The organism is Vibrio sp. V31_P5A7T61 (assembly GCF_009904895.1).
GTDB classification, from domain to species: domain Bacteria; phylum Pseudomonadota; class Gammaproteobacteria; order Enterobacterales; family Vibrionaceae; genus Vibrio; species Vibrio metschnikovii.
In genome coordinates, this window is the sequence record NZ_WXWI01000046.1 from 115,344 (window position 1) to 157,211 (window position 41,868).

43 protein-coding genes (1 of these 43 cut by a window edge) are annotated in these 41,868 nt (G+C 42.9%); 21 read left to right on the plus strand and 22 right to left on the minus strand.

Features of this window, described 5'->3' with window-relative positions:
- Positions 1 to 78, plus strand: the final stretch of a protein-coding gene (gene matP, locus CAG58_RS10450; protein WP_154168209.1) for a macrodomain Ter protein MatP. Its footprint begins 378 nt before the window's first position; only the last 78 of its 456 coding nucleotides appear in the window; its start codon lies off the left edge, out of view; it ends in the stop codon at positions 76 to 78.
- Positions 79 to 83: 5 nt separating this feature from the next.
- Positions 84 to 401, plus strand: a complete 318-nt coding sequence (locus CAG58_RS10455; protein WP_158138443.1) for a DUF3634 family protein — start codon at positions 84 to 86, stop codon at positions 399 to 401.
- Positions 402 to 687: 286 nt separating this feature from the next.
- Here the strand turns inward: CAG58_RS10455 and CAG58_RS10460 are convergent, their stop codons facing one another.
- The 3 genes from CAG58_RS10460 to CAG58_RS16825 are packed head-to-tail and all read right to left on the minus strand — an operon-like array spanning position 688 to position 3,865.
- Complete coding sequence (locus tag CAG58_RS10460; protein ID WP_161425338.1) at positions 688 to 2,421, minus strand: ATP-binding protein; 1,734 nt, start codon at positions 2,419 to 2,421, stop codon at positions 688 to 690.
- A gap of 9 nt (positions 2,422 to 2,430) precedes the next feature.
- Positions 2,431 to 3,615, minus strand: a complete 1,185-nt coding sequence (locus CAG58_RS10465) for an FIST N-terminal domain-containing protein (protein ID WP_161425336.1) — start codon at positions 3,613 to 3,615, stop codon at positions 2,431 to 2,433.
- A gap of 52 nt (positions 3,616 to 3,667) precedes the next feature.
- The gene (locus tag CAG58_RS16825; protein ID WP_170905807.1) at positions 3,668 to 3,865 is read right to left on the minus strand and encodes a hypothetical protein; all 198 of its coding nucleotides are present in this window, start codon (positions 3,863 to 3,865) and stop codon (positions 3,668 to 3,670) included.
- A gap of 245 nt (positions 3,866 to 4,110) precedes the next feature.
- Between CAG58_RS16825 and CAG58_RS10470 the strand changes: the two genes are divergently transcribed.
- The 3 genes from CAG58_RS10470 to ttcA all read left to right on the plus strand — a co-directional run bounded on the left by CAG58_RS10470 (position 4,111) and on the right by ttcA (position 7,040).
- Entirely contained in the window at positions 4,111 to 4,863 is a 753-nt protein-coding gene (locus CAG58_RS10470; protein ID WP_072669111.1) for an FNR family transcription factor, read from the plus strand.
- Between the two features lie 155 nt (positions 4,864 to 5,018).
- Positions 5,019 to 5,966: a universal stress protein UspE gene (gene uspE / locus CAG58_RS10475; RefSeq protein ID WP_115152734.1), complete on the plus strand. Its 948-nt coding sequence runs from the start codon at positions 5,019 to 5,021 to the stop codon at positions 5,964 to 5,966.
- A gap of 141 nt (positions 5,967 to 6,107) precedes the next feature.
- Positions 6,108 to 7,040, plus strand: coding sequence for a tRNA 2-thiocytidine(32) synthetase TtcA (ttcA, locus tag CAG58_RS10480; protein ID WP_004395278.1), 933 nt, complete (start codon positions 6,108 to 6,110; stop codon positions 7,038 to 7,040).
- 71 nt (positions 7,041 to 7,111) lie between these two features.
- Here the strand turns inward: ttcA and CAG58_RS10485 are convergent, their stop codons facing one another.
- Together CAG58_RS10485 and CAG58_RS10490 are read right to left on the minus strand one after the other, a co-directional pair.
- Positions 7,112 to 7,906 carry a glucosaminidase domain-containing protein gene (locus CAG58_RS10485; RefSeq protein WP_040904819.1) on the minus strand — a complete coding sequence of 265 codons (795 nt, stop codon included), beginning with the start codon at positions 7,904 to 7,906 and terminating at the stop codon, positions 7,112 to 7,114.
- Positions 7,899 to 8,702, minus strand: a complete 804-nt coding sequence (locus tag CAG58_RS10490) for a hypothetical protein (protein WP_161425335.1) — start codon at positions 8,700 to 8,702, stop codon at positions 7,899 to 7,901. Before CAG58_RS10490 ends, CAG58_RS10485 begins: the two co-directional genes overlap by 8 nt.
- 519 nt (positions 8,703 to 9,221) lie before the next feature.
- Here CAG58_RS10490 and potA point away from each other — a divergent pair.
- The 5 genes from potA (at position 9,222) to CAG58_RS10515 (ending at position 14,267) form a co-directional block, all read left to right on the plus strand.
- Positions 9,222 to 10,355 (plus strand): spermidine/putrescine ABC transporter ATP-binding protein PotA, encoded by a 1,134-nt coding sequence (potA, locus tag CAG58_RS10495; protein ID WP_040904817.1) that lies wholly within the window; start codon positions 9,222 to 9,224, stop codon positions 10,353 to 10,355.
- A complete protein-coding gene (gene potB, locus CAG58_RS10500; protein WP_004395274.1) occupies positions 10,339 to 11,196 on the plus strand; it encodes a spermidine/putrescine ABC transporter permease PotB in 858 nt (285 codons plus the stop codon). Before potA ends, potB begins: the two co-directional genes overlap by 17 nt.
- A complete protein-coding gene (potC, locus tag CAG58_RS10505) occupies positions 11,196 to 11,966 on the plus strand; it encodes a spermidine/putrescine ABC transporter permease PotC (RefSeq protein WP_004395273.1) in 771 nt (256 codons plus the stop codon). The genes potB and potC overlap by 1 nt, the downstream gene beginning before the upstream one ends.
- 105 nt (positions 11,967 to 12,071) lie before the next feature.
- Positions 12,072 to 13,103, plus strand: coding sequence for an extracellular solute-binding protein (locus tag CAG58_RS10510; protein WP_040904305.1), 1,032 nt, complete (start codon positions 12,072 to 12,074; stop codon positions 13,101 to 13,103).
- Positions 13,104 to 13,229: 126 nt separating this feature from the next.
- A complete protein-coding gene (locus CAG58_RS10515) occupies positions 13,230 to 14,267 on the plus strand; it encodes an extracellular solute-binding protein (RefSeq protein WP_154168197.1) in 1,038 nt (345 codons plus the stop codon).
- A 110-nt stretch (positions 14,268 to 14,377) separates the two neighbouring features.
- Here the strand turns inward: CAG58_RS10515 and cobB are convergent, their stop codons facing one another.
- The 10 genes from cobB to CAG58_RS10565 form a co-directional block, all read right to left on the minus strand.
- Positions 14,378 to 15,106, minus strand: coding sequence for a Sir2 family NAD+-dependent deacetylase (gene cobB / locus CAG58_RS10520; protein ID WP_161425334.1), 729 nt, complete (start codon positions 15,104 to 15,106; stop codon positions 14,378 to 14,380).
- 115 nt (positions 15,107 to 15,221) lie between these two features.
- Positions 15,222 to 15,644 (minus strand): hypothetical protein, encoded by a 423-nt coding sequence (locus CAG58_RS10525; RefSeq protein WP_161429715.1) that lies wholly within the window; start codon positions 15,642 to 15,644, stop codon positions 15,222 to 15,224.
- A complete protein-coding gene (locus tag CAG58_RS10530; protein ID WP_161425600.1) occupies positions 15,628 to 16,686 on the minus strand; it encodes a formate dehydrogenase subunit gamma in 1,059 nt (352 codons plus the stop codon). The genes CAG58_RS10525 and CAG58_RS10530 overlap by 17 nt, the downstream gene beginning before the upstream one ends.
- Positions 16,687 to 16,692: 6 nt before the next feature.
- Positions 16,693 to 17,301: a formate dehydrogenase FDH3 subunit beta gene (gene fdh3B, locus CAG58_RS10535; protein ID WP_004395267.1), complete on the minus strand. Its 609-nt coding sequence runs from the start codon at positions 17,299 to 17,301 to the stop codon at positions 16,693 to 16,695.
- Positions 17,302 to 17,312: 11 nt separating this feature from the next.
- The gene (locus CAG58_RS10540; protein ID WP_161425599.1) at positions 17,313 to 20,165 is read right to left on the minus strand and encodes a formate dehydrogenase subunit alpha; all 2,853 of its coding nucleotides are present in this window, start codon (positions 20,163 to 20,165) and stop codon (positions 17,313 to 17,315) included.
- 9 nt (positions 20,166 to 20,174) lie between these two features.
- Positions 20,175 to 20,375, minus strand: coding sequence for a transcriptional initiation protein Tat (locus tag CAG58_RS10545; protein ID WP_158138450.1), 201 nt, complete (start codon positions 20,373 to 20,375; stop codon positions 20,175 to 20,177).
- A gap of 61 nt (positions 20,376 to 20,436) precedes the next feature.
- Positions 20,437 to 21,072 carry a TorD/DmsD family molecular chaperone gene (locus CAG58_RS10550; RefSeq protein ID WP_161425598.1) on the minus strand — a complete coding sequence of 212 codons (636 nt, stop codon included), beginning with the start codon at positions 21,070 to 21,072 and terminating at the stop codon, positions 20,437 to 20,439.
- 10 nt (positions 21,073 to 21,082) lie between these two features.
- On the minus strand, positions 21,083 to 22,744 hold the full coding sequence (locus CAG58_RS10555) for a 4Fe-4S binding protein (RefSeq protein WP_161425597.1): 1,662 nt from the start codon (positions 22,742 to 22,744) through the stop codon (positions 21,083 to 21,085).
- Positions 22,745 to 22,936: 192 nt separating this feature from the next.
- On the minus strand, positions 22,937 to 23,461 hold the full coding sequence (locus tag CAG58_RS10560) for a DUF3306 domain-containing protein (protein WP_161425596.1): 525 nt from the start codon (positions 23,459 to 23,461) through the stop codon (positions 22,937 to 22,939).
- Positions 23,451 to 23,915, minus strand: a complete 465-nt coding sequence (locus CAG58_RS10565; protein ID WP_161425595.1) for a DUF3305 domain-containing protein — start codon at positions 23,913 to 23,915, stop codon at positions 23,451 to 23,453. Before CAG58_RS10565 ends, CAG58_RS10560 begins: the two co-directional genes overlap by 11 nt.
- 208 nt (positions 23,916 to 24,123) lie before the next feature.
- Between CAG58_RS10565 and fdhD the strand changes: the two genes are divergently transcribed.
- Positions 24,124 to 24,942: a formate dehydrogenase accessory sulfurtransferase FdhD gene (gene fdhD / locus CAG58_RS10570; RefSeq protein ID WP_161425594.1), complete on the plus strand. Its 819-nt coding sequence runs from the start codon at positions 24,124 to 24,126 to the stop codon at positions 24,940 to 24,942.
- Between the two features lie 63 nt (positions 24,943 to 25,005).
- Here the strand turns inward: fdhD and CAG58_RS10575 are convergent, their stop codons facing one another.
- Together CAG58_RS10575 and CAG58_RS10580 are read right to left on the minus strand one after the other, a co-directional pair.
- Positions 25,006 to 27,060: a sensor histidine kinase gene (locus CAG58_RS10575; protein WP_161425593.1), complete on the minus strand. Its 2,055-nt coding sequence runs from the start codon at positions 27,058 to 27,060 to the stop codon at positions 25,006 to 25,008.
- Entirely contained in the window at positions 27,038 to 28,483 is a 1,446-nt protein-coding gene (locus CAG58_RS10580) for a sigma-54-dependent transcriptional regulator (RefSeq protein ID WP_158143878.1), read from the minus strand. Before CAG58_RS10580 ends, CAG58_RS10575 begins: the two co-directional genes overlap by 23 nt.
- Before the next feature lie 221 nt (positions 28,484 to 28,704).
- On the opposite strand from CAG58_RS10580, the gene CAG58_RS10585 reads away from it, so the two are divergent.
- From CAG58_RS10585 to CAG58_RS10610, 6 genes are read left to right on the plus strand one after another with little or no spacing between them, the layout of a single operon-like run.
- Positions 28,705 to 29,520: a substrate-binding domain-containing protein gene (locus CAG58_RS10585; RefSeq protein ID WP_161425592.1), complete on the plus strand. Its 816-nt coding sequence runs from the start codon at positions 28,705 to 28,707 to the stop codon at positions 29,518 to 29,520.
- Between the two features lie 6 nt (positions 29,521 to 29,526).
- Positions 29,527 to 30,225, plus strand: a complete 699-nt coding sequence (locus CAG58_RS10590) for an ABC transporter permease (RefSeq protein WP_004395256.1) — start codon at positions 29,527 to 29,529, stop codon at positions 30,223 to 30,225.
- Between the two features lie 13 nt (positions 30,226 to 30,238).
- Complete coding sequence (locus tag CAG58_RS10595; protein WP_154168173.1) at positions 30,239 to 30,952, plus strand: energy-coupling factor ABC transporter ATP-binding protein; 714 nt, start codon at positions 30,239 to 30,241, stop codon at positions 30,950 to 30,952.
- Positions 30,930 to 31,517, plus strand: coding sequence for a molybdenum cofactor guanylyltransferase MobA (gene mobA, locus CAG58_RS10600; protein ID WP_158143876.1), 588 nt, complete (start codon positions 30,930 to 30,932; stop codon positions 31,515 to 31,517). Before CAG58_RS10595 ends, mobA begins: the two co-directional genes overlap by 23 nt.
- Positions 31,514 to 33,301, plus strand: coding sequence for a bifunctional molybdopterin-guanine dinucleotide biosynthesis adaptor protein MobB/molybdopterin molybdotransferase MoeA (locus CAG58_RS10605; RefSeq protein ID WP_161425591.1), 1,788 nt, complete (start codon positions 31,514 to 31,516; stop codon positions 33,299 to 33,301). The genes mobA and CAG58_RS10605 overlap by 4 nt, the downstream gene beginning before the upstream one ends.
- Before the next feature lie 28 nt (positions 33,302 to 33,329).
- Positions 33,330 to 33,605 carry a DUF2960 family protein gene (locus CAG58_RS10610; protein ID WP_161425590.1) on the plus strand — a complete coding sequence of 92 codons (276 nt, stop codon included), beginning with the start codon at positions 33,330 to 33,332 and terminating at the stop codon, positions 33,603 to 33,605.
- A gap of 87 nt (positions 33,606 to 33,692) precedes the next feature.
- Here CAG58_RS10610 and nagK read toward each other — a convergent pair whose 3' ends face one another.
- On the minus strand, positions 33,693 to 34,601 hold the full coding sequence (gene nagK, locus CAG58_RS10615) for an N-acetylglucosamine kinase (RefSeq protein ID WP_154168165.1): 909 nt from the start codon (positions 34,599 to 34,601) through the stop codon (positions 33,693 to 33,695).
- Positions 34,602 to 34,758: 157 nt separating this feature from the next.
- Positions 34,759 to 35,535 (minus strand): tRNA-uridine aminocarboxypropyltransferase, encoded by a 777-nt coding sequence (locus CAG58_RS10620; protein WP_161426589.1) that lies wholly within the window; start codon positions 35,533 to 35,535, stop codon positions 34,759 to 34,761.
- 111 nt (positions 35,536 to 35,646) lie between these two features.
- On the opposite strand from CAG58_RS10620, the gene CAG58_RS10625 reads away from it, so the two are divergent.
- Both CAG58_RS10625 and CAG58_RS10630 read left to right on the plus strand, forming a co-directional pair.
- Complete coding sequence (locus tag CAG58_RS10625) at positions 35,647 to 36,432, plus strand: sterol desaturase family protein (protein WP_161426588.1); 786 nt, start codon at positions 35,647 to 35,649, stop codon at positions 36,430 to 36,432.
- A gap of 10 nt (positions 36,433 to 36,442) precedes the next feature.
- Positions 36,443 to 36,925, plus strand: coding sequence for an NlpC/P60 family protein (locus tag CAG58_RS10630; RefSeq protein WP_158143872.1), 483 nt, complete (start codon positions 36,443 to 36,445; stop codon positions 36,923 to 36,925).
- Between the two features lie 68 nt (positions 36,926 to 36,993).
- Here the strand turns inward: CAG58_RS10630 and CAG58_RS10635 are convergent, their stop codons facing one another.
- On the minus strand, positions 36,994 to 37,335 hold the full coding sequence (locus CAG58_RS10635; RefSeq protein WP_154168157.1) for a DUF3802 family protein: 342 nt from the start codon (positions 37,333 to 37,335) through the stop codon (positions 36,994 to 36,996).
- Positions 37,336 to 37,719: 384 nt separating this feature from the next.
- Between CAG58_RS10635 and CAG58_RS10640 the strand changes: the two genes are divergently transcribed.
- Positions 37,720 to 38,586, plus strand: coding sequence for a fructosamine kinase family protein (locus tag CAG58_RS10640; RefSeq protein WP_154168155.1), 867 nt, complete (start codon positions 37,720 to 37,722; stop codon positions 38,584 to 38,586).
- Between the two features lie 97 nt (positions 38,587 to 38,683).
- On the opposite strand, the gene CAG58_RS10645 is transcribed toward CAG58_RS10640, so the two are convergent.
- Positions 38,684 to 38,998, minus strand: a complete 315-nt coding sequence (locus CAG58_RS10645; RefSeq protein WP_154168153.1) for a heavy metal-binding domain-containing protein — start codon at positions 38,996 to 38,998, stop codon at positions 38,684 to 38,686.
- Positions 38,999 to 39,093: 95 nt separating this feature from the next.
- Between CAG58_RS10645 and CAG58_RS10650 the strand changes: the two genes are divergently transcribed.
- Positions 39,094 to 41,037, plus strand: a complete 1,944-nt coding sequence (locus CAG58_RS10650; protein ID WP_161439739.1) for a PAS domain-containing sensor histidine kinase — start codon at positions 39,094 to 39,096, stop codon at positions 41,035 to 41,037.
- 100 nt (positions 41,038 to 41,137) lie between these two features.
- Here CAG58_RS10650 and CAG58_RS10655 read toward each other — a convergent pair.
- Positions 41,138 to 41,868 (minus strand): substrate-binding periplasmic protein (locus CAG58_RS10655; protein ID WP_161439740.1); only part of this gene is annotated, 731 nt, incomplete at its 5' end.

A 41,868-nucleotide genomic window follows, 5' to 3' on the forward strand; every position in this document is an offset into this window, starting at 1 on the left:
TCACGTAGTGAAAAAGCAAGCCGTGCGGTTAGCAGTTTAAAAGAAGATCTTAATAAGTTGTTGTCCAATGAGGAGTAAATGAAATGCTGTATGTTATTGTTATTGCGGCAATCGTCATTTTTTGGTTAGTCGCGGTCGATAGGCCAATTTTAAAAGTTACCTTCAAATCAGGGCACATAGTAGCAAGCAAGGGGCATTTTCCCGCTACTTTCAAACATAATGTCTGTGAGATAGCAGAGACAACGCCATTTGATGGTCAGATGAAGGTTTACCATCAAAGAACCGGCATGAAACTTATCTTCTCCAAACAAGTACCTAAAAAAGTTCAACAACGGATTCGTAATGTATTTCCTCATCAAGGCTTTAAGATATCAGGACCAAAAGCCAAAAAAGGTCGATAGCTTTTTACGCACGAAATAACGAAATACGGAGCTAATTAATGGAGAAAAAGCTGAGTCGAAAATTGGGTGTTCAGGGTCAATCCACGATTAAATGCTCCCTTTTAATCCTCACACTCAAGTGCGCATTATGTATATTATGTTAAATGTTATACATGTAGATACACGAGACTTATCCTTACAGCGCTCCTATTCTTCCTTTTACTTATTGTATTAAACATAAGTCTATTTACCATAAAGTATATAATTACCATATTGGTTCATGTTTGCACATTGAACAATATGGTAATTATTCTTGAGGATTTAAATACTGTTTAATAATGCGTTGTAATTCTTGGCTACGAATGGGTTTTAAAACCACATCATTCATGCCCGCTTGTCGAAATGTCGCGTGATCATCTTGCATTGCATGGGCCGTAAGCGCGATGATCGGTGTCTGGATATTCTTACTACGCAAGATTTTCGTCGCTTCAATTCCATCCATCACTGGCATCGAGATATCCATAAGAATCAAATCAAATGCATGGCTAGTTTCTGTTAATGATACGGCTTGTTGTCCATCACTCACCATGGTGACGTTGTAACCCATGCGCGATAAGATTAACTGGATGACCATTTGGTTAGTTTTGGTATCTTCAACAACTAAGATATGTCCTTGGCTACTCTGACTACTGGAGGCTTGTTTTAAAATAGGTTCAAGGGGATCAATCTTAATGCTATTTGTTTGTCGTGAATTGACGGGAAGACGGATGGTAAAATGGCTGCCTTGTCCTAAAGAACTGCTGACTGAAATCGTTCCTTTCATCAATTCTACAAGGTGTTTAGTAATCGCTAAGCCAAGCCCTGTGCCACCATAATGACGAGTAATAGAGCTATCGGCTTGAATGAATGGAGAAAACAAGTGTTCTATTCGCTCGGGCTCAATTCCAATTCCGGTGTCTTCGACATGGATGACCAACTCATTTCTTGCGGTACTTAACCGGACATCAACAGAGCCTGCTTCGGTGAATTTGATCGCATTACCAATCACGTTGAACAGTATTTGCATTAAACGTACAGGATCAACCCAATATTCATAATGATCACAAATTGATGTTCGAATATTAAAGCGGATCCCTTTAGCAACACACGCTTTATGATGATAAGACAAAGCATGAACAAGCTTCTTGTGCAAATGAACCCAGTGACGATGTAACTTAAAGTGCCCTGATTCTATGCGACTTAAATCAAGAATATCATTGATGATCACTAACAGAAGTTCTGCTGAATTTTCCATTTGTTCTAATAACTCAAGTTGAGAGTGATTAGAGTCTTCTCGCAAAATATCAATTAACCCTAAAACAGCATTGAGCGGCGTTCTCAGCTCATGACTCATCATCGCTAAAAATTGCGACTTAGCTTGGTTAGCATGTTCTGCTTGCTGCTGTGCAATATAGAGTTCATGAGTTTTTATACGCACTAAGCTTTGCAATTCTTCTTTATGTTCAATATCGTTAATAGCCCGCTCGAGGAGTGGACGAAAACGTTGCAACGTTGCTTTAGTCTCTAAACTAAACTGCCCTTTCCTACTGCCTAAAAGCAGTAATACGGAATCGCTGGTTTGCGTTTGGATACCCGTGATTAGCGCGGAGTTTATTGTGTTTTGAAGAAATGGATTAAGATTTTGAAATTCGGCAAGCTTGGTGGGCTCAAATAGGATAATACACTCGCCTTGTAATACTCGTTGAAATTTATCACCATTAAGCCACTGCTTGCCTTGAAACGCGATATTCGAGGACAGAAATGTTGAAAATAACGAATTTGGCGTGTTTTTAGCAATAACAATAAAATCATCAAAGTTAATATATCGATGAAGGACGTTTTTAAGCTCTTCAAATATCTGATATTTATTATCAGCATGACTAAGCGCCGATATGGCGCTGAGAATAACACGGTTCTCTTCCGCTAAGCGAAGCTCTCTCTCTTTACTTCTCTCTAACTCAAGTAGCACCTCACTCAGCTGCTCATTTTTGTCTTGTTCTATCATCTTTGTCTATTCTGACTCATAGAAGATAACCGATGCTATCATTAAATTTCCGTGGGCATTCTCGCCACCAATAAAACGTCCCTGTTCACCAAAAGTGAATGGACAAATAAAAGGCTGACCATGCATTTGCTCGACCAGTTTTTTATGAACGAGTTGTACATCTTCTCCTAGACGGAGCATTGCCCCTGCACAATAGATGATAATCGAGCCGAGCAGTAATGACTCATGATAGTTTTGTGTATTTGCATCTTGGATCACTCGTGATGCTCGATTGAGTAGCTGTTCTTTTGAACCGGTCATCAATCTTATTTTTTCGCCTTCATTAATCGTAGCAAATAGTTCAAGCGATCCATCATTGAGCATTTGAATAGGATGACACAATTTATAGTAAGGCTGTTGATTAACATATCCGGCCACTCTTCCTAAAGGAAATCGAGTCACATGCTCAAATAGATGTCGATCGTTAAATTGAATATTGGAGTGATCGCTGATCCACTCTTTATAAATAGCCGAGGCTGGCTCACCATCAATACTCTGAATACATCGATGGCTAGCTTGGGTAATCTCGCCTTCAAACTCAGTCGGTGAATAACCAGCACTAAAGCCAGATGTTAACGGTTTAGATGGAAAAAATAGCTGCAAGGCAATGCCGTTAGAGCTCCATCCCTGTTGGGTAATGATAGACCATTGTTTTTGAATATGATTATCAGCTGCGCTCCCACCGATAATAGGAACGTGAGTGCCAAAGGTTGCATCAATCGCATCAATAAATGCCTCTTCATGGCCGGGTGTCGAATGCAACAGGATTAAGCTTGGTACTTCACCAATTCTATTCGCTTGTCCCAAAGCTTGTTGAATAGCGACATAAGCGGCTTGCCGATCATCCTCTTGACCTAACTCGACTAAACCAGTGCCATACGCACTATAAGAGCAGTCATAAATAGCCATTAAAGCCACAACAGGCCCGATATGAAATCCTTTATCAGTCATGATCGCTTGGCATGAAGAACAGCCAATAAATGGGATTCCTGGAAAATGTAGGCGAAGCTCTTGCTGTATCTGCTTCGCGGAATACTCTTGTGAGTAGTAGCAAATTAGGTTGGACAAGCCATCTTTTTTCAATGTTTCTGCTAACTGCCCTATTGCGTCTTCAGGTCTCGTGGCATGAGTAAAAGTGGTAGTAAATTGCATATATCAAACTAATAAAGATGCGTTAATGATGCAATATTAACACGATACTTTTTTATTGACTGTCTTTGTACTGCAAGGATTGGGTGTTTTCGTGATCGATAGACTCATTTTTTAACGTTGGGTGTTCTTTAGCGGCTTCTTTATCTGTTGAATAATGAGTTATAGTGCGCCAGGTGAATGCCGATATCAGAATAGTTAACATAACGATTATTTGAATCAGCTTGTTTTTTGTCAGTTTTTCTGCTGGCATTAGGGGGTGTCCTTTATCATCAATGACTAACCGAATCAGTAACTTGGTCTTGCAGTGCTCATCGTGGGTATGTAAATAGAAAGAAGAGAGTACTACATCCGCTTTTAAATGTTAACGTCCGTGACCATGATACCGATTACCAATATTAACTGTGCTTACTCTCTTTAGTTGTTTATGGATCACTATCCTTTGACGATAATGAATGCTAGAATTCTTGATGTACATCAATTTAGTGAAAGGTTGTTATGATTTCTGAAAAGCCTGCGGCAAAGCGTATTCAATCTGGTGGCTGCGCCATTCATTGTCAAGACTGTAGTATCAGTCAACTTTGCATTCCGTTTACACTGAACGAATCAGAACTGGACCAGCTTGACCAAATTATTGAGCGTAAAAAGCCGATTCAAAAAGGACAAGCGCTCTTCAAAGCCGGTGATGAACTTCGCTCTCTGTACGCGATTCGTTCAGGAACCATTAAAAGTTATACCATCACTGAACAAGGTGATGAACAGATTACCGCTTTTCACCTTGCCGGTGATTTGGTTGGGTTCGATGCCATCACTGGCGACTCTCATCCAAGTTTTGCTCAGGCATTAGAAACCTCAATGGTTTGTGAAATACCGTATGAAATCTTAGATGACCTTTCTGGAAAAATGCCTAAGTTACGCCAACAAATTATGCGTTTGATGAGTAACGAGATTAAGGGCGATCAAGAGATGATCCTATTACTCTCAAAAAAGAATGCCGAAGAGAGATTGGCGGCCTTCTTGTATAATCTATCAACGCGTTTTTCTCAACGAGGATTTAGCCCTCGCGAATTCCGTTTAACCATGACTCGTGGTGACATTGGCAATTACTTAGGCTTAACCGTAGAAACTATCAGTCGTTTACTGGGACGTTTTCAAAAATCAGAAATGCTTAGCGTGAAAGGCAAATACATCACAATTTTAGATCATGACGCTTTAATGCAATTAGCGGGTGTATCGAAAGACAGCAAGTAATTCTTGATTCATGGCGATGATGCAGCACTTTGATGAGCTGCATCATACTTTTCTTAAAAAACTGACTCTCTTCACTAAAACTCTCTCTCCAACTGCGTTAAAGTATCTCTAAGGTCTGTGAGTTATTGACCTCCTCCACAAACAAGGAGTTTGTTATGAGTATCTATAGCAAAATATTAGTTGTTGCAGACATTAATCACGATGAACAACCGGCATTAGCCAGAGCAGTTCAGCTAGCAGCAAAAAGCCAATCCCCGAGTCATATCACTTTCTTTATGTCGATTTATGATTTTTCTTATGACATGACTTCGATGCTTTCTATTGATGAACGAGATGCGATGCGCAGAGGCGTGATTCAACAACGAGAACAATGGATGAGAAGCGTTGCTGAACCTTATATCGATTCATCCATTCAATTTGATGTAAAGGTGGTTTGGCACAATCGTCCTTACGAGGCGATCATTGCAGAAGTCTTCTCTGGTCAACATGATATTCTTATCAAAGGCACTCATAAACATGATGTATTGGAATCAGTAATATTTACTCCTACTGATTGGCATCTACTGCGCAAATGCCCGACTCCTGTTTTACTGGTTAAACACAGCCACTGGCCTGAGAATGCGAATATTATCGCCTCTGTTCACGTGGGGTCAGAGGTTGATACTCATATTCAGCTCAACGATATCATGGTCGAACAACTACTCAATTTAACTCAACGTCTGGGGGCATCGCCCTATTTAGTTAATGCTTACCCGGTAACGCCAGCCAATATTACGATTGAGCTACCTGAGTTTGACCCGACCACTTATACTGATGCCGTTCGTGGCCATCACCTCACATCGATGAAAGCACTAAGACAAAAACATGGTTTAGATGAAAGCCAAACTATTGTTCAACAAGGTTTACCTGAAGATGTTATTCCCGAGGCAGCCAAAACGCTTGATGCGGCGATGGTCATTTTAGGAACGACAGGGCGAACTGGACTTTCAGCCGTCTTTATTGGTAATACCGCTGAACAAGTCATTGATAAAATCAACTGTGATGTCCTTGCCCTAAAACCCGCTGGGTATATTAGTCCTCTTGATCCTAACATCGCTAGCTAAACACTCTGTTTGCTATTTATAAGTCCCCATCCCCTTGGTTGGGGATTTTTTGTTATCGGGCATGCTTAATACTGGCATCTTGTCAGTAGATCCGTATTATACGCACTTCATTTTGTGTGGAAGATTAAAGAACGAAAGCCAATGACAGAGCAAACTCAAGAGTTGACTAAAGCCCAACATTATAATTTCAATAAGCTACAAAAACGTATTCGTCGTAATACGGGGCAAGCTATTGCTGACTTTAATATGATTGAAGATGGCGACCGAATCATGGTCTGTTTATCGGGAGGCAAAGACAGCTTCACGATGCTCGACATTCTGATGAGTTTGCAAAAAAGTGCACCGATCACCTTCTCACTCATCGCTGTCAATCTTGATCAAAAACAACCCGGATTTCCTGAACATATTCTACCTGAATACCTTCAAGAATTAGGCGTTGAGTATAAGATCATTGAAGAAGACACCTATTCAATCGTACAAGATAAAGTTCCCGAAGGTAAAACCACGTGCGCTCTGTGTTCTCGCCTACGCCGTGGTATTTTATATCGTGCAGCGAAGGAGTTAGGGGCCACTAAAATTGCTTTAGGCCATCACCGTGATGACATTATTGAAACCTTGTTTTTGAATATGTTCTATGGCGGAAAAATGAAAGGGATGCCACCTAAGTTAGTCTCTGACAATGGCGAGCATGTGGTGATTCGCCCTCTTGCTTACTGCAGAGAAAAAGACATCATCAAGTACGCAAACCATCGCGCTTATCCTATCATTCCCTGCAATTTATGCGGTTCACAGCCCAATATGCAGCGCCAAAATATTAAGCAGATGCTTAATGCTTGGGATAAACAGTTTCCTGGTCGTATAGAAACCATGTTTAGAGCCATGCAAAATGTCGTGCCTAGCCATCTTGCCGACTTTGAATTATTTGATTTTAAGTCGATCAATCGTGATTCTGGCGTCATTAATGGTGGTGACATTGGTTTTGATAAAGAACCCGTCCCACAGCCTATTCTCGATGAAGACGATACAGTGATACCGTTTGATCCTGCATTAAAATTAGACGTGACTAACTTGTAGCATGTTGTTGATAACCAGTTGAATGGATACCAATAAGGCTGCCACTGGGCAGCCTTATTGGTATTTTCAGTTTATTGCTCTACCCAATAAACTTGATTATGGCGGATCATCGCCTGTACATCTTGCACATAATCCGCGCCACGCTCAGAGTAACGCAATAATCCATTACTCAAAACCAATGCACTATCAACACTGAGTAGATTGGCATCATTCTGACGCAACTGTTGACGAATTTTACGTAAATCACGATAAGCCGCATTACGATTCACATTCATAAAATAACGATGAATCGATTCTTGAACCGAAGAAAATTTCGCCACTTCATGGGTCATTCCTGCGCCTCTTGCTGCTGGTACTACCCCACAGCCCGGAGAATAGCACCACTGACCAAAATAGTTATTCGCTTCAATAGCAAAACGCGAAGTTCCCCAGGCGGACTCATTAGCAGCTTGAGTCAGCACTAACGCTTCTGGTAAAACGTCAACACGCTGCAACATACCATTCAGCCATTCACTACTCAGTCGATTTCCCTTATTCAGTGCTAAACCGTATTGTTCAGCCAATTGAGCCGCCAGTGTCTTATCTTTGGCTGACAGTTTGCCTTGCTGAAAACGGGTAGCTAGTCGTTGCAATTGTTGCCTTTCTTGTAAAATACGTTGGTTCTCAAACGCAACTCCAGGTCTTAAGTAAGAAAAAAATGCCTCTTTTTTCTCTGCTATATCCGTTATCGATGAAAAATCAGGGGCTGCTGATACTGCATGGCCGGTTAACTCAACCGAAGGGTGATCAGCAGTCCGGGTTGAGTAATAAAGACTCAATCCAATCAACACCATCGCTAACCCTATGAGGATAAAGCGCTTACGCATTAAAAATTTGTGAATTTGCATCATGATCATCATCGCTATTGGTTTTCTTCGTGGCAACGATTTGTAAACGAATACCAAACATATTACGGTAAATAATGCCTTTCACATGAAAAAAGAAAGGCAGAACAAAGATTAAGCCAATACCATAAAACAGGACGGCAGCTACGAACATCAACATCAGTAAAGCGTAGATGCCCGCTAAAGGTAGCAGTTTTTTGTTCACTGCACGTAATGATAGCCACAGTGCTTGCATCGGGGGAACTTTCTTTTCACAGATCAGTAAAATCGAATTACTAAAAGCCAGTGAAAAATACATCGAGAGGAGTGGGAAAATCATCCCGGCAACCCCTTGTAGTACTAGGCTCAATAATGAAGCAATAATTACTGGTATGGTGAACTGCAACCCTTTAGTAATATGATTGGTCCTAGTTTTAAGCCCGGCAGCATGACTCATGGCCATTAAACTCACGCCAGCATAAATCGGAGCACTGACTACTTCGTAACTAAAGTTAGCAATCAAAATCCCTTGAATAACGCCCGGAGGGATATTGCCCTCTTGAGCAAATAAAGAAAAGATGACCGACGGATCGCCGACCATTAATCTGAAGGCAATGATAAAAATCGCCAATTGGATCACGACCAAAATAACAATGGCAGGAGAAAAAGACAGGAAGTGTTTCAGGGTACAATCCCATGCTTCTTTTAGTACCTCACCTATCTTAAGTTGGTAATCACCAGAAAGAGCGCGTTCCAACGTTCCCCCTAAGTTAAAATCTTTCTCGATATTATTGCTCATAATTCGCCCTAGTTTGGCCTGTCAAAAATGCTTTCGAAACAAATGGAGATAGTTTTTCATTATACTGAAATAACGTCGAGTCTAAAATCTTACTGTCAAACTCAGCTTGCTTTATGCTTCATATGGCTGATAATTGACCACTTAAAAGCCTTTATTATTCGTTAACAGGGCATGGTAAAGAATCATCACTCAACGATGCAAAATTTTTTCTGTTTCAAGATAAGAAAATACTTTGATTTCGTCGGGTATGCTAATTATGATGCGCCCTTTGAAAAGGTATAACCAGTGTATAAATTGGATGTATAAGTACACCAAGCATGATTCTGATTTATGACTGGTTTTCGTGTTATACCCGAACAACCGAGAGTGATGGCAACGTCTGCTGCCACTTTAAGCTAAACGGGAATAATAATGCACTGTATATCACGCTCCTATACTCAAAAAAGTTAAGGACGATTGTTTGAATGAACCATTAGCCATTCAACGACGTTTTTGCCATTTTTTGGGTATACAACCACTGTGGGAGAAAAACAGACGTTGAACAAACAACACTCGGTAGGAAAGCCAGTTATTCGTCTATCTGGCATTAGCAAAAGCTTTGATGGTAAAGAGATCATTTCTCACCTGAATTTAGATGTCAATCACGGTGAATTCTTAACTATACTTGGCCCATCAGGGTGTGGGAAAACCACCGTACTACGAATGATTGCTGGTTTTGAGACGGTCGATAACGGCCAGATCTTACTTGACGGTCAAGATGTGACTCAAGTTCCTGCTGAGCAGAGGCATGTCAACACGGTCTTCCAAAGTTACGCCTTGTTTCCTCATATGACCGTGTTTGATAACGTAGCCTTCGGATTGCGTATGCAGAAAGTACCAAGCGCAGAGATTGAACCACGAGTAATGGAAGCACTACGCATGGTTCGCTTAGAGCAAATGGCGCAGCGTAAGCCACATCAGCTTTCTGGTGGTCAGCAACAACGTATTGCGATTGCTCGTGCCGTGGTCAATAAACCTAAAGTGTTATTGTTGGATGAATCTTTATCCGCTCTCGATTATAAACTGCGTAAACAGATGCAAATCGAGCTGAAGCAACTCCAACGTCAACTGGGCATTACCTTCATCTTCGTTACTCACGATCAAGAAGAAGCTTTGTCCATGTCGGATCGAATCATTGTTATGCGCGATGGATGCATCGAGCAAGATGGTTCACCACGTGAAATTTATGAAGAGCCCAAAAACCTATTTGTTGCCCGATTTATCGGTGAGATCAACGTATTTAATGCCGTCACTCAAGATCGTATCGATGATAAATGCATTAACGTACAGATCGAAGGCGTTCCTGCAATTGTCTATTATGATCAACCCGTGACTAGCGGCGATAAACTGCAAGTCTTACTGCGTCCAGAAGATTTACGCATTGAAGAGATCAAAGAATCAGAAAGTGCGGGTATTGTTGGTCATGTTATCGATCGTACTTATAAAGGCATGACGTTAGAGTCAGTGGTTGAATTAGAGTCAGGCATGCGCGTTATGGTGAGTGAATTCTTTAACGAGGATGATCCAGACGTAGACCACTCTATCGGCCAGAAAGTCGCCATCACTTGGGTTGAAAGCTGGGAGGTCGTCCTCAATGATGAGCAACAAGCTTAATCTACAAAACGCAATTATTGTTTTGATTGTCGGCTGGTTAGGTCTGTTTGTTCTGATCCCCAATCTGATGATCATTGTGACCAGCTTTTTAACGCGTGATGAATCGAACTTAATCGCTTTTACCTTTACGTTCGATAACTATCTTCGTTTAATGGATCCGATTTATGCCAGAGTGATGCTGCACTCATTTTACATGGCTATCGTGGCGACCTTAATCTGTCTTGTGGTCGGCTATCCATTTGCGTATATCGTTGCCAAAATGCCGCAAAAATGGCGCCCTATTATGCTGTTTTTAGTGATTGTTCCATTTTGGACTAACTCGCTGATCCGTACCTATGGATTAAAAATTGTTTTGGGCACTCAAGGTATTTTGAATAAAGCATTATTAAGCATCGGCATCATCGATACTCCGATCCGTATCATGTTCACCGAAACCGCGGTAATGATTGGTTTAGTGTACATCTTGCTGCCATTTATGATTTTGCCTCTCTATTCTGCGATCGAGAAGCTCGATCATACTTATATAGAAGCAGCACGAGATCTTGGTGCGAACAAGTTACAAACGCTAATTAAAGTCATTTTACCCTTAACCATGCCCGGCATTATTGGCGGCTGTTTACTGGTACTGCTACCAGCATTAGGAATGTTCTATATTTCTGATTTACTGGGAGGGGCGAAAAACTTATTGATCGGTAACGTCATTAAGAGCCAAGTACTCAACGCCCGAGACTGGCCATTTGGTGCGGCGACAAGTATTGCCCTCACCTTAGCCATGGCCGTCATGCTCTATGCGTACTATCGAGCAGGTAAACTCTTGAATAAGAAATCGGAGCTAAGCTAATGGGAAAGACAGTTCGATTTAGCTTTATGAGCTTAGTGTACTTATTTTTGTACCTACCGATTATTGTTTTGATTGTGAACTCTTTTAACGACAACCGCTTTGGGATTCGTTGGGGTGGCTTCACGACCAAGTGGTATCATGCTTTGATTAATAATGACAGCTTGATGCAAGCCGCCTGGCACTCTATCAATATTGCGGTCTTTTCAGCGACCGCAGCGACAATTATTGGTAGCTTGACGGCTGTTGCCCTATTTCGTTACCAGTTTAAAGGTAAGAAAATGGTCAATGGCATGCTGTTTGTTGTCATGATGTCACCAGATATCGTAATGGCAATTTCATTACTGGCGCTGTTTTTAGTCCTCGGCTTTCAATTGGGCTTTCTAACCCTTTTGATTGCGCACATCACCTTCTGCTTACCCTTTGTGGTGGTCACGGTTTACAGCCGTTTGAATGGTTTTGATGTGAAGATGTTAGAAGCGGCAAAAGATCTCGGAGCGAGCGAATGGGTTATATTGAAAAATATTATTTTCCCACTTGCTAAGCCAGCCGTTGCGGCAGGTTGGTTATTAAGTTTTACCTTGTCACTCGATGATGTCATCATCAGTTCTTTTGTGACAGGACCAACCTATGAAATTCTCCCTTTAAAGATTTACTCTATGGTTAGGGTTGGGATTTCACCGGAAGTGAATGCGTTAGCGACTGTGATGTTAGTGGTTTCATTAATCCTTGTGATCACTTCACAGTTGTTAGCCAGAGAAAAAGTGAAGTAATATACTCACTGCATGTTAAAAACACGAAACAGAATGGCCACCATGACCATTCTGTTTCTCTATGTAACGCCCTAATGGGCAACGTTTGGTTTGGAGCTAACGTCGATGAAAAAATGGGCTACTTTATTAGCTGGTAGTGCATGTGCGCTTTCACTGTTGTCAAATTCAGCTATCGCGCAAGATAAAGAATTGGTTTTCATGAACTGGGGACCTTACATTAACAGTAATATCCTTGAACAGTTTACTCGTGAAACCGGTATCAAAGTCATTTACTCAACTTATGAGTCAAATGAAACTTTATACGCCAGACTAAAAACCCATAATCAGGGCTACGATCTTATTGTTCCTTCGACCTATTTCGTATCCAAAATGCGTGATGAGGGTATGATTCAGAAAATAGATAAGTCTAAGCTGTCTAATTTCAGTAATTTAGACGCTAACTACCTGAATAAACCTTATGATCCGAACAACGACTACTCGATTCCACATGTGGTCGCCATTACCGGTTTAGCGGTCAATACTGATATGTATGACCCGAATGATTTCCAAAGCTGGGGTGACCTATGGAAGCCTGAGCTGGCGAGACAATTGATGTTAATGGACGATACTCGCGAAGTGTTCCATATCGCTCTGCGTAAACTCGGCTATTCCGGTAATACCACTGACGATAAGCAAATTGATGAAGCCTACGCTGAATTACGTAAATTAATGCCGAATGTTTTGGTGTTTAACTCTGACAACCCTGCTGCACCCTATCTTGCTGGTGAAGTCGGTTTAGGGATGTTATGGAATGGCTCTGCAGCGGCAGCGCAAAATGAAGGATTACCGATCAAACTGATCTTCCCGAAAGAAGGCGGTATTGGTTGGGTCGATAACTTCGCCATTGCTTCAGGAGCGAAAAATGTCGACGCCGCCCATAAGATGATCGACTTTTTACTGCGCCCTGAAATCGCTGAGCAAATCTCTCGTGATACTGGCTACTTAACAGGTGTGGCGGAATCGAACGCTAAATTCAAAGATATCGCCCCCCTATTCCCATCTCAAGAAGATTTAGATCGCGTGGAATGGCAAGATGCGGTGGGAGACAAAACCATTAAGTATGAAAACTACTTTATGCGTTTAAAATCAGGTTTATAAACCTACGAGCTTAAGTAAATGGGCAGCATTAGCTGCCTATTTTTTTGTGAGCTGGTATACTTGGCGGCTGATTTAGCTAATCTCTCTAGCCTATTTGGGCTTTTGCTACCAAAATACGGAATTGTAATGAAGAAAAGTAAACTGTATGCGGGCGTACTATGCGCAGCGACTCTATTCACTACCCACGCGATGGCCAACGATACCGAGCTGTATTTTTATAACTGGTCGGAATATATCCCTAGCGATGTACTAGAAGAATTTAGTAAAGAAACCGGTATCCGAGTCATTTATTCGACGTACGAATCAAACGAAAGCATGTACGCGAAGTTAAAAACCCAAGGTGCTGGTTATGACTTAGTGGTTCCTTCAACTTATTTTGTCTCTAAGATGCGCAAAGAAGGCATGCTGCAACCCATCGACAAAAATCAATTAAGTCATTTTGCGGATCTTGACCCTAATTTTCTCAATAAATCTTTTGATCCCGAAAACCGTTACTCAATCCCTTATATCTGGGGAGCGACAGGTATTGGCATTAACACCGACATGCTTGATAAATCAGCACTGACCAATTGGAACGATTTATGGGATGCCAAATGGCGTGGTCAGCTTATGCTGATGGATGACGCTCGTGAAGTGTTCCATATGGCTTTAAGTAAATTGGGTTACTCGCCAAATAGTACCAATCCAGAAGAGATTGAAGCCGCTTATCAAGAGCTAACCAAACTGATGCCAAATGTCTTGGTCTTTAACTCTGATTTCCCAGCCAACCCGTTTTTAGCCGGAGAAGTTTCGCTTGGGATGTTGTGGAATGGGTCTGCCTACATGGCGCGTCAAGAAGGAGCCAATATTGAGATTATTTGGCCAGAAAAAGGCGCTATTTTCTGGATGGACAGCATTGCGATTCCTGCAGGTGCCAAAAATATCGAAGCGGCACATAAAATGATCGACTTCTTATTGCGTCCGGAAAATGCAGCAAAAATCGCGCTGGAAATCGGCTATCCAACACCAGTCAAAACGGCCCATAAGCTATTACCTGCAGAATTTGTCAATGACCCGAATATCTTCCCACCACAATCAGTCATGGATAGCGGTGAATGGCAAGATGATGTCGGTGAAGCATCAATATTATACGATAACTACTTCCAACGCTTAAAAGTGAAGTAATCAGCGATTCTATCAATGTGAAAAAGCGGCTGATGCCGCTTTTTTCTTGCCTGTTTTCTGTGCTAGATGAAAACGATGTGACGTTAGCAAAAAATGAGGTTCTTTTCCTCTTATCGAGGGGAATCTTGCAGCATTAATAGCTCGTTAACTAAACGAGGGACCTCAAACGTCGCTTTGCCATAACGTTTTTCAGCAAACTCACTTTCAATCGCGCTCGGCTCTAAATTAATTTCAATCGTATGTGCGCCGTGCATTCTCGCATCATGCACAAAACCAGCCGCCGGATAAACCACACCAGATGTACCAATAGAGACAAATAAATCGGCTTTTTCTAATGCGCTATAAATATCCCCCATCCGCAAAGGCATTTCCCCAAACCAAACAATATGAGGCCGCATTTGTTGCGGAATTTGACAGCAATGACACAGTTCACCGGTCAATAAATCGCCTTTTTGTTCAACCACTTGATTAGACATACTACAGCGAGCTTTAAATAACTCGCCATGCATATGAATGATGTTTTGACTACCGCCTCGCTCATGCAGATCATCAATATTCTGAGTAATGATGGTTACTGAACCATTCAGTTGTCGCTCTAGCTCGCCAAGAGCAAGATGAGCCGCATTGGGTTGAATCTCAGGAGAGCCTAGTTTTCTGCGGCGCTGATTATAAAAGTCTTGCACCAAATCAGGATCACGAGCAAAACCTTCTGGTGTGGCAACATCTTCAATCCGGTGGTTTTCCCATAATCCATCTTGGGCCCGAAAGGTTTGAATACCCGACTCGGCAGATATCCCCGCGCCGGTCAATACTACAATATTGCGATAGGGGAAATTCATCATCCATTCCTTATTTTCAATCTTTACACCAGTTTAGCATTGATAAACGAGCGTCCCTAATTTCAAGGCTTAGACAATAGTCGAAAAAAACACCCAGACTCGCTGGGTGTGATGCTTAAAGATTCGGGCCTTTCGTTGGGCGATGAGCAATATCGGCTCGTAGCTGCTTCATACCTTGCACCATACGCCAAAACCATAAGGTAATGGCACCTAACGCAATGAACGCGCCAAGGTAAGGGATAGCGTAGCCAATCGTACTTAACCAAGTATTACTAAACCAATAACGATTGACTCCCATCAGAACGCCATTTGCCGTAGCAACGGTGACAATTAACACCACAAAAAAGGTTAAGAATAAGAAAAAAGTACGAATTAATCCGTAATAATGGGAATTCGCCACCTCGCCATCTTGGTTTTTATCCAACCGATAGCCAGCATAGATAATGCCAATCACCCCAGAAAGTAACCCAGTAAATGGGGTCAGCAAACTGGCGATATACACAAACCAAACGGATTTATTTTTACTGGCGGGGATCATCATGACTCTCCTGTATCTTTGGAACTTGATGGTCAGCCGCTTCAATTTCGCCTCGCGCTTTGACTTCTTCATACCATAAATCATGATGTTCTTTGGCCCAGGTCTCATCGACTTTACCTGTCACCATCCCTTCTAATGCTCCTTCCATACCAAATAAACCGATATAAATATGGAAAATAAAGCCACAAATAAGGATTAAAGCAGAGAACATGTGGATCAAATTCGAGAGTTCCATATCGCGGCGTGTTTGCCCAAGAATCGGAAAGTCTAAAATAAGTCCACTGATCGCAGCAAAGCTACCAAATACGATCAAAAGCCAATAGATCGCTTTTTCACCACCATTGGAAAAGCCAGCCGAAGGATGGGTTCCTTTGTGCTTGCCCGCCATTCCTCCCAATTTTAAAAACCATTGGAAATCAACCTTGTTGAATAAGGATTTTCGCCACCATTTCAGCAACATAAAAATCAGCAACACAAAGAATAAGGGGCCAACGTAATTGTGGTATTGCTTAGCGGAATAAATGACCATTCCCCACCAATCGTTAGGAATGTAAGGTTTAAGAAAGTGTTTACCATAAACCAACATTAAACCACTGAACGCCAAGGTAAGAAAAGTAAACGCCATACTCCAGTGCAACGCTCGATCCAAACGCGACCAACGTTTTAATTTTCGCCCCGTTCTTGGCTGACTAAGCATGATTGGGCCCATCAACCAATAGGCCATCACAACCATCACAATACTACCAAAAATCGCCACTGCCCCAGCAGGAGACATCCATTTCTCTTTTAAGACAAACCACATTTCACCCGGTGTACTGATTAACACGCCATGCTCAGGAGAACGTGATGTGGTATAGCCTTCTTGACCTTGCCTCACTTGACGCCAAAAGTCGGCACCCGCTAATTGAGAGATCTCTTTTTGCGCCACATTGTGATTAGTGGACTCGCCCTCATTGGCTAATAATGGGAGAGATAAACAACTAAGAGTTAAGATCAATAGCACCAAGACCTGCTGAAACGCACGCTTTATCTGATATTGCATCGCTACTTAACTCCTTGTGGCATCGAAAGCGAGATCTTCGCCATTGGTCCACCCAGCATTTTTAGCACCGCGCTCTACCACGCGCTGACGGAAAATATCTGAAACCACCGCGGCATCACCAGCCAGTAGTGCTTTAGTCGAACATAAGGAAGCACACATCGGTAATTTGCCTTCAGCAATCCGGTTAGCTCCATATTTACGACGTTCTTCGGGGGAACCCGGTTCTGTTTCAGGTCCACCAGCACAGAACGTACATTTATCCATTTTCCCACGCTCAGCAAAGGCAGACTGCTTAGGAAACTGCGGAGCACCAAACGGGCAAGCAAATAAGCAGTAACCACAACCAATGCAAAGATCTTTATTGTGCAGCACGATGCCATCTTCCGTTTTGACAAAACAGTCCGCCGGACAGACCGCCATACAAGGCGCGTCCGTACAGTGCATGCAAGCTACCGAGATCGAGTTCTCTCCCGGTTCGCCATCATTGAGTGTGACCACTCGACGACGTTGGATTCCCCATTGCAGAGCATCGTCATTTTCATTTTTACAGGCCGTGACACAGCCGTTGCATTCGATGCAGCGTTTGGTATCACAAAGGAATTTCATTTTAGCCATTGGTTTACTCCTTACGCTTTACGGATGTTACACAAGGTGACTTTAGTTTCCTGCATTTGAGTAACAGGATCGTACCCATAAGTGGTCGCGATATTCGCTGACTCACCAATCACATAAGGATCGGTACCTTGTGGGTATTTATGACGAAGATCTTCACCTTGAAATTTGCCGCCAAAATGAAAAGGAATGAACGCCATACCGGGTTTAACGCGACGTGTCACCATGGCTTTAACATGAATACGCCCTTTTTCTGCCCCTTCAACCCAAACCATGTCACCGTCTCTGAAACCAAGATCATTGGCATCCTTAGGGTTCACCTCAACAAACATCTCTTGCTGCAGTTCGGCTAACCAAGGGTTTGAACGGGTTTCTTCGCCACCACCTTCGTACTCGACTAAGCGCCCAGAAGTCAGGATGATCGGATATTCTTGGGATTTATCGATATCTTGAATCGATTTATAGAGCGTCGGCATTCTAAAAATCGCGTCTTTATCTTCCCAAGTAGGATAATCAGCGATGAGATCGCGTCTTGGCGTGTACAGTGGCTCACGATGTAGTGGCACTCGATCCGGAAATGTCCACACAATTGCACGAGCTTTCGCATTGCCGAAAGGAATACAGCCATGCTGAATTGCCACTCGTTGAATACCACCAGAAAGATCGGTTTTCCAGTTTTGTCCTTCTGCTGCGACTTTTTCGGCCTCGGTCAGATCGTCCCACCATCCTAAATGTTTGAGCAATTTATCGGTGAATTCCGGATAACCATCTTCAATCTCACTGCCTTTTGAAAAGCTATCTTCTGCGAGTAGTGATTGACCTTCAAACTCAACGCCATAGCGAGCACGGAACGTCCCTCCGCCCAGAGCAACCGGTTTAGAAGTATCATACAAAATATGCGTTCCGGGATGCTTCATCTCTGGAGTCCCCCAGCAAGGCCAAGGTAGACCATAAGTCTCACCATGAATTGGCCCACCTTCTGCTTCTAAAGTGGTTTTATGGAAAGTATGCCAATGCTGTTGATGCGCTTTTAAACGTTCAGGGCTTTGTCCGGTATAGCCGATGGTCCACATCCCTTTATTGAATTCACGGGTAATGTCTTCAATGAGTGGTTGATCATTCTCAACTCGAATGTGTTTACAAAGTTGCTCGGCAAAGCCGAGTTTTTTACTCAGTAAGTACATGATTTCATGATCAGGTTTGGAATCAAACAACGGTTCAATGACTTGATCGCGCCATTGCAAAGAGCGATTCGACGCGGTCACACTGCCGTAAGTTTCAAATTGGGTCGTGGCCGGAAGCAAATACACGCCATCGCTGCGCTCATTCATGACTGCAGCAACGGTTGGATAAGGATCGACAATCACCATCATGTCGAGCTTTTGCATCGCTTTTTTCATTTCTACGCCACGGGTTTGCGAGTTAACCGCATGACCCCAATAGAACATAGCGCGAATATTTTCTCGTTGTTGAATATTGTCTTTATTCTCCAGTACGCCATCAATCCAACGAGATACCGGAATTCCGAAACTATTCATTGGCTTAGTGCCACCATAAGTCTCTTGATCAAAGCGATTCGCTATCCAATCAAAATCAACATCCCATACCTTGGCCCAATGACGCCATGCCCCTTCTGCGACCCCATAGTAACCAGGCAACGAATCAGAAAGTACCCCTAAATCCGTTGCTCCTTGAACGTTATCATGACCACGAAAAATGTTCGCCCCGGAACCCGGTTTACCCAAATTCCCCAAAGCCAATTCAAGTACACAATAAGCACGAGTATTGTTATTTCCTGTTGTGTGCTGAGTGCCGCCCATACACCAAATAATACAACCGGGGCGATGTTCAGAGAGTAGCTTCGCGGTTTGATAAACATCCGACTCACTCACTCCGGTGACCCGCTCCACCTCTTGAGGTGTCCATTTCGCCACTTCTTGACGAATTTCATCCATGCCAAACACACGTTGGCGAATGAATTCTTTATCTTCCCACTGATTTTTAAATACGTGCCAGAGCACGCCCCAAATAAAGGCGACATCCGTTCCGGGACGCAATGACACATAGTGATCCGCTTTGGCTGCGGTGCGCGTACGACGAGGATCGGCAACCACAATTTTGCAATTATTCTTCTCTTTGGCGATCAAGATATGTTGCATCGCGACCGGATGCGCTTCCGCAGGATTCGAGCCAATGAACAACATCGACTTACAGTTATGCATATCATTAAAGGAGTTGGTCATCGCACCGTAACCCCAAGTATTGGCAACGCCTGCTACGGTCGTGGAATGACAAATTCGCGCTTGGTGGTCAACGTTATTGGTTCCCCATAATGAGGCCATTTTACGAAAGAGATACGCTTGTTCATTGCTGTGTTTAGCACTGCCAAGCCAGTAGACCGAATCTGGCCCCGACTGTTGACGAATCTTTAGAACTTCATCACCGATTTCATCGATTGCCTGTTGCCATGAGAGCTTTTTCCATTTTCCGCCCTCAAGCTTCATCGGATATTTCAAGCGTCGCTCACCATGACCATGCTCGCGTAAGGCCGCCCCTTTTGCGCAATGCCCACCCGCGTTAAAAGGGTGATCAAAAGCTGGCTCTTGACCTGTCCAAACCCCATTTTGAACTTCAGCATAAATACCGCAACCAACGGAACAGTGTGAGCAAATGGTACGCTTTATTTCCGTTTTGACCTGATTAGGTCGCGAGGTTGCTTGAGCTTTTTTAATCATTCCAGGAGCAAATAAAGCAGAACCAACAACCGCGCCACCCGCGGCTAATGAACTGTTGCGAATAAAAGCTCGACGACTGAGCCCTAGTGCATTTGGCTGTTCGACCTGCTCTGAACGTTTGGTCAGTTTCATTATCGGCTCCTATAAACTGGCGTAGTAATCGCGAATATGTTGAGTTTCGTGATACCCTTTTTGCAATGGCTGTGGCGTCGCCTCTTCCACTGTCTCTACCGCTAACGCCGACGGACTCGTCGAAGCCACCACACCTCCGACAACAGCGGCACCAGCTATGCTTTTTAATATCGTGCGCCGACTCTGATTAATATCTGATTGTTTTTTCATCGCTTTCTTCCTTTTTCCATATAACCGCAGTGATGATTCCACTGCCGTTGTAGGACGCTGGTTATAATTCGCTGACATTCTGCTCAATGGTATTTTTTACATGCATAACATGGGTATTACATTGACTAGCAATGCTAGCTGGTGTCATCTGAATGCTCTCTAAGCTTAAAAAAGCCTTAAATACTTGAGACACCGCTCGATAAAAATTCGCATGTTCGGCTTGCTCAATTTGTTGCGCTAAGTGATTAAACCAAGAGCTGATATGACGATGAAAAAATTCACCTTGCTGCTCAGGCATATCACTGATCAACCACGCCATACTTTCACATAAGGCGGCAATATGATCCTCTGGCTCTTTCACCGAGTCTGAACGCTGCAAACCAAGCTGCGCCATATGCTGGCGAAGATCCGCTAGAGGTTTTTCCATCAATGATCCCGTCAGATGCCATGAAGCAAAGGGCACCACTTCACCTCTTCCGATACCAATAAATAGCCATTGATATTCCTCTTCAAGGCTATGAATATCAGTATGTTGTGCAGCATGCCTTAAGGCTAACCAACACTGACTCATCACGCTTGAGTTATCTTCAATCCCTAAGTCAGCTAAAAACTGCAATTGTGACTGACTAGGAGGAGCGCGAAACAGGGAGGCCAACATCAGATAAATATCGGTACGTATAGTGTCGGTAACTTGCATAAACATCGCCTTAATAGTGAAGTTGCTGCTCTGGGTTTTCAGCCATCGCTTCAAAAATATCAATCACTCGACAGTCTTCGCACATGGCGATTCGATTGAGAGAAATGGGATCTGAAAAATGAGAGTGACCACGTAACTTATTTTGCAGCATGGTGATCATTGATTGAGGCGCAAATGCTTTTTGGCAACGTAAACAGCGGGCGGGCTCTTCTTGGTGTAACACCTGCGCCGCTTGTCGCTCATCATGGTCCCAATTAATTCTTGGTAGCGCCGTCAAGGCTTTTTCAGGGCATGCAGTGACACATAAACCACACTGCACACAGTCTTGTTCAATAAAATGTAAAGCTGGGATATCACCACTATGATGCAAAGCTCGTGTAGGACAGACCGCGACACAGCTCATGCACAAAGTACAATCTTGACTGGCGCACTCAATTGAGCCCAAAGGAGCCGAGCTATTCAGTGCTTGAATCATCGAATTTGGTTGATATTGAGTGGCAAGTGCATCTAATGCCTGATACAAGCGTTGGCGTTTATTACCAGAGAGCTCACCCAATCGAAGCGTCAAATCGTCTTCACACAGAACTGGAAGCCCTTCGCCTAGCGATTCCAAATACAAAATATCAATCCGCTGCTTGTCTAAGCCTAACGAGGTTAGTAACGTTTGTGCTAACGACACTTCTTGATGAAGAATACGCAATACGGTCGCAGGCATATGATGGCTAGCTGCAAACAGTACCTGAGTCGCGCCATTAACCAGCGCGGCAAACCAAGTATCCATACCGACAGAAGGAAGCTCTTCTAACATCACTGGAATGACATTATCGGGTAAGGCTTTGAGCGCCATAAGATGATGAGTTTCGTGGCGATCACTGCAAAAAAGAATGATCGGTGTTTCGCCTTGGGCCTGGAAATAATGATTAAGTAGTCGCTCAACAAACTTTTGTGTATCGGCAGGGTTAGGCAAAGCGTAGTGGATCGCTTCCGTTGGGCAAGCGGTCGCGCACGTTCCAATACCTTGGCAAAGATAAGGGTTGATTTCGATTCGGTGGCCTGTTTGTGCTGTTCCTTCACTAGAAAGCGCACCCGCCGGACAAGCATCAACACACCGCTCACAACCTTTCACACCTCGTGAACTGTGCGCACACAAATCGGTATTGAGACGAAAATATTTCGGTTTATCAAAAGTCCCGATTAATGTGGGAATGGTTCCTAACGCTTCAACGAGTTTATTTTCGCCTCTCCCTACTGGAAAGTATCCAGGAACAGGCACCTCTTCACTCATAATCCCGTTGAGTGAGAGATCCAACACAATATCAAAACATGCTTGTCCGATTGCCGCTTGGGCTAAATTGATGGTTTGACCATGATTGAGCACCTGAATATCGAATGCCCCAAGATAACCACTGATTTGTACCGAATCGGCAAAGTAAAGTGTCCTTGAATGCCCCTGATGGCCGTCAATCGATAAGAGCGTCAAAGAGCTCATCGAAGGCAGTTGTTGGGCCGCTCGTTCAATCAAACTGGTGGGACCGATCAACAGCGTATGCCCACCACTTTGATAGCTAACCGTTGGTGGGATCAAATTCTGCAGCTCAACAGTATGTTGCAGGGCAAACCAACGCGCTTGACCAGAAGTGCTACTGGCTTGTTGTAGATAGTCGTTTAACATTGCTCAATTCCATGCTGAAAGCAGGCTCATTGTCCTACCCTTATTTATTACATGGATTTAGCAAATAACGTTCCAACTTAAAATATAATCTATCTCATTGATTTGTTAGTAATTTAAACACCCCCTTCATCACAAGTTATTCAGTAAGACATTTTGTCTCATTATGAAACTGAGTAGCGAGACAAAATGTCCCTACTTTTTATCCAACAATGTTGGTTCGCCTTCATCCATCGGATCACGTGGCATAACTGACTGATGAGCGAAGTGGTTATGGTTATCTTGGTGATCAGGTATCAGGTCTACATTCGATGGGTCGACATCAATAAGCCATTCACGGACACTTTGTGCTAGTTCACTCGCCAAGGGTTTTAACGCATGATAATCACCATCATAATCATCTAGACCATCAACTTGATTGAATTCACCATTGAAAAAAAGCTGCCGTAACGCCTTTTTTTTCAACTCAGCAGAGGCCGAAACCAATAGTGTGGAGAGCGCATTCTCGGTAGCAATGCTCTCATCTGCCACTAAGCCTGTCGGACACGTTGTCTGATCGCGAGTTAAGGTCGTAGGCCGTTCAGAAAGGCTCTCTGGTTGTAAAGCACTCGGTAATGTTTTATCGTCACTACCCGACCCATCAATAGATACGTCTTCTGATACCGTTGCTTGATCTAATTTACGCTTTGACCATCGATTAAAGAAAGAATCAGTTGCCACATGACCTCCCGGCACCTTTACGCTTTTTAGAACGGTAGTCGAGCAATTCACCTTCTCGACCAATGAAAGCTTCAATCCACGCTTGTACCGCTAAAGGCATAGGCTCAGAAAGTACCACGTAGTCGCTATCCATATAACGAGCCGCCACACCTTGCGAGGCGGTAATGCACACCAGTTTGGGTTGATCGTCATCGGTACTATTTTCCACGATCACGAATAACTTAGGCTCTCGCGAACTGAGGTTAAATCGATAATCACTTCGCTCATCGCGAAAGAGCTCCAATATAGCTCGTGCTTTGAAGTCAGCCTGAGGCATTAATTCAAAACCGCTTAATTGCCATTGGCTCGTTACCCAACGTCCAACATTAAACGAGCGTAAATGAAGTAGACAACCAATGGACCATTGAAATTCGTTTTTGATCAACGGTACTAAATGTGAAATGGGGAAAGCCATGAAGAGTAAATCCTTGCTTGAGTCAATACCATCAACAACATCTGCTCATTTAAGCAATTATTACGCCATCCGATTAATCGACATAACATACAACGAAAAAGAGAATATGGAATGATATTTGCTGCTCTCTTTATATCTCTGCCTAACTCGTAGGCATCGATCACGATTGGCGATTAACGCACTTTTAGCATCGGTATAGGAACAATTTGTGTCAGCATTCTCTCTTATTCAAGCTACTGAAAACCCAAAACAAACCATAGAAGTAACGGTGTATGATCAGTATGGTGAGCCATTAACCAAATCCATCGCCTGTGAACGCCCCTTAACCGTACTGTTAAATTGGCAAGAAGTGGTGACGCTAATGACTCTAGGCTCTCGCCCCGAAGCGTTAGTGCTCGGTTATTTGAAAAACCAAGGTTTTATTGCTGAGCGAGAACAACTTCAATCAGTGATCATTGATTGGCAAACGCATTCGGCCGCCGTGGTGACTAAAGAGAATACTGACCGTGTTCAACCGGCGCTTAAGAAAAAAACCGTTACCTCTGGATGTGGTCAGGGCACGATGTATGGCAATGTGATGCAACAATTAGAAGGCTATCAAGTCCCACAGACACGCTTGAAACAGTCACAGATCTACGCAACGTTAGAGGCGCTGACTCATCATAATCAAACCTATAAAAAAGCCGGTGCTGTTCACGGTTGTGCGATTTGCCAAAATAACCATGTGTACTCTTTTGTCGAAGATGTGGGTCGGCATAACGCTGTCGATACATTAGCTGGCGAACTCTGGCTGCAAGGAGATTCAGGTGATGACAAACTGTTTTATACGACGGGACGGTTAACCTCTGAAATGGTGATTAAGGTTGCGCAAATGGGTATTCCCGTCCTACTTTCTCGCTCTGGGGTCACTCAAATGGGCTTAGATTTGGCCAATCAGTTTGGTATTACCACCATTGCGAGAGCAAAGGGTCTGCGTTTTGAAATCTACAGTGGCGCAGAAAAAATTGATTTTGATGTCAAAAGCTAATCTTACGCGAAGAGATTGATGTTCCTCTCTGAATGAGCGCAATCACTCATTCAGAGAAAAAGATTATTCAGAAGATGAACGCGTCGTCGTGATCAATAGCGGGCTCTCCGCCTTCGCCAACAAATAAATACTAAAAGTGCTACCTTGCCCCTCAACAGAGTGAACCCGAATTTCACCGCCAACTTGACTGAGTAAACTCTGTGATACCGATAAACCTAACCCAGTTCCTTGCCTCTTGGTCGTATAAAAAGGGGCAAATATTTTGCTTAATTGCTCAGGCTTAATTCCACAACCATGGTCTTGAACATGAATGAGCGCGCCGAGTATTTTTCCGTCTTGTTGCCAATCTTCACTACGAATGATCAGTTGACCTTTGCCTTGCATAGCGTGAATGGCATTGATCTGTAAATTGACTAAAATTTGCAACAAATGATGATGATTCACTTCAACGGAACAGCGCGCTTGCAACTGCGTAATAAACTCAACTTCATGCTTCTTACTGCCCGCTTTGACCAGCGTAATGCTCTCTTCAATAATCGGATTAACGCGCTGCCAGGTAATTTTATCTTGCACACCACCATGACGACTGTACTGCAACAAACTGCGAGTAATATTACGGATCCGATCGACTTGCAGCAAAATCGCTTCAATTTCCTCAGCCACCCGTGGGGCTTGGTCAGCAAGTTCAAAGCGGATAAGCTCAGTATTGCCAAGAATCACGGCGGTAGGATTATTAATTTCATGGGCGATACCCGCGGTCAGCTCACCAAGCGCGGCCAGTTTTTCATGGGCAATCAATTTATTACGAGTTTGATTCAGTAATTGAATATGGTGTTCTAATTGCTGCGTCTTTTCATGCAAACTGGCGGTGCGCGATTGAACCTTTGCTTCTAACTGATCGGCGGCATGCTGAATTTGTTGGTTGTGTTGTTGCAGTAAATCCAGCATATGATCAAATTGCTTGGCCAACTGAGCGAGCTCATGTTTTTCATCCAACCCTAATGAGCCAATGCGTTGATTTTTATCGACTTGTACCCGTTTGACAACATGGTGAATGCGTTCAATCGGACGAAACAGATCACGAGAACCTCGATAGACAAAGAGCCCGGAAACGATAAGTAAAATCAAGGTCATGCTACCCATTTCAATAATATTCGTTAGGTAGGTTTTAACCAATGGCCACAGTAGATAGCCAGTATAAAGCATACCAATGACTTGATCATATTGATCGCGAAGTGGCTGATAAGCACTGACATACCACGCATCATAGACATACGCCTTATCTACCCATTGTTCACCTTGTCTTAATACCTTATCCGCTACCGGTTGAGAGACTCGCGTACCAATCGCTCGTCCAGCTTGAGTACCACTATGAAGCGGTACATTGGTGCTGACCCGTAAATCATCTAAAAATAACGTTAACGTGCCTGCTGGACTTAATCGATTGGCTTGTACGGGATAGATTAAGTTTCGAATTTGGTCAACGAGTAACGTGCTATTATTCAGTAGCAATCCACCTTCTAAAAAACCGATCACCTTGTGATCAATCAAGATCGGAACGACGGTTCGACTGACTAATCCACGCGATTCTACCGAGCGATCATTTAACATCGGGGTCTGTGCGCGAATCGCCAAATCGGGATCCAATTGCTGTAATTCAGCCGCACTCAGCACATCAAAAAAAGACTCTTTTCGCGTCAGATCCAAATAACGAAACTGCTGTTCTAGCGTGTTAACCAATTGAAAATGGAGGAAGTCTAATTCGTAACGTTTTTTTTGTTGTTGAACCCAATCCATAAACTCTGGCTGGTAGTAATACCCCTCTCGAAGCCCATGTTGAAAATCATAGGAATCGGCGAAGGAATGAACATAACTGGCCTGTTTTTGTTGCAATAGCGTCACGCTATTTTGAGCAACCCCCAACCGTTCTGACACATCGACCAAGGCACTTTGCCATGTATAATGCAAAGACCAATAAAAACTGATGCCGATCAAGGCCATTAATGTGACGGCAATCGGTACGGAAGTCAGAATCAACAGTCGGTAGCGGACCATACTTCGGAAACGATGATGCCACGTTCGCCACCATGAGGACTTAACGCACCTTGATTTGCTCATCACTTTCCCACTCTTTGAATTTTCGCTCTAATGTTTTGCGAGCAACGCCTAAATCCCGAGCCGCCGCCGATTTATTACCTTGATGAAAGGCAACGATTTGTTCTATATGGGCTTTCTCTACTTGTCTTAAACTCCAATGTGCAGGATATCCATAAGACTCGATTCGATTTGGTTCAACCCTCGCCGATGGCTTTGGTGACATCGTCACTTTATTGTCACTGTTTTGACCATCACGTGGTAATGGCTGCCAGTAATGCGCTAACGGTTGACCAATTAATAAACATCGTTCAATGAGGTTTTTTAATTCGCGAATATTCCCCGGCCAGTCGTAATCAAACAGTGCATTAATATCTTCATGAGCCCATTTAGGCGTCGGCAGCGACAGCTCTGCACACAAGGTTTGAGTAAAAAAAGGCACCAGCTCATGCAAATCGGCTTTGCGCGCTCGTAGCGGCAAGACCTCAATTTTGAGTACATTTAATCGATAATAGAGATCGGCTCGAAAGCGGCCTTCTTCTACCTCCTGAAACAGATTTCTATTCGTCGCTGCCACAACTCGTACATCAACTGGCAGCTCTTTTTCTGAGCCAACCGGACGGATCGCTCGCTGCTCTAACACTCGCAGTAAAGATGATTGCATACTCAGTGGCATCTCACCGATTTCATCTAAAAACAGAGTTCCACCATGAGCAACCCGAAAAAGGCCTTCACGATTTTTCTTAGCGCCAGTAAAAGCGCCCTGTGTATGTCCAAACAACTCACTCTCTAAAAGCTCTGGAGCAATGGCGCCACAATTCACAGGCACAAATGGCCCCTGCCTTTCACTGGCTTCATGAATGCCGCGCGCCACCAACTCTTTGCCGGTACCAGATTCGCCTTCAATCAACACAGAGGCACGAGAAGGAGCAAATTGCATAATCAATTGTTTGAGTTGCTCGGTCTGTGGCGATTGCCCCAAAATTTGGCTAACACAATGACGTTGAACGTCACGTTGTAACGCATATTGCATGCGTTGATGTAACCGCTTATCCATGCAGCGTTCAACCGCTTTGAGCATCTGTTCAAGGTTAAACGGTTTGAGAATAAAATCTGCAGCGCCTAACTGCAATGCACTGATGGCTGTCTCTAAGTCGGCGTAACCCGTCATGAAGATCACATCGGGTCGCTGATCTTGTTCAGCAAAAATCGCTTCCCATTCAATCCCCGAGCGGCCGGGTAAATTAATGTCCAAAATAATCAAATCATAATGGGTCGTTGCGCGTAGTACTTCTGCTTCATCAATGCATCCAGCACAATCTACTTTCGAAAACCACTTACGTAATGCTTTTTGTAAAATAGACTGCATGCCCGTTTCATCATCCACCACCAAGACCGAAAAAGCGTGATAGTGTTGTGCAGATTTGTGATCGCTCAAATAAGCCATAATTTCCCTTTAGTGCGTTGTAAATGGAGAGACAAAAAACCTTATCGTTTATCAGGATAAGTTGAGACATTTTGTCTTAGCTTACACAGATTGTCACGGGGTCTTAGTCAAAGGAATAGCAAATATCTGAAATTATTGATGTTTAATGCACAATTTCAATACTCAATATTGGCACCGACTTTGCTTATCTACCATCACAGCCACCAAACATTGATAGAAATATGAACCAGACTTTACTGCGCTTGCTTACTTGCTTGTTATTGTTAAGCAATAGCCACTTCACTTTCGCCGATGCTTCGCTACGCATTCGTTTAGCCACCACTACCAGTACTTATCACTCCGGTCTCTTGGATTATTTACTGGATGAATTTAAAAAAGACTCAGGCTATACCGTCGATGTTTTAGCAACAGGCACGGGAAAAGCATTAAAACTGGGTGAAAATGGAGATGTGGATCTCGTGATGACTCATGACCCAAAAGCTGAAGCGCAATTTATCGAGAAGGGTTATGGTATTTTGCCGCGTAAAGTTATGTATAACGATTTTGTTTTAGTCGGTCCTAAAAATGACCCTGCAAAAGTCAGCGAACAAGACAATATCCAACAGGCTTTTAGCGCGATTGCCGAGCATAACTATTTGTTTATTTCTCGCGGAGATGAATCTGGGACCCATAAAAAGGAGCTGACGATTTGGCAAGCGAATCAGATAAAGCCGATTTTCTCTCAATATCGCTCGGTAGGTCAAGGCATGGGACCCACTCTGACCATGGCATCGGAAATGCAAGCTTATACCTTGACCGATCGAGGAACGTGGTTAGCTTATCAGAATAAACTCGACCTTGTGATTTTGTATCAAGTCGATCCCTTACTGTTTAATCCGTATCAAGTGATTTTAGTGAACCCTGAACGCTATCCAAACACCCATTATCAAGGTGCCAAAATACTCAGTGATTGGTTAGTCAATCCTAAAGGTCAGCAGCTAATCAACCAATTTCGCGTTCATGGCCAAGCGCTATTTGTCGCCAATGCCAATGAGTAAGCTGTAATGAGCCTTTGGCAAACGACACTCGATGCATTAGCACTCTTGCTAAGTTTTGATGCTGATCTTTGGCACATTGTTGCTGTCTCTTTTAGTGTTTCTTTAGCGGCCGTTGGGTTGGTTTTGCTACCTGCATTATTACTGGCTTTTGTTTTAGCCTACAGTCACTTTCCGGGCAAATGGTTACTGCTTTCGCTGATCAATACCTTACAAGCCGTACCCACCGTGGTGATTGGTTTACTGCTGTATATGTTACTGTCTCGAGCAGGACCTCTAGGTGATTGGCAACTACTGTTTACCCAAAAAGCGATGATTTTAGGTCAAATGCTGATCTGCCTGCCGATTTTAGTGTCCATGATGCACGGCGCGTTACAATCGAGTGATCGGCGTTCAGTCGAAACCGCGATGACCCTAGGAGCATCACTACCACGGATAGCTCTGACCATGATGTGGGAAACTCGCTTTCCACTTTGTGCAGCCGTGATCGCTAGTTTTTCGCGTATTGTCACCGAAGTAGGCTGCTCGATGATGGTCGGCGGGAATATTATGGGGTTAACGCGTAATATTCCGACCGCGATTGCGATGGAAAGTCAAAAAGGCGCGTTTGCACAAGGAGTGGCACTCGGAATGGTATTACTCAGTTTAGCGCTCCTTCTGAATTTTTTGCTCTCTAGCATGCGAGGTAAAGGCTATCTACGCGCATAATAAAAGAGGTCACATGCCGATATTACTCACTGCTCATCAGCTATCCATGCGTTTTAAAGAACGAGGCTTATTTCATATTCCAGCTTTAACATTAGGTCCTCATGAAGCGGTTTATCTTAAAGGTGATAATGGCGTTGGCAAAACCACGCTATTAAAGATCCTCGCAGGTTTACTGAAACCAACCACCGGTTCGGTCTCTCATCATCGTTCTTGGTGGCAACGCCTATTAGGTCGCCGTGCTGATCAACACATCATTTATCTTCATCAAACGCCTTATTTATTTGATGATACCGTCTATCGTAATATTGCTTATGGGCTTCGTTTTTGTGCTTTATCAAGCCAAGAAAAACGTTGCCAAGTGATCACGGCCTTACGCATGGTCGGGCTAGAAAGTTTAGCGAACGAACACGTGTCTGTACTTTCTGGCGGAGAGAAACAACGTGTGGCAATGGCCAGAGCATGGATTTTAAATCCTGCGATTTTATTAATGGATGAGCCCAGCGCCTCACTGGATGAAGAATCTATCGCCAGATTGGTTATAATGGCCAACGATTTACTGAATCGTGGCTGCAGCTTGGTGATCACCAGCCATCAAAATAATCCATTAACCGAATTGTGTCATAAACAATGGTGGATAAAAGAACATCAGCTGTTTGAATCACCACGGCTACACGTTATTTCACCGATTACCAAAGAGAATTGTTATGTTACCTCCATCTCACACTAGCTGGGTCATTTTAGCCGGCGGTCAGGCTCGCCGTATGGGAGGGGAAGATAAAGGATTAATTACCCTTAATGGGCAACCATTGATTGGCCATGTAATTGCAAGACTACGCCCACAGACCACGCAAATTTTTATCAATGCCAATAGAAATCAAACGCAGTATCAACAGTATGCACCGGTGATCAGTGATATCGTTAAAGACTTTCCTGGCCCACTGGGCGGGATTCATGCTGGATTAACTCATTCTCCAACCGAGTGGGTAGGCTTTGTGCCTTGCGACAGCCCATTGATTAACGATGATCTGGTCGAGAGGTTCTGCGCTGCCGTCAATCAACAAAGTGAGATTTTAGTCGCCTTTGATGGCCAGCATCAACAACCTGTCTTTACTCTATTTCATCGACGAGTATTGCCTAAACTCGATGCCTTTTTAGCACGCGGCGATCGCAAAATCATTTTACTCTACGATGAATGCCATACCCAACAGGTTGACTTTAGTGATTCGCCTGCCTGCTTTTTTAATTTAAATACGCCACAAGAACTGACTCAATTTGGAGCGTTAAATACATGACAACGTCACGTCCTTCTCTACCGATACTGGGATTCGCTGCTTACTCGGGAACGGGAAAAACAACATTACTGGAAACCCTGCTCCCCCACCTTACTCAACAAGGACTGCGTATCGGAGTCTTAAAACACGCTCATCACGATTTTGATGTCGATGTGCCCGGTAAAGATAGCTATCGCCTGCGTAAGGCTGGTGCATCACAAATGCTCGTTGCTTCGCGAAAACGTTACGCATTGATGACCGAAACAGTCGATGCTGAGGCAACATTTGATGACCTTTTGCAGCGTTTTGACTCACAACAACTCGACTTGATTCTGGTTGAGGGATGCAAAAACGTTGCTTTTCCCAAAATTGAACTCCATCGAGCAGCACTGGCTAAACCTTGGCTCTATCCAAATGATCACAATATTATTGCCATTGCCGCCGATGAAACCGTCGATACGTTGTTACCGCAAATGAACATCAATGATATTGAAGCGATAAGTCAGTTTATTTTGCGCTATGTCGCCCATTATCAACCAGACAGTCAACCAAAGCTTACAAAACCTTCGGTAGTAAATTGCGATACCTTATCGCCCGCCTCTCTCTCGGTAGAGCAAGGTCTCGAAAAAATTCTTTCTGCCGTCTCATCTTTAAGTGACGTTGAAACCATTGCGGTCAGTGAGTCTTATGGAAGAGTCCTTGCTGAGTCAGTTTTTTCACCGGTGAACGTCCCTGCTTATCGTAATTCCGCGATGGATGGGTATGCTATCCGCAGTGATGATTTACAGCGCAAACACTATACACAGGTCGCAGAAGTGATGGCGGGCTATCGTTATACCTCCCCTTTGGCGTTAGGTGAATGTGTAAAAATCATGACTGGAGCGGCAATGCCCGATGATGCCGATACTGTGGTGATGCGTGAACAAGCGGTCGTTGAATCATCCTCTATCTCATTTCCTCACGCCTCGATTCAAGCTGGGCAACATGTGCGTCAAGCAGGGGAAGATATCGCTTTAGGCAGTCGCGTTTTTTCATCAGGACAGCGTGTTCAATCGTCCGAAATGGGCTTATTAGCCTCACTGGGCATGACCGAAGTCTCGGTGTTTCGCCGCCTCACCGTCGCAGTCTTCTCCACCGGAGATGAAGTACAAGCCCCCGGCACTCAAGCCACACCAGACACTATCTTTGATGCCAATCGGTTTACGTTGCTTGGCTTACTGACTCATCTTGGTTGTCATGTTATTGATCTTGGTATTCTCGACGATGATCAAGTACTCATAACACACGCTCTTGAGCAAGCCGCCAATCAAGCTGATGTTGTTATCACGTCTGGCGGCGTTTCTATTGGTGACGCGGACTTTATTAAGTCAGCATTAAATGCATTAGGACACATCGATTTTTGGCGGATTAATATGCGTCCGGGTCGTCCGTTTGCTTTTGGTCATATCTCGACACACCCTTTCTTTGGCTTACCCGGAAATCCTGTCGCGGTCATGGTTTCATTCATGCAATTTGTCGAACCTGCACTGCGTAAAATGCAGGGTGAAACGGACTGGCAACCATTAAAAATCAAAGCCATCGCCAGCGATATGCTACGTTCGCGGCAAGGACGCAGTGAGTTTAGCCGAGGCATTTACCATATTGACGACAATGGACAGTTAACCGTACGAACAACGGGGCAACAAGGCTCTGGAATTCTTCGCTCGATGAGTGAGGCCAACTGTTTAATTGAAATTGAACCCGCGATAGACAAGGTTAATATCGGTGAAAGCGTGACAATCATCCCACTTCAAGGCAGAATTTAGCCCATGACAATTCGTTCAAGAGCAAAACATGGTTCGTACGATCATTTATACCTATAAAGAACAGCAAAAAACCTTAACCTTTTCTTATCAAAAGCACCGTAATATTCATGAAGCGGTTGCGGAAGCCGAAGGGATTGATATCTCAGACTATTTAAAAATGGAACTGCAGCTAGAGGCGATATCGGATACTAAAGCGGTACGTAATTACCGTGATAATTATTTTAAGAAGCTCGGTTTTGGGATCATCACGTTACAAGCGAAAGAGAATCATGACGTTGGTAAAAAGCCAAAAAAAACCAATTAGCGCTCTTGTAAAAACAACGACTCTATAAATAAAGTGGGCTTGTCGAATGACAAGCCCACTTTAATTTGGATGATTAACAATCAGCAATTACTTAATGTTGAGAAAAGCAGCGCCTCTAACACCACCGGAATCACCATGTTTTGCTTTAATGATTTTTGGACATTTTGCGATGGGTAGAAGGTATTTAGGTACACGTTTAGGCATTTCTTGATAAATCAACTCAAAGTTTGAAAGACCGCCACCCAAAGCGACAACATGCGGGTCATTGGCCGTGAAAAGATTAGCGAAGCAGATAGCTAACAGTTCCATAAAACGTTCAACATGCTCAACTGCTTTGGCTTCACCGGCTTCATTGGCATGGATAATATCGATCGCTTTTTTCTGTTCACCATAATAGTGTTGATAAAGTAACTCAAAACCACGACCAGAGAGATAACTGTCTAAACAGCCTTTTTTACCACATCCACAGCCAAGTAGTGGTGCATTGTCTCCTAGATGAAACCAAGCATCGATCGGTAGGCGCATGTGGCCTACTTCACCTGCTACATGGTTGCGACCAGAGAATATCTTACCGTCATAAACTAAACCGCCACCAAACCCCGTACCGAGAATTAATCCCATCACTGATGGTTCATTTTTCAACTCTTCGTCCCAAGCTTCAGAAAGAGCAAAACAGTTGGCATCGTTTTCAATTTTGACCGTACGCCCAATTCTTGCTTCTAAATCTGCTCGTAAAGGTTTGTTTTTTGCCGCGGGAATATTAACCGTCAATACATTCCCTGTATCGGCTTCCTCGGACCCCGGTAAGCCAAGACCAATTTTACCTTCAACCGCAAATTGAGCATCGTATTTCGCCACTAATCCAACCAGCGTATCGACTAATAAAGCGTAGTCTTCTGTCGGAGTTGCGACACGTTCTGTCGCTACGCGTTGTAAATTCTCATCAAAAGCACCAAACTCAATTTTTGTGCCACCGACATCAAAGCCGTAATACATGCTTATCTCTCCTTCAACACCCAACCTTGGGTTAAAATATCAAAAATAAAAACGCCGATATTATCCATCATAGCGATGGTTTTATCCGTGACTCATCCCCGAGTTTATCGTTTTCTGTTGCTCGTTTGCACAGGAAACCAACACACATTGTACAACGTTAGAGGCAGTTCACTTTATTATGATCGGCATTCAGTCTCATCAATACTGAACTTGAATAATCTTGCCACTGCTGCAGAGCTGGCCTTTCGCCTTTGAAGTGAATCAGGTTTTGAGATTTGCCGAGCAGATAACTCTCTTTAAATGCTTCAAACCACAGTTGTAATGTTTCTGCAGCTTGCTGATCCTCACAAAGGGAGAGCACTAAACTCGCGACTTCGGCTGTGGCAAGATATTGATCCTTACTGGCTTTACGCATTAAGTAACTAGAGACTTTTTCAGGCTCAATCGATAACAAAGGCAAGGTAGCTAAATAGGGAGATTTACGAAAAATTCGCTTTGCTTCTCGCCAACTACCATCAATAAAGATCAATAAAGGTTTACGTGTTCCTCTATTCTCGGCCACGGTAGTCAGTTGACGTTGTTTATCTTGATCGGTTTGGGCTGGAAAAACAACAACAGGGAAAAATTTTGGATCGGATAATAATGATAGTAAATGAGGATCTGGCTGAGTTCGATGCCATTGATACACATAAGTTTCTTTCACCGTATCAGCGATCAAACGACCGGTATTACTCGGTTTAAATACTTCATTGTCAGAGACTAAAAGTATCACCGCGACTTGAGTCTCTATATTCGGTTGAAAATCACACAAACAGTATTGTTGCGCGACCTGACAAAACGAGCAACGAGAAATTTTTGAACCACGGGCAAGGAAAGGTTTGGTTGATTGCTGCAGGCGTTCCTGATACAAACGGTGAAAAGCGTGGACTCTCATAACTCGCACACAATGATAAAATAGGGGCGGCGATTTTACCGCTCACGACCATGAGCCGCTAGTCTTTTACGATAAGAACACCCAGTTTATCACTTAAGGAGCCTCTTAAGCATGCAACCAGAAACGGTTCGTTTGATTATTTTCGGTGTCGTACTGATCAGTTGTGCGATGTGGGAAGTACTCTATCCTCGGAAAATGCTCACGCAAAATAAATGGCTACGCTGGGTCAATAACCTTGGCTTAGTTGGACTAAACGGCTTGCTGATTATGCTGTTAATGCCTATCGTCGCGTTTTCTGCAGCCCAGTGGGCACAAGAACATCAGATAGGTTTTTTCAACTACTTAGGGCTGCCTTCATGGTTGGTTATTCTGCTGTCATTACTCCTATTAGATGCGATCATTTATGGTCAGCATGTCTTATTTCATCGCGTACCTTATCTCTGGCGCTTACATCGCATGCATCACGCAGATCAAGATATTGATGTGACGACAGGCGCACGCTTTCATCCTATCGAAATACTGTTATCAATGTGGATAAAAATTGGTGCGGTGTTATTACTCGGGATTCCACCTAGCGCGGTCTTATTGTTTGAAATAATCCTTAACGCAAGTGCTATGTTTAATCACAGTAATGCTAAGCTGGCGTTAAAGGTTGACGATTGGTTACGAAAGTGGCTAGTAACACCAGATATGCATCGCGTCCATCACTCGATTATTACTAAAGAGACTCATGCTAATTTTGGCTTTTGTTTATCAATTTGGGATCGGTTATTTGGGACTTATCGCGCTCAGCCTGAACATGGGCACGATAAAATGACGATTGGCTTACCCCTTTTTCAGCAACGTAGAGAACAATGGCTGGATAAAATGCTCAGTCAGCCTTTTCGTCGTGATTAAGAGGAGTTCTATGAGATTCAAAATAGTTGGACTGATGGCCCTGTTGCTTATCAGCGGATGTGCATCACAACAAGAGCAAATAAACCAAAGCACATCGGATTGGCAACAGGCAGAGCAATGGCCTGACACTTCATTATTTAACGTGTACCAACAGTGGCGAGGTGTCCCTTATCGATTGGGGGGAAACGGCAGAAATGGCATTGATTGTTCAGCTTTCGTACAAGTTGCCTTTCGCGATGTCTGGCAACACCATTTACCGCGCACCACATGGTTACAGAGCCAGCAAGGTAAAGCTGTCGCCTACCGCGATGCACAATACGGTGATTTGGTTTTTTTCAAAACCTCCCCGTCCACTCGCCATGTCGGGGTGTATTTAGGAAATAAAAGCTTTGTCCATGCCTCTACCTCGCAAGGCGTAACCATATCGAGATTAGATAACCCTTACTGGGCAGCAAGGTTTTGGCAAATAAGAAGAATAGAAAAGCCACTTTAGTTATCAGTGGCAAGTTGATCTCAGGTCTAGTTTATATACTCAATGCAAGTCGTTTTAAAACCATGGGGTTAATCGTACTTACTCACCGCAGTATCAAACAAGTTTTTAACTAAAGCGACATACTCATCGAGAAATAAAATTTGTTCGTTGGTCGCAGGTTTATACCAAACACTGGTCAGGACTTCGCCTAAATCATCAACCACCAAATCCGCTTCTTTTAGCAAGCGGAAACGAACACTTGAGTGTAGCTCTGGATTTTGCTCGAAAATCGCCATAATGTTACTGGCAATCATATCGGTAATGACATCTTCGACGCTCTCTTGCCCAATGTCACCATCACGGGTAAAGATATCCATGTTCATCGCCAAATGTTCGATCAGAGCTAAATAACCATCGGTTTCTACAACCACTTTTCTTCTCCGTTTACCGCTTATTGCCAGAATCAACGTTGCCTTGAGTAATATTAAGTCATGAACACGCTTTTTCACAGTCTAATGACCGAGAATCTTTGCGTTATTTCTTGCCTCATCTGAAACTGCAGGCGAGTTTTGGTGTTGATGATTGCCCAACCACAACAGCGTGGCAAGCTTTGAGATACGACATTATTGTATCTTAAAGCTGGTGTACAGTTAAATGTGCTGCGGGTTATGATTAGGAAACTTGACTGCAATCACATTTATTCCTTTTTACTTCATCCAAACGCTAACTAAATGAAATTATGTGCATTTGAAGTCTGAAATGTTGGTTTATTTCATCTAGACTATCGGTAACTTCATCGGCATGGGAATAGCATTATGTGGCAAGCCATCACGCAACAGCTCTCAGCAACCCTAACGTTCCAATTTGATCTTGTTGAAAGAAGCAAATTAAATGCTGGTGATATTCATGATTGTTACATGATTTCTAATGGCAACGAACGCTATTTTGTCAAAGTTAATCATCGTGACAATTTGCCTCTTTATGAAGCGGAGGCAAATAGCCTGCGTCTGCTCGCGGAGAGTCAATCCGTCTTGGTTCCACAACCGATTGTCGTCGGAGTGACCAAAAATCACTCCTTTATTATCTTAGATTATTTGCCAACCAAACCATTAGATGACCTCAATAACCAATATCGATTCGGTCAACAAATGGCGAAACTTCATCAGTGGGGAGAACAAAAAGAGTACGGCTTTGATGAAGATAATTATCTCGGTGAAGTCCTTCAGCCCAACCCTTGGAATAAAAAATGGCATCTGTTCTTTGCAGAGCAGCGTATCGGCTGGCAACTACAATTACTCAAAGAAAAAGGGATATTTTTAGTTAACATTGATGAATTTGTCGATGTGATTAAACAACAACTGACCTCTCACACGCCTAAACCTTCTCTTTTACATGGTGCTCTTTGGTTTAGTAACGTTGCCCATTCCGTTACCGGCCCAATTTGTTATGATCCGGCTTGTTATTGGGGGGATCGTGAATGTGATATTGCAATGACAGAGTTAATGACTGGATTCCAAGATGAATTTTATCAAGGCTACCAAAGCCTACTTCCTCTAGACAATAAGTACCAACAACGTAAAGAGATTTATAATCTTTACCATCGTCTTAATCATTGTAATCAATTTGGTGGGCACTATTTAAATCAAGCCGATGATGCGATACAGAGAATCCTCGCTTTTTAAATTCAAGGTAGGAATAAAACCTCCCTATCTAACGAACCCACTCATCCCAACACGGCATGCTCTAAAACATACCGTGTTGCTTTTAAACCTCAAATGATCACTTTAGTTTGACCGCCGTACCAAAAGCTAATACCTCCGAAGAGCCATTCGTAATCGCACTGGTGGTAAAACGAACACCAACCACAGCATCCGCTTTGAGTTGTTTTGCTTCTATCAATAACCGCTCAATCGCTACACCGCGCGCTTCGGTAAGCAGTTCAGTATAGCCATGCAACTCACCACCAATAATGCCCTTTAAATTGGCCATAATATCTCGCCCTACATGCTTAGACTGAACGACATTGCCCATTACAACACCAAGAATGTCAACAATCTCTCGACCAGGAATGGTTTCTGTTGTGGTGTAAATCATCAAATACCTCACTATTTATCTATTTGCTTTCACACAGATTAATTAAATTTACCAGCTATACTTTATAAAGTCGCTGACTATTTGGAAGGTATGTAATGACACAACAATACACTGATGCCGTAAGCAATCCTTTTTCAAGTCGGATAGGCAGACGTATCATTATCATTATGGTGATCTTGAGTGGTATTTTAACCCTCACGACAACATTGCTACAAATCTACTGGGACTATAGACAAGAGATCAATGACATCAACCAAAAACATTATGAAGTAGAAAATGTACATTCCGAGCTTCTCGTTAGCTCACTATGGTCTTACGATTTAGCGCTATTACAACAGCATCTCGACCTATTGGTTAATCTCCCAAAAATTCAATACTTAGAAATACAGTCGGTCCAAACGGTATTAAGCGCCGGAGAAAAAGTGGAAAACTATCCAATCACCGATACTTATCCATTGGTTTATTTCAATCTACCCGATCAGAGCTTTGAAACCATTGGTACGATTTATGTTGAGTCTAATGCAGAAGAAATTTATACCGCCCTCTTTCAACAATTTTTAACGACTTTAGCGATTAACGCGTTTAAAACTCTTTTTGTGTGTGGGATATTATTAATAGTTTTCCATTCCAGCATTAACCAGAGAATATTTCAAATCGTTGAGTATTTACGCCGCTACAATCCAAGGCACCCCGATTTACCTTTACAGTTAAATAATCATAAATGGGTGATGGAAAAAAATGATGAACTTGATCTTCTTGGTTACGAAGCGAATCGTATTACGGCTAATATCACTAAGCTCTATCAAAATATCCAACAAGAAAAAGAACGACTGGCTGATTTCACACAAGTCTCATCAGATTGGCTATGGGAGACTAATCAACAAGGAGAATTAATTTATTGCTCAGAAAGCATGATAAATACCTTAAGAATCGATCTCGAACAAAAACCTACTTTTAATGACATTGACTGTTTTTCTAAAACTAATGACTTATTGATTGCTCTCGAACAACAACGAAGTTTTAATCACTGTGAAGTCACTATAGAACAAGCTTCTGGAAAGCAATATCTGATGTTACAAGCCATCGCACGTTATAAAGATGAGATTTTCATTGGTTTTCGTGGTACTGCATTAAATATTTCCTCACTCAAAAACACTCAACTTCAATTGCATGAGTTAAATGAAAGTCTTGAACAACAAGTCGCCATTAGAACTCACGATCTCGAACTGAGTATGGCGCAATTGAAAGCTACACAAAAACAACTGATTGAAGCTGAAAAATTATCAGCATTAGGAGGCTTGGTTGCCGGTGTTGCCCATGAAGTGAATACCCCTCTTGGTATCTCTGTGACAGCTGCATCCATCATCAACGAAACAGCGATAGCACTCAATCAAGCGTTTTCTAATCAAACGTTGACCAGCACTGAATTTTCAGAATTAATGCAAAGAATGACCTCAAGCGGTAAAATGCTCGAAAACAATTTAAATCGAGCGGCAAAATTGATCCGAGATTTCAAACAAACTGCGGTAGATCAAGTATCTGAAAGTCGCTGTGAGTTTGAACTTGTGCAAACCTTAGATGCTTTAATGGCCAGTTTGCATTCCGAGACTAAGAAAATCCCAGTTGAACCGGAAATTATCAGCCCTAGCGGTCCAATAAAAATGAACAGTTTACCGGGTGTGATTACGCAAATTGTCACTAATTTAGTACTCAATAGTGTCAATCATGCTTTCGAGCAGCAACCTAATGCAAAAATCTCGATTCAGTTATCAGAAATCGAGGATAGTGTATTAATTGAATATCAAGACAATGGTTGTGGCGTAGCTCCCCATTTACATCACAAGATATTTGAACCTTTCTATACCAGTAAAAGAGGTTATGGTGGTTCAGGCCTAGGCTTAAATTTAGTCTTTAACTTGGTCAAGCAAAAGTTAAACGGTGATCTTAAATTTGAATCTGAGATTAATCATGGTGTTAAATTTATTATTCGCATACCTAAAAAGCTACCATTAATTATTGACAATGGTAAAAATCAATAGTTTAAAAATATAACATATGGAAGCAAATAAATATTATTGTAAAAAATAAAATCTGGTTAAATCATCAGGCCAATTTTAACCAGATTAATTAAATCCGCCATTATTCAATATATTTCACTATTATTCTATCAAGCTCACCAGATACTCGTAATTGTTTAATATGTTGATCAAATATAGATTTAAGCTCTAGACCATCAGGTATCGAGCGTGAAATAAGCATGTGGAATTTATCACCACTAATTCCCGGAATGCTCACGGATTTTAGTCCATTGGCGAGATGATCAATACCTTCTGAAGCTTTAAAGCCAGCCAATATTTCATGACGAGCAAGAAAAACGTCACATCGATTCGCTTCTAACATTTTCACGACCTGATCAAAGGTTCTACCATTTTTACGAACCTTACTATCGTCAACACCGAAGCCGGTATAGTTATACCCCTGTAGCCCGCAGGTTCTTAAGTAATCGAGATCTTGCGCAGTTCGGATAGGCAAACCTTCAGGATAAGTAATTGATGAATATACATAACTAGGTTGAAGAGTATAATAATAATCGGTTAAAATATAATCTTTATCTCGCTCTTCACTATAAGCAGCACTTAAAGCAATATCATATCGACCTAATTTTGTTTCACGTAAACAACGTTGCCATGGTGGTAGATCTACCGTTATCGTTAGGCCTAGTGGCGAGAAAATCGCCTCTAACACATCGATGTCATAACCAATTACTTTTCTCTCTTTTTCAAAATGATAAGGTGGCCAACTACCACCATCACCACAGACTGAAAGTGACGTTCTTGCTTGCGCCATTGTGGATATGGATAAAGTTATAC

Bases quoted from the DNA above. Each gene is read 5' to 3' on its own strand.
- CAG58_RS10610 (WP_161425590.1), top strand. From the start codon at position 33,330: ATGGTTCGTACGATCATTTATACCTATAAAGAACAGCAAAAAACCTTA.
- CAG58_RS10470 (WP_072669111.1), top strand. From the start codon at position 4,111: ATGATTTCTGAAAAGCCTGCGGCAAAGCGTATTCAATCTGGTGGCTGC.
- CAG58_RS16825 (WP_170905807.1), bottom strand. From the start codon at position 3,865: ATGCCAGCAGAAAAACTGACAAAAAACAAGCTGATTCAAATAATCGTT.
- CAG58_RS10565 (WP_161425595.1), bottom strand. From the start codon at position 23,915: ATGGCTTTCCCCATTTCACATTTAGTACCGTTGATCAAAAACGAATTT.
- potB (WP_004395274.1), top strand. From the start codon at position 10,339: ATGAGCAACAAGCTTAATCTACAAAACGCAATTATTGTTTTGATTGTC.
- cobB (WP_161425334.1), bottom strand. From the start codon at position 15,106: ATGAATTTCCCCTATCGCAATATTGTAGTATTGACCGGCGCGGGGATA.
- uspE (WP_115152734.1), top strand. From the start codon at position 5,019: ATGAGTATCTATAGCAAAATATTAGTTGTTGCAGACATTAATCACGAT.
- CAG58_RS10595 (WP_154168173.1), top strand. From the start codon at position 30,239: ATGCCGATATTACTCACTGCTCATCAGCTATCCATGCGTTTTAAAGAA.
- CAG58_RS10585 (WP_161425592.1), top strand. From the start codon at position 28,705: ATGAACCAGACTTTACTGCGCTTGCTTACTTGCTTGTTATTGTTAAGC.
- CAG58_RS10510 (WP_040904305.1), top strand. From the start codon at position 12,072: ATGAAAAAATGGGCTACTTTATTAGCTGGTAGTGCATGTGCGCTTTCA.
- CAG58_RS10575 (WP_161425593.1), bottom strand. From the start codon at position 27,060: ATGAGCAAATCAAGGTGCGTTAAGTCCTCATGGTGGCGAACGTGGCAT.
- ttcA (WP_004395278.1), top strand. From the start codon at position 6,108: ATGACAGAGCAAACTCAAGAGTTGACTAAAGCCCAACATTATAATTTC.
- CAG58_RS10550 (WP_161425598.1), bottom strand. From the start codon at position 21,072: ATGCAAGTTACCGACACTATACGTACCGATATTTATCTGATGTTGGCC.
- CAG58_RS10515 (WP_154168197.1), top strand. From the start codon at position 13,230: ATGAAGAAAAGTAAACTGTATGCGGGCGTACTATGCGCAGCGACTCTA.
- CAG58_RS10540 (WP_161425599.1), bottom strand. From the start codon at position 20,165: ATGAAACTGACCAAACGTTCAGAGCAGGTCGAACAGCCAAATGCACTA.
- potC (WP_004395273.1), top strand. From the start codon at position 11,196: ATGGGAAAGACAGTTCGATTTAGCTTTATGAGCTTAGTGTACTTATTT.
- CAG58_RS10650 (WP_161439739.1), top strand. From the start codon at position 39,094: ATGACACAACAATACACTGATGCCGTAAGCAATCCTTTTTCAAGTCGG.
- CAG58_RS10485 (WP_040904819.1), bottom strand. From the start codon at position 7,906: ATGCGTAAGCGCTTTATCCTCATAGGGTTAGCGATGGTGTTGATTGGA.
- CAG58_RS10455 (WP_158138443.1), top strand. From the start codon at position 84: ATGCTGTATGTTATTGTTATTGCGGCAATCGTCATTTTTTGGTTAGTC.
- CAG58_RS10590 (WP_004395256.1), top strand. From the start codon at position 29,527: ATGAGCCTTTGGCAAACGACACTCGATGCATTAGCACTCTTGCTAAGT.
- CAG58_RS10490 (WP_161425335.1), bottom strand. From the start codon at position 8,702: ATGAGCAATAATATCGAGAAAGATTTTAACTTAGGGGGAACGTTGGAA.
- CAG58_RS10640 (WP_154168155.1), top strand. From the start codon at position 37,720: ATGTGGCAAGCCATCACGCAACAGCTCTCAGCAACCCTAACGTTCCAA.
- CAG58_RS10465 (WP_161425336.1), bottom strand. From the start codon at position 3,615: ATGCAATTTACTACCACTTTTACTCATGCCACGAGACCTGAAGACGCA.
- nagK (WP_154168165.1), bottom strand. From the start codon at position 34,601: ATGTATTACGGCTTTGATGTCGGTGGCACAAAAATTGAGTTTGGTGCT.
- CAG58_RS10555 (WP_161425597.1), bottom strand. From the start codon at position 22,744: ATGTTAAACGACTATCTACAACAAGCCAGTAGCACTTCTGGTCAAGCG.
- CAG58_RS10645 (WP_154168153.1), bottom strand. From the start codon at position 38,998: ATGATTTACACCACAACAGAAACCATTCCTGGTCGAGAGATTGTTGAC.
- CAG58_RS10620 (WP_161426589.1), bottom strand. From the start codon at position 35,535: ATGAGAGTCCACGCTTTTCACCGTTTGTATCAGGAACGCCTGCAGCAA.
- CAG58_RS10630 (WP_158143872.1), top strand. From the start codon at position 36,443: ATGAGATTCAAAATAGTTGGACTGATGGCCCTGTTGCTTATCAGCGGA.
- CAG58_RS10545 (WP_158138450.1), bottom strand. From the start codon at position 20,375: ATGAAAAAACAATCAGATATTAATCAGAGTCGGCGCACGATATTAAAA.
- CAG58_RS10580 (WP_158143878.1), bottom strand. From the start codon at position 28,483: ATGGCTTATTTGAGCGATCACAAATCTGCACAACACTATCACGCTTTT.
- CAG58_RS10605 (WP_161425591.1), top strand. From the start codon at position 31,514: ATGACAACGTCACGTCCTTCTCTACCGATACTGGGATTCGCTGCTTAC.
- mobA (WP_158143876.1), top strand. From the start codon at position 30,930: ATGTTACCTCCATCTCACACTAGCTGGGTCATTTTAGCCGGCGGTCAG.
- CAG58_RS10625 (WP_161426588.1), top strand. From the start codon at position 35,647: ATGCAACCAGAAACGGTTCGTTTGATTATTTTCGGTGTCGTACTGATC.
- fdh3B (WP_004395267.1), bottom strand. From the start codon at position 17,301: ATGGCTAAAATGAAATTCCTTTGTGATACCAAACGCTGCATCGAATGC.
- CAG58_RS10525 (WP_161429715.1), bottom strand. From the start codon at position 15,644: ATGATCCCCGCCAGTAAAAATAAATCCGTTTGGTTTGTGTATATCGCC.
- CAG58_RS10530 (WP_161425600.1), bottom strand. From the start codon at position 16,686: ATGCAATATCAGATAAAGCGTGCGTTTCAGCAGGTCTTGGTGCTATTG.